Source organism: Streptomyces vastus (assembly GCF_039532825.1).
Classification (GTDB): domain Bacteria; phylum Actinomycetota; class Actinomycetes; order Streptomycetales; family Streptomycetaceae; genus Streptomyces; species Streptomyces vastus.
This window is the reverse complement of the sequence record NZ_BAAASJ010000041.1, coordinates 1-56,258: the sequence shown is the minus strand read 5'-3', so window position 1 is coordinate 56,258 and position 56,258 is coordinate 1. Positions and strand designations below refer to the sequence as shown.

The 56,258-nt window shown below is 68.4% G+C and carries 56 protein-coding genes, 1 rRNA gene and 2 pseudogenes (1 of these 59 running past the window's edge); 27 read left to right on the top strand and 32 right to left on the bottom strand.

Annotation, left to right across the window (positions count from 1 at the left end; genetic code table 11):
- Window positions 1–79, bottom strand: partial view of a hypothetical protein gene (locus ABD357_RS20685; protein ID WP_344391999.1) — the 5' portion only. 74 nt of this gene lie to the left of the window's left edge; 79 of the gene's 153 nt are visible here — the first part of the coding sequence; the start codon lies at window positions 77–79; its stop codon lies off the left edge, out of view.
- Between the two features lie 181 nt (window positions 80–260).
- Here ABD357_RS20685 and ABD357_RS20680 point away from each other — a divergent pair, with 181 nt between their 5' ends.
- Together ABD357_RS20680 and ABD357_RS20675 are read left to right on the top strand one after the other, a co-directional pair.
- Window positions 261–797 (top strand): helix-turn-helix domain-containing protein, encoded by a 537-nt coding sequence (locus ABD357_RS20680; protein WP_344391900.1) that lies wholly within the window; start codon window positions 261–263, stop codon window positions 795–797.
- Window positions 794–1,351 carry an ImmA/IrrE family metallo-endopeptidase gene (locus tag ABD357_RS20675; protein WP_344391899.1) on the top strand — a complete coding sequence of 186 codons (558 nt, stop codon included), beginning with the start codon at window positions 794–796 and terminating at the stop codon, window positions 1,349–1,351. The genes ABD357_RS20680 and ABD357_RS20675 overlap by 4 nt, the downstream gene beginning before the upstream one ends.
- 411 nt (window positions 1,352–1,762) lie before the next feature.
- Here the strand turns inward: ABD357_RS20675 and ABD357_RS20670 are convergent, their stop codons facing one another.
- The 3 genes from ABD357_RS20670 to ABD357_RS20660 form a co-directional block, all read right to left on the bottom strand.
- Entirely contained in the window at window positions 1,763–2,851 is a 1,089-nt protein-coding gene (locus ABD357_RS20670; protein ID WP_344391897.1) for an SAVED domain-containing protein, read from the bottom strand.
- A gap of 146 nt (window positions 2,852–2,997) precedes the next feature.
- On the bottom strand, window positions 2,998–3,936 hold the full coding sequence (locus ABD357_RS20665; RefSeq protein ID WP_344391896.1) for a hypothetical protein: 939 nt from the start codon (window positions 3,934–3,936) through the stop codon (window positions 2,998–3,000).
- Window positions 3,937–4,445: 509 nt separating this feature from the next.
- On the bottom strand, window positions 4,446–5,009 hold the full coding sequence (locus ABD357_RS20660) for a GNAT family N-acetyltransferase (protein WP_344391894.1): 564 nt from the start codon (window positions 5,007–5,009) through the stop codon (window positions 4,446–4,448).
- Between the two features lie 248 nt (window positions 5,010–5,257).
- Between ABD357_RS20660 and ABD357_RS44780 the strand changes: the two genes are divergently transcribed.
- On the top strand, window positions 5,258–5,941 hold the full coding sequence (locus tag ABD357_RS44780) for a zinc finger domain-containing protein (protein WP_425584944.1): 684 nt from the start codon (window positions 5,258–5,260) through the stop codon (window positions 5,939–5,941).
- 324 nt (window positions 5,942–6,265) lie between these two features.
- Here the strand turns inward: ABD357_RS44780 and ABD357_RS20655 are convergent, their stop codons facing one another.
- Entirely contained in the window at window positions 6,266–6,670 is a 405-nt protein-coding gene (locus ABD357_RS20655) for a MerR family transcriptional regulator (protein WP_344391892.1), read from the bottom strand.
- Window positions 6,671–7,101: 431 nt separating this feature from the next.
- Between ABD357_RS20655 and ABD357_RS20650 the strand changes: the two genes are divergently transcribed.
- The 7 genes and pseudogenes from ABD357_RS20650 (at window position 7,102) to ABD357_RS20620 (ending at window position 12,555) form a co-directional block, all read left to right on the top strand.
- The gene (locus tag ABD357_RS20650) at window positions 7,102–8,610 is read left to right on the top strand and encodes a SulP family inorganic anion transporter (protein WP_344391890.1); all 1,509 of its coding nucleotides are present in this window, start codon (window positions 7,102–7,104) and stop codon (window positions 8,608–8,610) included.
- Window positions 8,611–8,966: 356 nt separating this feature from the next.
- A pseudogene (locus ABD357_RS20645) lies at window positions 8,967–9,164 on the top strand (hypothetical protein); the annotation flags it as partial.
- Window positions 9,165–9,240: 76 nt separating this feature from the next.
- A complete protein-coding gene (locus ABD357_RS20640; protein WP_344391998.1) occupies window positions 9,241–9,417 on the top strand; it encodes a Scr1 family TA system antitoxin-like transcriptional regulator in 177 nt (58 codons plus the stop codon).
- Window positions 9,418–9,427: 10 nt separating this feature from the next.
- Window positions 9,428–9,613: a DUF397 domain-containing protein gene (locus ABD357_RS20635; RefSeq protein ID WP_344391888.1), complete on the top strand. Its 186-nt coding sequence runs from the start codon at window positions 9,428–9,430 to the stop codon at window positions 9,611–9,613.
- Window positions 9,610–9,894 (top strand): hypothetical protein, encoded by a 285-nt coding sequence (locus ABD357_RS20630; RefSeq protein WP_344391887.1) that lies wholly within the window; start codon window positions 9,610–9,612, stop codon window positions 9,892–9,894. Before ABD357_RS20635 ends, ABD357_RS20630 begins: the two co-directional genes overlap by 4 nt.
- Entirely contained in the window at window positions 9,894–10,805 is a 912-nt protein-coding gene (locus ABD357_RS20625; protein ID WP_344391886.1) for a hypothetical protein, read from the top strand. The genes ABD357_RS20630 and ABD357_RS20625 overlap by 1 nt, the downstream gene beginning before the upstream one ends.
- A 1,237-nt stretch (window positions 10,806–12,042) precedes the next feature.
- A complete protein-coding gene (locus ABD357_RS20620; RefSeq protein WP_344391885.1) occupies window positions 12,043–12,555 on the top strand; it encodes a hypothetical protein in 513 nt (170 codons plus the stop codon).
- Between the two features lie 33 nt (window positions 12,556–12,588).
- On the opposite strand, the gene ABD357_RS20615 is transcribed toward ABD357_RS20620, so the two are convergent.
- From ABD357_RS20615 to ABD357_RS20605, 3 genes are all read right to left on the bottom strand, one after another.
- The gene (locus tag ABD357_RS20615) at window positions 12,589–13,785 is read right to left on the bottom strand and encodes a MalY/PatB family protein (protein ID WP_344391884.1); all 1,197 of its coding nucleotides are present in this window, start codon (window positions 13,783–13,785) and stop codon (window positions 12,589–12,591) included.
- Between the two features lie 126 nt (window positions 13,786–13,911).
- Complete coding sequence (locus ABD357_RS20610) at window positions 13,912–15,336, bottom strand: sensor histidine kinase (protein WP_344391883.1); 1,425 nt, start codon at window positions 15,334–15,336, stop codon at window positions 13,912–13,914.
- Window positions 15,337–16,044 carry a response regulator transcription factor gene (locus ABD357_RS20605; protein ID WP_344391881.1) on the bottom strand — a complete coding sequence of 236 codons (708 nt, stop codon included), beginning with the start codon at window positions 16,042–16,044 and terminating at the stop codon, window positions 15,337–15,339.
- A gap of 191 nt (window positions 16,045–16,235) precedes the next feature.
- Here ABD357_RS20605 and ABD357_RS20600 point away from each other — a divergent pair, with 191 nt between their 5' ends.
- Complete coding sequence (locus ABD357_RS20600) at window positions 16,236–17,474, top strand: glycosyltransferase family 4 protein (RefSeq protein ID WP_344391880.1); 1,239 nt, start codon at window positions 16,236–16,238, stop codon at window positions 17,472–17,474.
- 14 nt (window positions 17,475–17,488) lie between these two features.
- Here the strand turns inward: ABD357_RS20600 and ABD357_RS20595 are convergent, their stop codons facing one another.
- Entirely contained in the window at window positions 17,489–18,106 is a 618-nt protein-coding gene (locus ABD357_RS20595) for a TIGR03086 family metal-binding protein (RefSeq protein WP_344391879.1), read from the bottom strand.
- A gap of 64 nt (window positions 18,107–18,170) precedes the next feature.
- Here ABD357_RS20595 and ABD357_RS20590 point away from each other — a divergent pair, with 64 nt between their 5' ends.
- Window positions 18,171–19,034 carry a DUF6597 domain-containing transcriptional factor gene (locus ABD357_RS20590; protein ID WP_344391878.1) on the top strand — a complete coding sequence of 288 codons (864 nt, stop codon included), beginning with the start codon at window positions 18,171–18,173 and terminating at the stop codon, window positions 19,032–19,034.
- Window positions 19,035–19,058: 24 nt separating this feature from the next.
- On the opposite strand, the gene ABD357_RS20585 is transcribed toward ABD357_RS20590, so the two are convergent.
- Window positions 19,059–19,979, bottom strand: coding sequence for an NADP-dependent oxidoreductase (locus ABD357_RS20585; RefSeq protein WP_344391877.1), 921 nt, complete (start codon window positions 19,977–19,979; stop codon window positions 19,059–19,061).
- A 137-nt stretch (window positions 19,980–20,116) separates the two neighbouring features.
- Here ABD357_RS20585 and ABD357_RS20580 point away from each other — a divergent pair, with 137 nt between their 5' ends.
- Entirely contained in the window at window positions 20,117–20,536 is a 420-nt protein-coding gene (locus ABD357_RS20580) for a winged helix-turn-helix transcriptional regulator (protein ID WP_344391875.1), read from the top strand.
- Here ABD357_RS20580 and ABD357_RS20575 read toward each other — a convergent pair.
- Window positions 20,533–21,111, bottom strand: coding sequence for a MarR family winged helix-turn-helix transcriptional regulator (locus ABD357_RS20575; protein WP_344391995.1), 579 nt, complete (start codon window positions 21,109–21,111; stop codon window positions 20,533–20,535). The two genes, ABD357_RS20580 and ABD357_RS20575, sit on opposite strands and share 4 nt — an antisense overlap.
- A 121-nt stretch (window positions 21,112–21,232) precedes the next feature.
- Between ABD357_RS20575 and ABD357_RS20570 the strand changes: the two genes are divergently transcribed.
- Window positions 21,233–21,565: a YnfA family protein gene (locus tag ABD357_RS20570; protein WP_344391874.1), complete on the top strand. Its 333-nt coding sequence runs from the start codon at window positions 21,233–21,235 to the stop codon at window positions 21,563–21,565.
- Between the two features lie 52 nt (window positions 21,566–21,617).
- Here the strand turns inward: ABD357_RS20570 and ABD357_RS20565 are convergent, their stop codons facing one another.
- A complete protein-coding gene (locus tag ABD357_RS20565; RefSeq protein WP_344391873.1) occupies window positions 21,618–22,058 on the bottom strand; it encodes an ester cyclase in 441 nt (146 codons plus the stop codon).
- 84 nt (window positions 22,059–22,142) lie between these two features.
- On the opposite strand from ABD357_RS20565, the pseudogene ABD357_RS44775 reads away from it, so the two are divergent.
- The 4 genes and pseudogenes from ABD357_RS44775 to ABD357_RS20550 form a co-directional block, all read left to right on the top strand.
- Window positions 22,143–22,223: pseudogene (locus ABD357_RS44775) on the top strand (YnfA family protein); the annotation flags it as partial.
- A gap of 266 nt (window positions 22,224–22,489) precedes the next feature.
- The gene (locus ABD357_RS20560; RefSeq protein WP_344391872.1) at window positions 22,490–22,651 is read left to right on the top strand and encodes a hypothetical protein; all 162 of its coding nucleotides are present in this window, start codon (window positions 22,490–22,492) and stop codon (window positions 22,649–22,651) included.
- 144 nt (window positions 22,652–22,795) lie between these two features.
- Window positions 22,796–23,566 carry an SDR family NAD(P)-dependent oxidoreductase gene (locus ABD357_RS20555; RefSeq protein ID WP_344391871.1) on the top strand — a complete coding sequence of 257 codons (771 nt, stop codon included), beginning with the start codon at window positions 22,796–22,798 and terminating at the stop codon, window positions 23,564–23,566.
- The gene (locus ABD357_RS20550; protein ID WP_344391869.1) at window positions 23,566–23,721 is read left to right on the top strand and encodes a hypothetical protein; all 156 of its coding nucleotides are present in this window, start codon (window positions 23,566–23,568) and stop codon (window positions 23,719–23,721) included. The genes ABD357_RS20555 and ABD357_RS20550 overlap by 1 nt, the downstream gene beginning before the upstream one ends.
- A gap of 42 nt (window positions 23,722–23,763) precedes the next feature.
- Here the strand turns inward: ABD357_RS20550 and ABD357_RS20545 are convergent, their stop codons facing one another.
- A complete protein-coding gene (locus ABD357_RS20545) occupies window positions 23,764–24,621 on the bottom strand; it encodes a polysaccharide deacetylase family protein (protein WP_344391867.1) in 858 nt (285 codons plus the stop codon).
- 134 nt (window positions 24,622–24,755) lie between these two features.
- Window positions 24,756–25,949, bottom strand: coding sequence for an RtcB family protein (locus ABD357_RS20540; protein ID WP_344391866.1), 1,194 nt, complete (start codon window positions 25,947–25,949; stop codon window positions 24,756–24,758).
- A gap of 170 nt (window positions 25,950–26,119) precedes the next feature.
- Here ABD357_RS20540 and ABD357_RS20535 point away from each other — a divergent pair, with 170 nt between their 5' ends.
- The 3 genes from ABD357_RS20535 (at window position 26,120) to ABD357_RS20525 (ending at window position 29,574) form a co-directional block, all read left to right on the top strand.
- Window positions 26,120–27,004 (top strand): DUF3558 domain-containing protein, encoded by an 885-nt coding sequence (locus ABD357_RS20535; protein ID WP_344391865.1) that lies wholly within the window; start codon window positions 26,120–26,122, stop codon window positions 27,002–27,004.
- A 118-nt stretch (window positions 27,005–27,122) separates the two neighbouring features.
- Window positions 27,123–27,986 carry a DUF3558 domain-containing protein gene (locus ABD357_RS20530; protein WP_344391863.1) on the top strand — a complete coding sequence of 288 codons (864 nt, stop codon included), beginning with the start codon at window positions 27,123–27,125 and terminating at the stop codon, window positions 27,984–27,986.
- Window positions 27,987–28,221: 235 nt separating this feature from the next.
- Window positions 28,222–29,574 (top strand): DUF2637 domain-containing protein, encoded by a 1,353-nt coding sequence (locus ABD357_RS20525; RefSeq protein ID WP_344391861.1) that lies wholly within the window; start codon window positions 28,222–28,224, stop codon window positions 29,572–29,574.
- A gap of 97 nt (window positions 29,575–29,671) precedes the next feature.
- Here ABD357_RS20525 and lysS read toward each other — a convergent pair whose 3' ends face one another.
- On the bottom strand, window positions 29,672–31,417 hold the full coding sequence (lysS, locus tag ABD357_RS20520; protein ID WP_344391860.1) for a lysine--tRNA ligase: 1,746 nt from the start codon (window positions 31,415–31,417) through the stop codon (window positions 29,672–29,674).
- Between the two features lie 205 nt (window positions 31,418–31,622).
- Here lysS and argS point away from each other — a divergent pair, with 205 nt between their 5' ends.
- The gene (gene argS / locus ABD357_RS20515; RefSeq protein WP_344391859.1) at window positions 31,623–33,389 is read left to right on the top strand and encodes an arginine--tRNA ligase; all 1,767 of its coding nucleotides are present in this window, start codon (window positions 31,623–31,625) and stop codon (window positions 33,387–33,389) included.
- Window positions 33,390–33,779: 390 nt separating this feature from the next.
- Complete coding sequence (locus ABD357_RS20510; protein WP_344391858.1) at window positions 33,780–34,706, top strand: aminoglycoside phosphotransferase family protein; 927 nt, start codon at window positions 33,780–33,782, stop codon at window positions 34,704–34,706.
- A gap of 10 nt (window positions 34,707–34,716) precedes the next feature.
- On the opposite strand, the gene ABD357_RS20505 is transcribed toward ABD357_RS20510, so the two are convergent.
- The 3 genes from ABD357_RS20505 to hemB all read right to left on the bottom strand — a co-directional run bounded on the left by ABD357_RS20505 (window position 34,717) and on the right by hemB (window position 37,256).
- Window positions 34,717–35,619, bottom strand: coding sequence for an SAM-dependent methyltransferase (locus tag ABD357_RS20505; RefSeq protein ID WP_344391857.1), 903 nt, complete (start codon window positions 35,617–35,619; stop codon window positions 34,717–34,719).
- A 233-nt stretch (window positions 35,620–35,852) separates the two neighbouring features.
- Window positions 35,853–36,053, bottom strand: a complete 201-nt coding sequence (locus tag ABD357_RS20500) for a hypothetical protein (protein WP_344391855.1) — start codon at window positions 36,051–36,053, stop codon at window positions 35,853–35,855.
- 210 nt (window positions 36,054–36,263) lie between these two features.
- Window positions 36,264–37,256, bottom strand: coding sequence for a porphobilinogen synthase (hemB, locus tag ABD357_RS20495; RefSeq protein ID WP_344391854.1), 993 nt, complete (start codon window positions 37,254–37,256; stop codon window positions 36,264–36,266).
- A 123-nt stretch (window positions 37,257–37,379) separates the two neighbouring features.
- Between hemB and ABD357_RS20490 the strand changes: the two genes are divergently transcribed.
- Window positions 37,380–38,825: an FAD-binding oxidoreductase gene (locus ABD357_RS20490; protein WP_344391852.1), complete on the top strand. Its 1,446-nt coding sequence runs from the start codon at window positions 37,380–37,382 to the stop codon at window positions 38,823–38,825.
- 223 nt (window positions 38,826–39,048) lie between these two features.
- Here ABD357_RS20490 and ABD357_RS20485 read toward each other — a convergent pair whose 3' ends face one another.
- The 5 genes from ABD357_RS20485 to ABD357_RS20465 all read right to left on the bottom strand — a co-directional run bounded on the left by ABD357_RS20485 (window position 39,049) and on the right by ABD357_RS20465 (window position 44,931).
- Window positions 39,049–40,731 carry a bifunctional uroporphyrinogen-III C-methyltransferase/uroporphyrinogen-III synthase gene (locus tag ABD357_RS20485; protein ID WP_344391851.1) on the bottom strand — a complete coding sequence of 561 codons (1,683 nt, stop codon included), beginning with the start codon at window positions 40,729–40,731 and terminating at the stop codon, window positions 39,049–39,051.
- Window positions 40,728–41,756: a hydroxymethylbilane synthase gene (gene hemC, locus ABD357_RS20480; RefSeq protein WP_344391850.1), complete on the bottom strand. Its 1,029-nt coding sequence runs from the start codon at window positions 41,754–41,756 to the stop codon at window positions 40,728–40,730. Before hemC ends, ABD357_RS20485 begins: the two co-directional genes overlap by 4 nt.
- On the bottom strand, window positions 41,753–43,468 hold the full coding sequence (locus ABD357_RS20475) for a glutamyl-tRNA reductase (protein ID WP_344391849.1): 1,716 nt from the start codon (window positions 43,466–43,468) through the stop codon (window positions 41,753–41,755). The genes hemC and ABD357_RS20475 overlap by 4 nt, the downstream gene beginning before the upstream one ends.
- Window positions 43,465–44,226, bottom strand: a complete 762-nt coding sequence (locus tag ABD357_RS20470) for a redox-sensing transcriptional repressor Rex (protein ID WP_344391848.1) — start codon at window positions 44,224–44,226, stop codon at window positions 43,465–43,467. The genes ABD357_RS20475 and ABD357_RS20470 overlap by 4 nt, the downstream gene beginning before the upstream one ends.
- 405 nt (window positions 44,227–44,631) lie before the next feature.
- Window positions 44,632–44,931 carry a glutaredoxin family protein gene (locus ABD357_RS20465; protein WP_344391847.1) on the bottom strand — a complete coding sequence of 100 codons (300 nt, stop codon included), beginning with the start codon at window positions 44,929–44,931 and terminating at the stop codon, window positions 44,632–44,634.
- A 174-nt stretch (window positions 44,932–45,105) separates the two neighbouring features.
- Here ABD357_RS20465 and ABD357_RS20460 point away from each other — a divergent pair, with 174 nt between their 5' ends.
- The 3 genes from ABD357_RS20460 (at window position 45,106) to ABD357_RS20450 (ending at window position 48,746) form a co-directional block, all read left to right on the top strand.
- Window positions 45,106–46,050, top strand: coding sequence for an HAD family hydrolase (locus ABD357_RS20460; protein ID WP_344391846.1), 945 nt, complete (start codon window positions 45,106–45,108; stop codon window positions 46,048–46,050).
- Between the two features lie 346 nt (window positions 46,051–46,396).
- A complete protein-coding gene (locus ABD357_RS20455; RefSeq protein ID WP_344391845.1) occupies window positions 46,397–47,227 on the top strand; it encodes an ECF subfamily RNA polymerase sigma factor, BldN family in 831 nt (276 codons plus the stop codon).
- Between the two features lie 265 nt (window positions 47,228–47,492).
- A complete protein-coding gene (locus tag ABD357_RS20450; RefSeq protein ID WP_344391844.1) occupies window positions 47,493–48,746 on the top strand; it encodes a DUF5667 domain-containing protein in 1,254 nt (417 codons plus the stop codon).
- 226 nt (window positions 48,747–48,972) lie between these two features.
- On the opposite strand, the gene ABD357_RS20445 is transcribed toward ABD357_RS20450, so the two are convergent.
- The 9 genes from ABD357_RS20445 to rrf form a co-directional block, all read right to left on the bottom strand.
- A complete protein-coding gene (locus ABD357_RS20445) occupies window positions 48,973–50,037 on the bottom strand; it encodes a lysophospholipid acyltransferase family protein (RefSeq protein ID WP_344391843.1) in 1,065 nt (354 codons plus the stop codon).
- A 14-nt stretch (window positions 50,038–50,051) separates the two neighbouring features.
- Window positions 50,052–51,113, bottom strand: coding sequence for an NAD-dependent epimerase/dehydratase family protein (locus ABD357_RS20440; RefSeq protein WP_344391842.1), 1,062 nt, complete (start codon window positions 51,111–51,113; stop codon window positions 50,052–50,054).
- A 314-nt stretch (window positions 51,114–51,427) separates the two neighbouring features.
- Window positions 51,428–51,526, bottom strand: a complete 99-nt coding sequence (locus tag ABD357_RS20435; RefSeq protein WP_003948845.1) for a 30S ribosomal protein bS22 — start codon at window positions 51,524–51,526, stop codon at window positions 51,428–51,430.
- A 195-nt stretch (window positions 51,527–51,721) separates the two neighbouring features.
- Window positions 51,722–51,931 (bottom strand): helix-turn-helix domain-containing protein, encoded by a 210-nt coding sequence (locus tag ABD357_RS20430; RefSeq protein ID WP_093781815.1) that lies wholly within the window; start codon window positions 51,929–51,931, stop codon window positions 51,722–51,724.
- A gap of 129 nt (window positions 51,932–52,060) precedes the next feature.
- Window positions 52,061–52,876, bottom strand: coding sequence for a phosphatase (locus tag ABD357_RS20425; protein ID WP_344391994.1), 816 nt, complete (start codon window positions 52,874–52,876; stop codon window positions 52,061–52,063).
- Between the two features lie 109 nt (window positions 52,877–52,985).
- On the bottom strand, window positions 52,986–54,158 hold the full coding sequence (locus ABD357_RS20420; protein WP_344391841.1) for an acetoin utilization protein AcuC: 1,173 nt from the start codon (window positions 54,156–54,158) through the stop codon (window positions 52,986–52,988).
- Window positions 54,109–55,332 carry an MFS transporter gene (locus ABD357_RS20415; protein ID WP_344391840.1) on the bottom strand — a complete coding sequence of 408 codons (1,224 nt, stop codon included), beginning with the start codon at window positions 55,330–55,332 and terminating at the stop codon, window positions 54,109–54,111. Before ABD357_RS20415 ends, ABD357_RS20420 begins: the two co-directional genes overlap by 50 nt.
- A gap of 102 nt (window positions 55,333–55,434) precedes the next feature.
- Complete coding sequence (locus tag ABD357_RS20410) at window positions 55,435–56,079, bottom strand: HAD family hydrolase (protein WP_344391838.1); 645 nt, start codon at window positions 56,077–56,079, stop codon at window positions 55,435–55,437.
- Window positions 56,080–56,167: 88 nt separating this feature from the next.
- Window positions 56,168–56,258: ribosomal RNA gene (gene rrf / locus ABD357_RS20405) — 5S ribosomal RNA — on the bottom strand; the annotation flags it as partial.

Below are 56,258 nucleotides of genomic sequence, written 5' to 3'. Positions count from 1 at the left end.
TCCTCCGCCGGACACGAACGATGTGCTGATGCGTGGTGCCGCCTGGAGAAAGCCGGACCGCCGTGATCTGGATCGCCATGATGCGCGCTCCTTCCTGACGCTGCGTTGGGACCGTCCCTGCAGGTGATGCCGGATGTAGGTCCGCGGGCACGGCAAACGACACCCCGCTTGTTGCAGCAGAGAGTCACTGGAACAAGGTTGAGCGCGAGAGGTTGTTGCAGTCAAGTGGCACTGGCGTTCGAGAGATATGCTCGGCTGGTATGAGGCAGGACGAGGGCCAGGAAGAGCTCCCGATCGACGAGGAGCCGGGCACGCCGACAGAGGTCGAGCGACTCGACATCAACGAACTCGGCCGCCTGCTGCGAGAACGCCGAGGCAGCTTGTCGCTTCGGCAGGCCGCTGAAAAGGCCGGCGTCAGCTTCAGCACGCTCTCTCGCGTCGAAGCTGGCGCACAGCCTGACCTCGCATCGTTCACCGCCCTGTGTGCATGGCTCAGGCTGCCGCCGAGCCGCTTCTTCACCCCCGTCGCGGCCCGCGAGGTCTCTCCCCTTGACCAGGCCATCACCCACCTGCGCGCCGACCCACGACTGTCCGACGAGGCTGCCGAAAGAATCAGCGCCGTCCTACGGGACCTCTACGCCGCCCTGGCAAAAGACAGCGGGCCGACAAAGCCTGCTGTGGCATGCCACCTGCGCGCGTCGCCCTTCCTGCGCCCCGGCGTTCCGGCAAGGCTCGCCTCACTGCTGAGCGACATGAACGACGAACTGCACCGCCTAGTGGAAGCCGGTGAGCTGTGACCCTGCCCCGCGGCTTCAAGGCCAACGCCGAGCGCCAAGCCCTCCACCTGCGCAGTCAGCTCGGCATCCCGCAGTACGGACGGCTTGACGTGTACGTACTCGCCAAGCACCTCGGAGTGAAGATTGTCAGCGCCGACCGCCTCGTTGAGCGTCAGCGCCTCGAGGAACTCGAGCGTATGCAAGCCTTCGCCTTCTCGGCCGCGACTTTCAACGTCAGCGGAGCGTCCTACATCGTCACCAACCCCCTGCGCGCCAAAGGCAGGGAAGCAAGCGACATCGCCCACGAGCTCTCTCACCTGATCCTTGAACATGACCTGGCCGAGGTGCACGAGATCAACGGCATCCCCTTCCGGACCTGCCGCCCGGAGGAAGAGGAACAGGCAACGGCTCTCGGCGCCACCCTCATGCTGCCACGGCCTCTTCTCCTCAACGCCGTACGGCAAGGTCACAGGCCAGAGGAAATCGCCGAAGCCTACGGCGTCACTGAAGAAATGGCGCGGTTCCGCGTCAACACCACAGGCGTAACCAAGCAAGTCCGCCGACGCACCGCCTGACCTCCGGCGAACGAGAACTACCTGACTCAGGTGCCCAATTCATCCGCACGGATCGGCCAGCGCCTCGTATCAGCCGAGGACGTGTGCTGCCTGGCCTTCGCGGACGCCAAGACTTTGTGCGAGTTCCTCGTCGACCTGCTGCGTTAGCCTCGCGCTTTCGCGAGGGCGATTTCCCAAGATTTGACCCAATAAGATAGGAGTGCCTCTAAACTGGACGATGCGAATTGTGTAGGTCTTGTTCGTCGCCAGGAAAGCTGCACTCCTCACAACGCCGCGAGGAACCGCATCAAAATCGCCACGCATTCGAACGGAACGCCACACTGCGACCTGAGACAGAATGCCATCCTGCACTGGCAGGCGAAAGCAGAAATATGGAGAGAACTGTCATGCCGCTAATCCAGACGAGTGAGTTTACCGGATTTCTAGAGCCCGCCGATAGGAACCGTAGTCTACTCGGTCGTACGTGACGATCGAGGGCTGAATGACCGGATCGCGAACTCGCCCCAATGCGATAGCTGCAGAAATCGGTAAGGCACCAAAGAGATGAAGGCGAACTATATTCTTGTGGCGCTTCTCAAGCTCGCCAAAAAACTTACGGAACGTTACTCGAAGATTTTCGAGTGTAGCCCTAGAGTCAATGATCCCCCCGGCAGGAGTTCGATCGATGGGTTGGATGCGGAATACCGGGTAGCGTTTCAGAGACTCAGGGATCTCGTTTTCATGGACTGTACCGGAAATACTTGCCAGTAGAACGGCTTCAGCACCGGCAGCAGCCTCCGGCATATCGACGGTGAAGTCCACCGGAGATTCCGCGTTGGGCCAGACCCACGAGTCGGTAGTTTGATGACGCTGATAGAAATCGACACCATACCCGTCCCCCAGTTTTCGACCCAAGTAGACAAGGAGCGGAAGCCGGGCGAACGCAAAGACACTGACGTGGTCTACGTGGCCTTTCTTTAGCCCATCATTAAGAGCATTATCGACGACTTGATCGATCATAGATTTGGCGGCTCTGTAGTACTCGACAGTCGGCGCCGACTGTCCGCCGAACTCGTCGTCAACAGTGGAGGATTCACCCGGTAGCTGCCTGAGGTCGATTTCAATCCCGTAGCGATCATAGGATAGCTTGAAGTACGGGAAGCGGTCGCCAGAGGCAAGGACGGCTTCGACTGCGGTTCTCTGTGCAAGTTCCAAGGGGCGCCCGCGGAGTTGTCCAATCATGCGCAGAACTACCGTTCGCCGATCACCCCCAAGACCCGTGACGTGCTTGATCCGCTCCTCGTGATTGCGCTTAGCTTCGCGGAGCTTTTGCACGGTGAACATGTCCAAAGTCGCCGGATCGTCAATCTCGGCGTGGCACTCGCCGCACGCGAGAACGATATTGTCGGCCAGATCTCGTTTTGACGTTGGATAGTTAATCAATCCGCGTGGAGAGGCCGCAGACTGCTGCTGTCCCACAATATGCGCCAATTCACCAAGTGACACCGCTTCGCAGGTCAAATTTCCATCGAGTAGATCTCTATTACAAATCGCGCATCGACCACCAGATCGAACCCATACACGTCTTTTCTCGATCTCCTTCAGGTTTGGGCGTGTTCCAACCTTGCGCTGTCGAGATGTCGGCTTCGAATTCAACGTCCAGACCTTTATTTACAATCCGGGAAAATGTGCAGTGTCGGAAATAGCTGATGAAGTGACGTACGAGTTTCGAGCAGGCTTCCAGATGCGGCATTTTCAATGACCCTATCGAAGGTGTCGCACGCGTTAGTCAAGTGCGCAAGGACCTTGCTTCGTCGCATCTCCAACCCGATAGGTGCCCCAATACCGGCAGGATCCGGAGTGAGACCCGAACTCAGAGCTTCATTCGCGTAGTGGAAAAAGGTGCACAGCCCCTCGGTTAGCGTCGTAGGGCGCGTTATGCACGACAGCGCCAATGCCTTGATATTCCAAGATGACAGCGGTTGGCCAGTCTCGCGATTCCATTGTTTCGCGATCCGCACTACGGCATTAAACGACAGGTCGGTTGACGAATTCGCAAGACGTATCATTTCGCTATGCTTGATAGGGTCTGACCTGTCCCACCCTTGACGTTGGAGGTTAGGAATTAGGACCCCTCGCCCTTCTTGATAGTCAAGGGCCACGATCACATCTGCCGTGAAGTCGCGATAGGGCTTCCTTGCATCATCTCCGAACTGAACTACAACTGCCCTCTTTTGTCCAGCGAACTCGGCTGATATTCCGGGATACCGCTTGCGCGCTAGGGTTTCGATGACTTCGCATGCGCATTTCATGATTGCCTCTGGACTACGCCATCGTTCACGAGCAGCCCAAGGCTCACCAAGAACAACACCCAGGTCTACGTCATTTAGCGGGCTTAAGGCGTCACCGTGCGCAATACTGCCATTGATATAAACCTCTTGGCTAAAACCTTCAGTCAGCGCCGAGCTGAGCACGTTCAGACGCTTTTTAGCCTCGGCGTACTCACTGTTGGTAATTGCTATCCGGCGATCGATCGCAAGCAGCAGAGGCTCCAGTTGTCGCTCGGCCGCGCCGGGCTGAAACCTAGTACTGCGACCATGAAGCACTTGAACCTCCTCCCGCGCCAATCTCCAATATTGAACCTCAGGTTACCCGAATATGCGAGGCCATCGATACATGCGCAAATAGAGACCAGCGGTTGCGCCCAAAGAAGTGGTGTACGGGTTCGACCTGGTCCGGGGGTTTGTCTCGGCGCCGAGTGAGGCCCGCATAGACGAACGGCCACAGGCTGATCTTCGAGATGTCGCAGCTCGCAGGAGATCAGCACGACGACCGCACCAAACACTGTGACCCTGCACGCCCTCGCGGAAGGCAACCTCGATGTGGCGTCCCGATCTGCTGTGTGCGATGGTCAAGACGTTCGCCGACCCGCTCATGTCCGCGACACCGACCTCCTCTGCGGCGCGCCGTCTCGGCGCCGAGCCTCTGGCCAGTCTCGTGCCAAGGTCACACCCAGGGCAGCCCTCGCTAGAACCAGCGCAGTCGCAGAAGGTTTTCTCTTCGAAGCTCGGTTGATCACCGGTGCTTTCCCAGATCAGGAAGCGGTACGGCAGCGCTACGCAGTCGTCGGACGTTTGTAAAAGACGCCGGTGACTGCAGGAACGCCCAGCCGCCCGAGGGGTGCCAAGTGCACGCCGGGTGTCAATGACTTCCATGCCACGCGCAACGTGGGTTCTTCTGCCAGGGCGATTGGGTCGCCAAGGAAGTCAACGACCACACCCGCTCCACGTGCTCCGACGCTCCAGCCCCAATGTGTATAGACCGGCACGAGGTCCCGTCGGTCAGCCGCCATCTTTCCCAGTACCAACCGGTGCCCGCTGTCACGCAGGCCGTTCAGCAAGGCATCGTGCAACCTGGCCCCAAGCCCCTGACGCCGATGTTCTACGTGCACCGTGAGGAAGTCGACGAGTCCGATCCTGTGTTGAACCTCCTCCTCGGAGATCGGCATGCCGGCCAGTCCAAGTGCGATGCCCGCACCACATGCCGCGCCAACGACCTCCCCATCTTCTTCCGCCGCCAGGCCGATTCCGTAACGGTTGGCTGGCGACGGCGCCTCCAAGTAGAGATCGAGGTGTCGAAGGTCGCGCACCTCAACGGTCCCGACCAACAGATCACGCACCGCCGACAGATCTGCCGGAGAGAGAGGACGAAGGGTTGCAGAGGACGTCGATCTGACCGGTCGGCGCCGCACTTCAGCGCGACGGCGCGATGCTCTTCCCATTCGCCTGATCATGGCACGTCGCGAACGACGCTGCCCGATGCTCACCAAATTCACCTGCACGGGCGACGGGTGATCGCCACCCACCAGCAGACCCTTAGTATCCAGTTGATTCCGGTGAGCGAGAATTACGTTGAGGTGGATCACCGATGCCAATCACGGTGGCAGCGACGATTGAGGACGACGGCCAGATCACTTTCACGGCGACGCCGCAAGCCTGGCGCGCGATCGCTAGCGGCAACGCATCACACTTCATCCGAGTACTCCTCGCCGATGTGGGCGAGGACAGGGCTGAGCCGTGGATGTGCGGTGTCAAGGGAGCCACCACGCATCGGGCATGTCGGGTCGACACTCGGCATGAACCTTGCCCACACCATGGCGAGGGCTCTGCCGACAACCGATGCGCCGCCCCCACCCGTAAGAACGCTCCCTGCCGGTGGAACCTCAAGGTTCATGGTCCCTGCGCCAGCCACCCCGAGACATATTCGATTTATGCGAGCAAGGTCCGAGCTGCGAAGGCGGCAAAGGAGGTCGAAGAAGGCCGCCGCGAGAACGAACGACGTCGGCTTGCCGAGGAAGCCGCACAACGTGCCTGGCAAGACGGCCTGCTGATGCCCTGCACGTATTGCATGGCAGACCCCGGAGAGCCCTGTCAGCGGCCTGACGGCACCGACTCGGAGCGGTTGCACAGCCTCCGCCAGAAGCTGGCCGGACACACCAAGACCGCCAAAGCCGCGACAGCACCGTGCCCGCGGTGCACAGTCGAACCCGGCCACCTGTGCCTGACATCGTCAGGAGCCGTCTCCCCTGACGCGCATGCCCACCGACTGTGACCCCGAAATGCTGCCCACCCAGTCTCAGCAACGCCCGTGATCAATACACCTCGGCGCCCGGGAGGGCACATCCAGGGCACATGAGCCTGGGAAACGGCGTCGACCAGTGAGAACTACCGAGAGCCGTTTCCGCAGGTCAACGCACATCCCACCGAGAAACCCCAGGTCAGGTCCTCACCGCTTCCAATCGCTGCACGAGTGGCAGGACTTCAGCCATCGGTTGCATGAGGCGGGGCATCAGCCGTACTGCCTTGTGTGGCCCTGAGTTGGGGTTTCTTGCGGATCGGGCGGGGTTTTCGGGTCCCGCCTTCTTCATGTACGGGGTCAGAAGGCCGGAGTCCGCGCAAGGCGCGCGGACAGTGTGGCTGCGAACTCCTCCGCCCGGGCCAGCTGGGTGCGTAGGTCCTCGACCCGCTGTTGTGCGGCCTGTTCGAAGCTGCGGATTCGCTCCAGCAGTTCCGTACGTTCCTCGGGTGGCAGTTCCTCGCCGGAGTCCAGGCGGTCCGTGGCGTCGAGGAGGGCGCGCATTTCGTCGAGGGTGAAGCCGAGTGGCTTCATGCGGCGGATGACCATCAGGCGGGCTACGTCGGACTCGGTGTAGAGGCGGAAGCCGCCCTGTGAGCGGGCGGAGGGGATGACGAGGCCGGTGTCCTCGTAGTGCCGGATGGTGCGCAGCGACAGTTCGGTCCGTGCGGCGACCTCGCCGATCTGCATGTGCTCGCTGCTCACGCCGCGCGCCCTTCTCGTCATTCGCTGCTGCCGCGGGGGCCCGCGCCAATCTCTACTCTAACGTTAGGGTAGAGTTGCCCGGGTGTTGGGTCGGCCGTCTGCCGTGTCCGTTCCCATCGTGCGGGATGTCGTCCCGTGACCGCAGCCGCGTCGGGGCCGACGAAGCCCCCGGCGAAGAGCGATGTCCGTCGTTCGCAGTTCGCAGTTCGCAGGAGAGAGCGTGCGCATGTCCGTGATGCCCGGCGTCGCCGCTGCTTGCCCGCCATGACCCTTCGCCCCCGAGCAGCGTCCGCAACGTCCGACTCCCTCGTGGAGCGCTTCGCTGCCGCCCACTGACTTCGCCTCGCGGAGCGCAGTCCCCCACCCTCCGCACCTCCTTGCGCGCACGCTGTGATGCCGGGCGCGCCCGAGCACGACAGGTTCCCCTCGTCTTGTCTTCCTCCGCACTGCCCCCGGCCACCTGGATGCGTGGCCCTCGACGTCCGTCCTGGCTGTCCGACCCGAAGGTCTGGCGTACCGAGGTGCTGGCCGGTCTTGTGGTCGCCCTGGCGCTGATCCCGGAGGCGATCTCTTTCTCGATCATCGCCGGGGTCGATCCGGCAGTCGGGCTGTTCGCCTCGTTCACGATGGCCGTGACCATCGCGATCGTCGGCGGGCGCCCCGCCATGATCTCCGCCGCCACCGGGGCCGTCGCCCTGGTCATCGCCCCGCTCAACCGCGAGCACGGCTTCGGCTACCTCGTCGCCGCCGTGATCCTCGCCGGCGTCTTCCAGATCGTCCTCGGCGCGCTCGGGGTGGCGAAGCTGATGCGGTTCGTGCCGCGCAGCGTGATGGTCGGCTTCGTCAACTCCCTCGCCATCCTCATCTTCATGGCGCAGGTGCCGGAGATGACGGACGTGCCGTGGCCGGTCTATCCGCTGATCGCCGCCGGTCTGGCGCTGATGGTGTTCTTCCCGAAGGTCACCACGGTGATCCCGGCTCCGCTGGTGTCCATCGCCATCCTCACCGTCATCACGCTCGCGGCCGGCATCGCGGTACCGACCGTCGGCGACAAGGGCGACCTGCCCTCCTCCCTCCCCGTGCCCGGCCTGCCGGACGTGCCGTTCACCCTCGACACGCTCACCACCATCGCCCCGTACGCACTCGCCATGGCCCTGGTCGGCCTGATGGAGTCGCTGATGACGGCCAAGCTGGTCGACGACATCACCGACACCCACTCCTCCAAGACCCGCGAGTCCCTCGGACAGGGCGTCGCCAACATCGTCACCGGTTTCTTCGGCGGCATGGGCGGCTGCGCGATGATCGGCCAGACGATGATCAACGTACGGGTCTCCGGCGCCCGGACCCGCCTGTCCACCTTCCTCGCCGGGGCCTTCCTGATGGTGCTGTGCATCGTCTTCGGGCCGGTCGTCTCCGACATCCCCATGGCCGCGCTGGTCGCCGTCATGGTCATGGTGTCGGCGGCCACCTTCGACTGGCACTCCATCGCCCCGAAGACGCTCAAGCGGATGCCGGCCGGCGAGATCACCGTCATGGCGATCACCGTCGCGTGCGTGGTCGTCACCCACAACCTCGCCATCGGCGTCGTCGTCGGCTCGATCACCGCAATGGTCATCTTCGCCAAGCGTGTCGCCCACCTCGCCGAGGTCACCGCCGTCACCGACCCCGACAACAGCACGGTGGTCTACCGGGTGACCGGCGAGCTGTTCTTCGCCTCCTCCAACGACCTCGTCGGCCAGTTCGACTACGCCACCGACCCCGACAGGGTCGTCATCGACCTGTCCGCCGCCCACATCTGGGACGCCTCGTCGGTCGCCGCCCTGGACGCCATCGAGACCAAGTACGCCCAGCGCGGCAAGACCGTCGAGATCATCGGCCTGAACGAGCCCAGCGCCCGGATCCACGGCACGCTCAGCGGGGAGCTCGCCGGCAGCAACTGACCGGCGTGCGCGCAACACGGAAGCGGCCCAGGTTCCTCATCGGACCGCGCGAGGCGGAACCGGCCACTTGGCCAGGTCCGCGACGAACTCGCTGTACGAACGGTTCGATCCTGTGGGCTCGTTGATCAGTCCGTGGGCCAGAGCCTTGGAGGCGATCTCCGGCCCATCAGTCTCGCGGTAGCGCGGGCACTGGAGCTCGGTTGCGAGGTCTTCCTTGGGTGTCTGGCGTCGGCCTGTGTCTTTGCCCCGCCACGAGGCGGGGATCTTCCAGGGCGGCCTGTGCAGAGGAAACGCATCGGGAAACAGCAAGAGCCACGCTTCGGACTCGGCAGCGGCGAGAGCGTACACGGACGAACATGCACCGGATGCTTTGGCCAGTGCCACGGAGACGGTTCGACGAGCACTGTCGTAGGCCGGACCAGGGCAGGCATCCATGTCTTCGTGGACAGCGATGCCCACGAATTCCGCCTCCTTCAACTTGGCTTTGCATGCGCGTTGGTGGCTCCAAGACGGCCCGCGCGCAGTTGGAGCGCATCCTGCAAGAGTCCGAGCGGAAGTGGGTCACGATCAGAGTCATCCCGTTCACGGCTGACGACTTTGCGGGGATGGGACTGTCGTTGTTCTACGTCGGTGGCCAAGGTGCCCCAGCTCGACACCGTGCAGGAAGATACTGGTCATGGGAGCCTTTTCATTTACGCAAACGCCAAACTGCACCGCTACAGAGGCCGCTTGGACCGCATCAGCAGCATCGCCCTCGACCCAGCACCCTCGCTGGACCTCATCCGCTGCATCGCCAAGGAACTCTGAAAGGCAGCCCGTGCCCCCGAACCTTCAGTGGCAGAAGTCGTCGTTCTCCGCAGGGGACGCCGACAACGAATGCCTGGAAATAGCCGCCTCCCCCGCCACCCTCCACCTCCGAGAAAGCGACTACCCCACCACCATCCTCACCCCGCCCCGCGCCGCTCTCCAGGCGCTCTTCGCCGAGGTGAAGGGGAAACGGTGACCAGCCGGTTGTTGATGCCGTGGCGGGGTGCCGAGGTTCGGCCGGGACCGGCGGCGGGCGGGGGCGGTTCGACGCGGGCCACCGCCATGCTGGACTGGGAGCAGCCCCTCGTGGCGGCTCTCGTGGAGCGCGTACGGCGCGAGGTGGGGCCGCGGGCCGCGGCTCGTGCGGTGCTGCAGGTGGCGCACGGAATCATCGCGCGTGAGGTGCAGCCGGTGTACTCCGTGGAGGACCGGCATCAGCTCTGCTCGGGCAGGGACACGGCGAAACCGGGCCCCTGATGCCGTTGCTGCGGCGGGCCGGGCACTGGCCGCTGGCGCTCGTGATGCTGTCGGGGATCCTGCGCAGCCTCGTCAGCCGCCACTCGATGACCACAGCCGACGCGGTGACCGCCCTGGTCGGTGAACTGGACGGGCACGGCATCGCGACGCTCGACGAACTCTCCGACGCGGATGTGGTGCGCGGCATCTCCCGCACGTTGGAGCTGAGCCTCACCGACCTCGGGGCTGCCGGCAGGGACCGACTCGTCTCGCTGGCCGCGTTTCCCGAGGGGGAGGTCGTACCGTACTGGCTCCTTGAGCGTCTCTGGGGCCTGAGCGGGGTACGAGTCCGCACCGAGAGCGACCGGTTCTCCGACCGCTCGCTCGTATCGCCTCAACTCGCCTCCGGGCTCCGCCTGCACGACGTCACGCGTGAAGCGCTGCGGCACATGGAGCCGGAGGAGATGACTGCGGTCAGCGCCAGGGTCCTGGACCGGATGCGCCCCGCGGGGGGATGGCATTGTCTGGAGGAAGGAGAGCACTCGTTCGTCGCCGGCCTCGCCTTCCATCTGCGGCAGGCCGGACGAGTGGAGGAACTCGGCGCGCTCCTGCGGGACATGCGTTTTCTCGCCGTACGCCTCACGGAGTTCGGACCGCCGTCCCTGGAGGCCGACTTGGAGCTGTACGCCGCGGCCGAGCCCGGCGACGGCTATGCGCGGGCCCTGCTGGAGTTGGTCAGACGCGAGGGCCATCTGTTCGCAGGGGGCGGCGAACGCGTGCCGGATGTCGTGCTGACTCTGGAAAGTCGGTTGGCCGGGCGGGCGACGCTGCTGGAGGAGATCCGCAATGTCGAGGAGGCTCGACCGGCGCGGGGGCTGTGCCCCTGCACCCGATGCCTGATCACGACCATGACTCGCTGCTGCGGTCGGTGACCGTCCACGGCCGCGGCGGTTGCCACGCCATCGACTGGCACCCAGGCGGGCATCTGGTGGCCACGGTGGGATACCGGCCACAACTCCAGATCGTGGACACGGGCAGCTGGGAGCAGGTACGTACCGTCGAGTTGGACGGTGCGGTCGTCGAGCGGGTCCGCTGGAGTCCGGACGGAACGCGGCTGGCAGTTGTCATCAGTGACCCTGTCCGTTTCCCTCCCCCACCCGCGGCGACGGCGTCCGGAGGGGAGGATTGCTCGCCTCGCGTATACGGCCTGGCTGTCTACGACCCGCTGACGGGGACGGAGATCGACGCGACGGCAGTGACCGGCAGGAGCCGCTACTCAGGGGCCCCGGGCTTCTGCTGGGCACCCGACTCCGACTGCCTGGCTGTGATCACGGACGGAAGGGTGAGCCTCTGGAGACCGGGCTCGGGTGCTGCGCCCACACTCCTCCCGATGGCAGAGGACGAGGAGTTCCGCAGCTGCGACGCCCTCGACTGGCATCCCGAGCACGGTCTTCTCGCGCACACCGCCGGAACCGGATCCCGTCTCACCGGTGACGGAGAAGGGATGCTGCTGCGCTGGGCCGATCCTCTCGGCGCGGGGCTTCCCGAGGTCTGGCGCCATCCCGCGCTCTGGGGAAGCGGACACGGTGTGGCGTGGCGGCCTGGTGGGAGAACCGCCGCGCTGCACGTGCCCGGTGCGGCTGTCGTGGTGGATCCACTGGCGCGGGAGGTCCTGTGGCAGGAGGACCACGTCAGCGTCCACTGGTCCCCGGACGGCGGTCGTCTGGCGGTGCGTCATGCCCTGCGGGACCCGGAGGGGGTGCTCAATCTCTTGCGGATGCCTGCCGATGCCGAACTCTCACAAGGAGTCCTTCCGGAACCGGCGCCGGAGATCACGCTCGGAGTGGATCACAGCGTCAGTGATTCCCTGGCATGGCGCCCGGACGGTTCCGCCATCGCCACCACCAGCGACAAACGCAGTCTCAAACTGTGGCGACCCGACGCTTCGAGCGGCACCGTGGCCAACCGGTGGGCGGAAGGGCTCTCTCATGTCACGTGGAGCACCGACGGCCGCACACTGGCCGTGCGCACCACGGTAACTGGTTCTCGCTTGACCCTCGGAGGAGTCTGGGACCGTGCGCCGCTCATCCCTTCAGCGAGCGAGATCCCTCGGAGCGGCATCGGTGGCCCGAGGAGGTGGGCGCCCTCAGGGAATGGGAGTCGCCGGGCTTGTTCAGGCTGCTGGTGGAGTTCGCGCCCGATGAGCGGACCTACGCCGTGGGACGCTGGTTCGAGCCGCTGCGGGTGGTTGCCCCGGACTCCGGCCATACGACCGAGCTGAGGACGCCCGAGGAACTACGGCGGTGTTCCAGCGCGTGCTTCACGCCCGGCGGCGACAGAGTGGTCGCCGCCGGCCACAGCAACGACTGGAAACGTACAGCCCTCACGGCCTGGTCGCTGACCGGGGCGGCGCTGGAGCTCCCCACCGCGCAATGGGTGACGGACCGCGACGCGCCCCCGGGCATCGCCCACATCTGGCGGATCACCGCCGACGACACCCACGCCGCGCTGGTGGCCAATCCCGGCCTTGTCGGGCTCTTCGCGCTCTCCGACATGCGCCCCATCTGCTGGATCAGAACCAACGGCGCGGTGACAGACGCAGCGTTCGACTCCTCCGGCCGGCTGCTCGCCGTGGCCGGGGACGCGGGACTGTACCTCTTCACCGTGCACGAACCCGGATGAGCGACGGCCGGAAGGCGGTGCCCCCGCCATCCGTCACACCGCCACCGTCACGGCCTCCGCCATCCGTCGCACCGCCTCAGTGATCAGTTCCGGAGACGTCGCCAGGTTCAGGCGTACGTGTCCTGCGCCGCCGGTGCCGAAGGGGATGCCGGAGTTCAGGGCGACTCGGCCGCGTTCCAGGAAGGCGGAGGCCGGGTCGTCGCCGAGGGGCAGGGCTCGGCAGTCGAGCCAGGCGAGGTAGGTGGACTCGGAGGGCTCGTAGCGCACGGAAGGGAGATGTTCGGCCAGAAGGGCGGACAGGAGCCGGCGGTTTTCGTCGAGGCCCCGCAGCAGTGCGTCCAGCCAGGGGCCCGCGTCCCGGAGGGCTGCCGTGTGGGCCAGGATGCCCACGTGGCTGGGACCGTGGCTCACCTCCTCGGGGAGCTCGGCCAACTCCCTTGCCGCGTCGGGGCCCGCGATGGCCAGGGCCGCCTTCAGGCCCGCCAGGTTCCAGGCCTTGGAGGCGGACATCAGGGAGAAGGCGTTCTCGCCGCCGGGGACCGTCAGATATGGGATGAAGCGGGCGCCCGGGGAGACGAGGGGGGCGTGGATCTCGTCGGCCACCACGCGTATGCCGTACGTGTGGGAGAGCCTTGCCACGGTGGTCAGTTCGGCGGTGGTGTGGAGCGTGCCGGTGGGATTGTGCGGGTTGCAGAGCAGGTACGCGGCTCGGCGGCGCCCGCCCTCGGTGACCCGGTCGAACGCAGATTCCAGCTCCGCGAAGTCCAGGCGGCCGTCCTCGCCCAGCGGGGCCTCGACGACGGTGCGGTCCATGTTCCGTACGAACAGGTAAAAGGGCGGGTAGACAGGGCAGTTGACGACCACGGGGTCGCCGGGACCCGTCACCAGTTTCAGCATCTCGACGATGCCCAGCATCACATCCGGCACGATCGCCGTGCGCTCCACGGCGAAGTCGTCCCAGCCCCACCGCTTCCCGGCGAACTCCGCCAGCGCCTCGGCGTACGCCGTCCCGGCCGGGTAGCCCGTGTCGCCGAGCGCGATCGCGTCCGTGACGGCCCGCGCGACCGGTTCCGCAAGCGGGACGTCCATCTCGGCCACCCACAGGGGTAGTACGTCCTCCGGGTAGGTGCGCCATTTCATGCTTGTACGGCTGCGGAGTGCGTCGAGCGAGAGTTGACCAAGAGGGTTGGGGTGGGCGTGAGCGGCGTCAGGGGTGGCTTCAGGCAGCATGCGGAAGATTCTTCCCCTCCGGGGCGACTACTAGCTCGGCGGGTACCTGCGGAATGGCGACTGCGGGTCTTCTGCAGCTTGTCTCGCCCAAGCGGCGGAGCCGCACATTGACACAGCCCCGCGCCCCTACAGGGCGCCCACCGTGAAGCCGATCACCGAGCCGCCCCCCTCCCGCCGCCGGGCGAACGGCTCACCCCCGTGCGACGTCGCCACCTCCCGCACGATCGACAGGCCGAGCCCCGAGCCAGGCAGGCTTCGCGCGTCCGGCGCCCGGTAGAAGCGGTCGAAGACGCGCTCGAGGTCCTCCTCCGCGATGCCGGGACCCCGGTCCAGGACCTCGATACGGACCAAGCCGCCACCGTCGTCGCCCATCACCGCGATCTCGATCGGGGCCGTCCCTCCCCGGTCGAACTTCGCCGCGTTCTCCACCAGGTTGGACAGTGCGCGTTGCAGCGCCGCCGGGCGGCCGTTCACCGTCGTCTCGCCGGCGGCCCGTACGACGGTCTCGCGCCCTGTCCTCCGGCGGGCCGCCACCGCCACGTCCTCCGCGATGTCGGCCACGGCGACCCGCTGGGGCGGCCCGGTGGCGGACTGGCCCGCCGCCAGATCGACCAACTCGTTTACCAGGTCGGTCAGTTCGCGGGACTCATGGGTCAGGTCCGCCACCAGTTCCTCTTGGGCCGCGGGCGGGAGTTCGTTGATGCGGCGGAGCATCGAGATGTTGGTGCGGAGGGACGTCAGCGGCGTGCGGAGTTCGTGGCCCGCGTCCTGGACGAGGCGGCGTTGGTCTTCCTCGGACTGGGCGAGGCGGCCGAGCATGCGGTCGAAGGAGCGGCCCAGGCGGGCCACCTCGTCGCGGCCGGTGACCGGAACCTGGGTGGCGAGTTGGCCCGTGCGGGCCACGTCCTCGGCGGCGCCCGCGAGCCGGACCAGGCGGGAGGTGATCCGGCGGGCCAGCCACCAGCCGAAGAGGCCCGCGGCGACCACGACCGCGGCCACCAACAGCACGGTCCGCTGCTGGAGTTCGCGCAGCAGGTCCTCCGTGCCGGAGAACTCCTGCGCGACCTGCACCGCACCCCGGCCCCCGCCGAGCGCGACAGTCGCGATCCGGTACACCTCGCCGCCGACCTCGACGTCGCGGTGTTCCGCCAGCCGGCCGGCGGTCGATGCCGACGCGGCCCGCCGGTCGTCTGCGTCGGCCGGCAGCGGAGCGCTGCCGGCGTCCACGACGGTGCCGTCGGGGACGAGGACCTGAACGACCGTGCCGCTAGGCCGGATCAGGTTCTCGCGCGGGCCGCCGTCCGTCGTGTCGGATGCGGCGAAGTCCTCGGGCGTCAGGGCGTCTTGGCGTACCTGGGCGCGCAGGTCACGCACCACGTCCTCGAACACGGTCTGCTGGTCCACCCGGACGAGACGGGCGGCAGCGTCGTACGAGAGAAATCCCACGAGTACGGTCACGACCGCGGCGACGAGCGCGAACGAGACCGCGAACCTGGCCCGCAACGAGGACAGCCCCCGCGGCCTCGCGAACCGCCGCGCCGCGGAAGGCACTCAGTCCTCCCTCAGTACGTACCCCACGCCCCGCACCGTGTGGATCAGGGCGGGCGCGCCCGGCTCGTCGAGCTTGCGCCGCAGGTAACCGACGTACACCGCGAGGTTCTTGGAGCCGGGACCGAAGTCGTAGCCCCAGATGCGGTCGTAGATCGTGGAGTGGTCGAGGACGATTCCCGCGTTGCGGGCGAGGAGTTCCAGGAGGTCGAACTCCGTACGGGTGAGCTCGATCTCACGCTCCCCGCGCCAGACGCGCCGGGCCGGCGCGTCGATGCGCAGCCCTGCCACGGCAAGTTGGGCGCCGGGCATGGGCTGTTGTTCCTCGGGTACGCCGACGGGAAGGTCCGTGCGTCGCAGCAGTGCCCGGAGTCTGGCGAACACCTCGTCGACGTCGAAGGGTTTGACGACGTAGTCGTCGGCTCCGGCGTCCAGGCCGGCGATGCGGTCGGCGGTCTCCACGCGCGCGGTGAGCATCAGGATCGGCGTACGGTCGCCCTCGGCACGCAGGACGCGACAGACTTGGAGGCCGTCGATGCCCGGCATCATCACGTCGAGCACGAGTACGTCCGGCGGCCTGCGATGGGCCTGCGCGAGTGCCTCCACGCCATCGGCGACGGCCGTCACCTCGTACCCTTCAAGGGTCAGGGCGCGTTCCAGGGCGTGGCGGATGGCGCGGTCGTCCTCGGCGAGCAGCACGGTGTGGGGCACGCGACCAGTCTGCCAAGGCCTGGGATACGTAGTACCTGATGAGCAGGGGTACGCCGGGTCTCTTACCCGGTTCTCACCCCGCTGGGACCGGTGGCTTACCTCGCCCGGCCACTGTCTCCCGTGGACCAAGGGCGGTGAGCCGCGACGGGGAAGGCACGCACCTTATGAAGCGTAGGAAGGCCGCGAAACGCATGAGGATCGTGTTCTTGCTGCACAACGCTTACGCCATCGGGGGCACCGTCCGCACCACACTCAACCTCGCTTCGACGCTCGCCGACCGGCACAAGGTCACGATCGTGTCGATGTCACGCCACCGGGACGTGCCGCGTTTCGACGTCGACCCCCGCATCACGCTCGTACCGCTCGTGGACACCCGGGAGGGCAGCGCGGACCTCGCGGACCCCCTGCACGCGGAGCCGGCGACCGACTTCCCTTCCTCCGACAAGCGGTACAAGAAGTACAACCGCCTGACGGACCTTCGCGTACGCGACTATCTGGCGAACAGCGACGCGGACGTCGTCATCGGCACCCGCCCCGGAGTCAACGTCTACGTCTCCCGCTTCGCCCCTCCCCGCGCCCTGCGCATCGGCCAGGAACACCTGAGTCACGATGCGCACAGCAAGCGGCTGCGGGCCGTACTGGCCGAGGAATACGGCCGGTTGGACGCTGTCGTGACGACGACGAAGGCGGACGCGAAGGTGTACCGGAAGAGGATGCCACTGCCGGGCGTACGGGTCACGTCCGTGCCGAACATCGTGCCGGCGCCGAAGGGCGTGGCCCCCTCCACCGGGGACGCGAAGGTGATCGCGGCGGCGGGCCGGCTCGTGCCCGGCAAGCGGTTCGACCTGCTGATCGAGGCGTTCTCGGCGGTCGCCGCGAAGGAGCCGGAGTGGCGGCTGCGGATCTATGGCGGCGGGGCCCAGAAGGAAAAGCTCCAGTCGCTGATCGACGGCCTCGGCCTGACCGGCCGCGCCCAGCTCATGGGCCCGCGCACCCCCATCGAGGCGGAGTTCGCCCAGTCCTCGCTCGTGGTCAGCGCCTCGGACGCTGAGTCGTTCGGGATGACGCTCGTCGAGGCGATGCGCTGCGGCGTGCCCGTCATCAGCACGGACTGCCCCCTCGGCCCCGCCGAGATCATCACCCAGGGCGTCAACGGCCGCCTCGTCCCCGTGGGCGACGCCCGCGCCCTGTCGGAGGCGATGCTCGACCTGATCGCGGACGAGTCCGCCCGACGGGAGATGGGACGGGCGGCGCTGGAGAGCGCGCATCGATACGACGCCGAGCCGATCGTGGCGCGCTATGAGGGGCTGTTCAGGGAACTGAGGGCTGTGCGGCGCAGGGCGCGGATCGAGGAGTGGAAGCGGAGGGTGCGGCGGGTGCTTCTTCCCCAAGCTCACCCCGTCGCGAAGCCGGAGGACTCCGCCCCCTGAACCCGGCTGAGGGCTCAAGCAGCCGGCCGGCTCCAGTGTGGATCACGTCCCGTCTCCCCGAGCAAGCGGTCGAGCGGTGACGCGGAGTCCGGTACCCGTACCGGAGTCGCGAACATCCCCATCGCGCGGGCGGTTGGTGCCATCTCCCCAACCGTTGCGGTGACTTGGTCCAGTACTGGGTCTGCGGCGTCGTTCAGCCGGTACTCCTGGTCCGTGGCGCGGGCCAGGTCCCAGGCGTGGACGGTGAGGTCGAGCAGGGCCAGCGAGCCGACGATCCGGGCGGGCATGTTCATGGCGCCGGTCGTGCCCTCCTCGGCGCCCGGTGCGGACCAGGCTGCCGCGAGGCGGTGCGCCTCGGTTGCGAAGCGGTCCCTCCAGGCGGGATCCGCGGCGATGTAGTCAGGGGTCGCGGTGAAGTCCGAGTCCTTCTTGACGGCCAGGTTCTGGAATTGCACGGCCACGTGGAGAAGGTGGTTGACCAGGGACTTCACGTCGTAGTCGGCGCATGGCGTGGGGTCGGCCAGCCGTTCGTCGGGCAGTGCCCGGATCACCGGCACGGCCCGTTCGGCCGCCGTCGCCAGCAGATCTCCGAGGGCGTACGTCCGCGGGTTCACAGCCTGGTTCGTGTCCATGCGACGACCGTACGAACGTCCCGCAGCCTCCTCTTGAAGAAACGCGACGGCATACGATCCGGACATGGCCGTACCCCGCCCCGACAACCGCGGGACCCGCCACGTCGGGGGCATCCGCGACACCCGGGGCATCGTCGACCCCTCCGGGCTCCTGACCCGCGTACGGTTCCGTCGTCACGAGCCCGCCGAGCCGCTGCGGCGCCACGTCGAGACGTACTGGTTCATCGACTGGGACCTGCCCGAGCCGTACGTCTCCCAGGTCGTCCCGCACCCGTCCGTCAACGTCTCCTTCCAGTGGGACGGGGACGAGAACGAGGGTGCCCCGCCCTACGGCGAGGTGCACGGTGTCGCGCTCGGGCTGTTCACCAGGAAGCTGGCGGGGCGGGGGCGGGTGTGCGGGGCGAAGTTCTGGCCCGGTGGCTTCCGGCCGTTCGTACCGGACGTGCCCGTGTCGCGGTGGACGGGCCGCGTACTGCCCGTCCAGGACGTGTTCGTGCAGGCCGGACGCGACACCGCCCGCCAGGTCGTGAGCCCCGCCGACGACGCCGCCCGGATCGCCGCGCTCGACGCCTTCCTGATCTCCCTCGCCCCGGCCCCCGACCCGCAGGCCGACCTCGCCATCGACCTCGTCACCCGCATCCGCGCGAACCGCACTGTACGCCGCGTCGACGACTTCGCCCGCGCGGAGGGCATGTCCGTACGGGCGCTGCAACGCCTCTTCGCGGCATATGTCGGCGTCAGCCCGAAGTGGATCATCCTCCGCTACCGGTTCCATGAGGCCCTGGAACTGGCCGGCACCCGGTCGGACATCGACTGGGCCGCCCTCGCCGCCGACCTCGGCTATGCCGACCAGGCCCACCTCGTACGCGACTTCACGGCGACGGTGGGTGTGCCCCCGGCGGCGTACGCGCAGGCGCACAGACCTTAAGGCGGCGTAAGGGGGACAGGGGGCTTAAGGAACGAGCACGATACGTCCCCGCAGGCCGCCCTCCGCCAGCCGGGCGTGCGCCTTGACCACGTCACCCAAGGCGTACGTCTCGGCCACCCGCGCCGTCAGCACCCCCTCGTCCAGGAGCGCCACCAGCTCCGCGAGGCGCGCCCCGTCGGGGGTCACCGACACCGCGCCGGTCCGCACACCGCGTACGGGGGCGGGGGCGGCCTGCGGAATGACACCGACGTACGCGCCGCCGTCGCGCACCCACTCCAGTGCGGCCTCGCCGAGGATCGCGGCGTCGAGCACCGCGTCCACGCTGCCCGCCTCGACGCCGCCCGACGACGCGAAGTGGGCCGCCCCCAGGGAACGTACGAGCTCCTCGTCGCTCTCGCGGGCCAGGGCGGTCACGGAGATACCGCGGTGGGCGGCGAGCTGGACGGCGTAACCGCCGACGGCGCCCGCCGCGCCCGTCACCAGGAGTTCCTGGCCCTTCTGGATGTCCAGTTGATCCAGGGCCTGTGCGGCGGTGAGGGCGTTCAGCGGGAGCGTGGCGGCGTGCACCGCGTCGACCTTGGTGGGCGCCTTTGCCACCGCGTCGGCGTCCACGATCACGTAGTCGGCGTGCGTACCGAGGGACGCGCCCATGGCGAACAGGAGCGCGATCACCTCGTCGCCGACGCTCCAGCCCGTCGCCGCCCCGTCCGCTGCGTCCGTCCCGACCGCGTCGATCGTCCCGGCCACGTCCCAGCCCAGACCGAGCCGCCGGCCCTCGCCGCCGAAGGCGCCCGCGCGCACCTCCGCGTCGACGGGGTTGAGCGCGGCGGCCGCGACCTTGATCCGCACCTGCCTTGCGGCCGGCTTCGGCAGGTCCATGTCGATGATCTCCACGGCTTCCGGACCGCCGAAGGCCGTAACCACTGCTGCACGTGCTGCACGCATGTGAACTCTCCCCATTTACAGGTGATTTGGTCGGTTATCCATCCCGTTGCCACAACCCTAGGAAGAGCTACTATCCTTTCGTAAGTAGGCACCTGGAAGTGCGTACGTCACCCAGAGGTATCCGGAGGCGACGAGCCATGGCCACCAAGACGGCAGCCCAGCGGCGTGAGCAGGCACGGATCGAGTACGACGCCTTCCTCCGGTCCTGCCCGACCAACCAACTCCTCGCCCGCCTCAGCGACAAGTGGGTCAGCCTCGTCGTCGCCGCGCTCGCCTCCGGGCCCATGCGTTACAGCGACCTCGGCCGCAGGATCGGGGGGGTCAGCCCCAAGATGCTGACGCAGACGCTGCGCGCACTGGAACGGGACGGGATCGTGGCGCGGACCGTCACGCCGTCCGTGCCGGTGCGCGTCGACTACGAACTCACTCCGCTCGGCATGAACCTCTGCAGCCTCCTCGTGGCGGTGAAGGACTGGGCGGAGCTGCACATCGAGGAGGTCATCGAGGCACGGGAGCGGTACGACGCGGAGGCTTCCCAGGCCGAGGCCCAGGCCTAGGTTTCAGCTTCGGCTTCGGCTTCGGCTTCGGCTTCGGCTTCGGCTTCGGCTTCGGCTTCGGCTTCGGCTTCGGCTTCGAGGGAGTCGGGCGCACCGCTCCGCAACCTGGCGGTCTGTGTCGCCGTGAACTCCGCCGTCCGTCTCATGTGACCGATGAGCAGGGCGAGTTCGTCGTCCCCGAGTTCCTCGAAGAGGCCGTACCAGTCGCCGCTCAGCCGCCGCCACGTCCGGCCGAACTCCTCGGCCTTCTCGGGCACGGTCGCCACGAGTACGCGTCGTCGGTCGCCGGCATCCCGCTGCCGTACGACGTACCCGGCCCGCTCCAGCCGGTCCACGAGCCGCGTCGCCGATCCGGTCGTCAGCCCCGTCAGCTCGGCGACGCGTCCGGTCGTGACCGGCCCCCTCTCCAGGCTGAGCAGGTTGAGGCACTGGAGGTCCGTGGGGTGCAGGTTCAGCTGGTCGGCGACGGCCTGGTTGAGGAGGGCGTACAGGGCCATGCAGCGGCGCGACTCGGTGGCCAGCTCGGAGAGCAGACCGCTGCGCCGCGCACCGGTGGTGGTGCCGGAGCTGGACATGAACATGGACCTGGGCAGGGTCATACGGGCATGTATCCCACCCGGCACCCCCGCCAAGCCCCGCGAACAGGTGACGGAACCGGCCCGTCGGCATACGCCCCGCCCGTGCGAAGCTGCACCCATGCTCGTCGCCCGCTCCGCCGCCCTGTTCGCCCTCGCCGCGTTCTTCGAGATCGGCGGCGCATGGCTGGTCTGGCAGGGCGTACGAGAGGACCGCGGCCGGCTGTGGATCGGCGCCGGGGTCATGGCCCTCGGCGCGTACGGCTTCGTCGCCACCCTCCAGCCCGATGCGAACTTCGGCCGCATTCTCGCCGCGTACGGCGGAGTCTTCGTCGCAGGGTCGCTCGCCTGGGGCATGGTCGCGGACGGCTTCCGGCCCGACCGCTGGGACGTGACGGGCGCGCTGATCTGCCTCGCGGGCATGGCGGTGATCATGTACGCGCCGCGAGGCTGACCCACTGAAGCAACAAGGACCTCAGGCCGGCAGGTCCTCAGTCAGCAGGTCCTCAGGCCGGCAGGTCTTCCGGCAGCAGCCCCAGCTGTCCGAGGAAGTCCAGCTGGTCGAAGTAGAGCCGGTAGTCGGCGATCCGGCCGTCCTCGTCGATGGTGGCGAGGTCGACCCCGCGGATCCTGATCTCCTTCTGGGTCGCGGGCAGCGACTCCCCGGAGGGCAGGTGGATCGGCCCGGTGTTCCTGCCGCTGAAGAAGCCCTCGTCGATGGCGGTGTTGCCGATCTCGTACGAGTGCACCGACTCGAACGCACCCTCCGGGATTGCGTCCGTCATCTGCCGCCAGTACTCGACGATGTTGTCCCGCCCGTGGATCTCTCCGCCGTCGGGCGTCAGGGCGACCGCGTCCGCCGCGAACAGTTCGTTGAGGGCCTTGACGTCCGGGGGCGCGGTGACCGCCTCGGTGAGCCGGTCCATGACCTCACGTGCCTGTCCCATCGATCCACCTCCTGCACAGGGGATCACCCACCTCGATTTTCCCACCGTCCCCGGACCTGTGCATCAGGTCACCGGCCGGCCGTACGCCCCGATCACTGGGACGCGATCGGCGCCCTGGTCTGCCCGGCCGGGATGGCCGTGATCATGTACGCGCCACCGGAGAGGCAGCCGAGCTCGAAGAGGGCCAAGCTGAAGGGACGAGCTCCTGAAGGAAGGGCGAGGAACCATGACGGCGACGACACAGAACAAGACGCCCGTCGCGTTCGAAGGCGGCGGCACGGAACTGCGCATGCAGGAGATCGGCGGTGACATGTCCGTCGCGTTCGTGCGTTTTCCGCAGGGCCCGGACATGGCACCGGTCCTCAAGGGGCAACCGGACGAACCTGTGCCAATGCCCCCACTGGGGATATCTGCTCAAGGGCCGGCTGAAGATGCGTACGAAATCCGGGGACGAGATCTACGAAGCCGGACAGGCCTTCTACTGGGCCCCAGGGCACGCTCCTGAAGCCCTCGAGGACTGCGAGTACATCGACTTCTCGCCGACGAAGGAGTTCAACGAGGTCATCGACCACGTGAAGGCACAGATGGGATGACGGGGCGGGGCGGCTCCGGGGCGCGTTGGCTGTTGCGGGGGCATTCGACGTCCGCACCCGCCACCGGCCTATCCTGGCGGGGATTCGAACGCCGGCTCGCGCGAGCGAGCGCGAACCCCTACGCCCCCGCCCGAGGAGCAGCCCATGACCGCCCCCGCCGCCAAGTCCCGTATCGCTGTCGTCACCGGCGCGAGCAGCGGCATCGGGGCCGCGACGGCGCGGCAGCTGGCGGCGGCCGGCTACCGGGTGGTCCTCACGGCCCGCCGCAAGGACCGTATCGAGGCGCTGGCGGAGGAGCTCGAGGCGGCGGGCCACCAGGCGACGGCGTACGCGCTCGACGTCACCGACCGCGCGGCGGTCGACGAGTTCGCCACCGCCTTCAAGACCATCGGCGTGCTGGTCAACAACGCGGGCGGTGCGCTCGGCGCCGACCCGGTCGCGACAGGCGACCCGGCGGACTGGCGCCAGATGTACGAGACGAACGTCCTCGGCACGCTCAACGTCACCCAGGCCCTGCTCCCCGCCCTGACCGCGAGCGGCGACGGCACGGTGGTCGTCGTCTCCTCCACCGCGGGCCACGGCACGTACGAGGGCGGCGCCGGTTACGTCGCCGCCAAGCACGGCGCCCACGTACTCGCCGAGACGCTCCGCCTGGAGATCGTCGGCACCCCGGTGCGCGTCATCGAGATCGCCCCCGGCATGGTCAGGACGGACGAGTTCGCCCTCACCCGCTTCGGCGGCGACGAGGAGAAGGCGGCGAGCGTCTACGCGGGCGTGGCCGAGCCCCTGACCGCCGACGACGTGGCCGACACGATCACCTGGGCGGTCACCCGCCCCTCCCACGTCAACATCGACCTCATGGTCATCCGCCCCCGGGCCCAGGCCTCCAACACGAAGGTCCACAGGGAGCTGTGATGCCGGACACCGAACCCGCCCGGGAACAGGAGCAACGCCGCCTGGCCCAGGAGAAGAAGAACGAACGCTACGTCTGGTGGTACCTGGCGTACTTCCTCTTCGGCATCCACATCGTGGCGTTCGTCATGATCTACGCGGTCATGCACGCGAAGTGACCACCGGCCGCCCGCTTCAAGCCAGGGGACTCTCCCGCACACTCACCGGCTCCCTGACCACCACACCTGGACACCTCGATAGTCGATCACGAAGATCCCCTCCTCCCGCAGGAGTTCACGGGCTTCGGCCGACATCAGAAACTCATGGTCGGTCTGCCGCACCCGCCATCCCCCGGGCTCCACCACCCGCGACTCCTCATCGGCCAACCCGGGATGCACCGCCCACTCACTGAGCCCAACCGGCAACTCCCGCAGCAGCTGGGCATACCTAGCCCTCTTGCCATCGAGCCCCAGCGAGAAGCTGTCGAGGAATTCGTTGTCGGTGACCGGCAGCCCGCGCACCTTCTGCCGCCCGGCCTCACCCCAGACCCGTACGGCCAGCCCGTACTCGCCGGCCAAGGCCAAGGTCAACTCAAAGATGTCGTCACGCCCGCCATCGGCCAGGCAATGCCAATCGAGGTGAGTGGGCGCCAACCCGGCCCCCTCCACGGCGTCGACCTGCGCCCGGAACTCGACCTCGACATCCTCGATCCGAGCCCGCCCGAGCAATTCATCGCATCTGTCAGGCGAGAACAACTCCCCGGCCTCACCAAGCAGCGACCCCACCCGCTCCTTCGAGGCAATCGGTCCCCACGCCCCCTCCCGCTCCGCCTCACACACCAACGTGAGATGAATCCCGAACGGAATCCCCGGCCGCTCCCGCAACAACCGCATCGCCTCTCCGGCCCCGGGACACGGCACCATCAGGCTGCACGAACTCGCGATCCCACCTTCGATCGCCTCAACGACGGCGGCGTTGACCCCGCGACGCATCCCGAAGTCATCGCAGTTGACGATGAGGACTCGGGCGTCGGCGGGAAAGCCCAACAACTCACTGGACAGCACGACGGGTCCAGTCACCTCCGCAGTGTGAACTCCACGAACGAAAAGACGCTCGCGATTTACGCGGCCACTGCCGCATGCTGGTACGGAAAGACCAGTGAGGCACTGAACGGTGGGGCTCGGGCTGAAACAGCCCGAGCCCCACCCACAGTTCAGCCCTTCACGCAGACAACCTGCTTCAGCTTCGCCACGACCTCCACGAGATCGCGCTGCTGGTCGATGACCTGCTCGATCGGCTTGTACGCGCCCGGAATCTCGTCCACGACGCCCGAGTCCTTGCGGCACTCCACGCCCCGCGTCTGCTCCTCCAGGTCCTTGGTCGAGAAGCGCCGCTTCGCCGCGTTGCGGCTCATGCGCCTACCGGCGCCGTGCGAGGCCGAGTTGAAGGACTTCTCGTTGCCGAGGCCCTTCACGATGTACGAGCCGGTACCCATCGAGCCGGGGATGATGCCGTACTCGCCGGCCCTGGCGCTGATCGCCCCCTTGCGAGTGACGAGCAGGTCCATGCCCTCGTAACGCTCGCGGCTCACGTAGTTGTGATGGCAGCTCACCTCGGGTTCGAAGGTGACCCGGGCCTTCTTGAACTCCCTGCGAATCACATCCTTGAAGAGAGCCATCATGATCGACCGGTTGTACTTCGCGTACTCCTGCGCCCAGTAGAGATCGTTCTGGTACGCCGCCATCTGCGGGGTGTCCGCGACGAAGACCGCCAGATCCCGGTCGACCAAACCCTGGTTGTGCGGAAGCTTCTGGGCAATGCCGATGTGATGCTCAGCAAGCTCCTTGCCGATGTTCCTGGACCCGGAGTGGAGCATGAGCCAGACCGAACCTGTTTCACTTATGCAAACTTCTGCAAAGTGATTCCCCGATCCGAGCGTTCCCATCTGCTTTGTGGCACGTTCCTGGCGGAATTTGACCGCTTCGGCGACCCCGTCGAACCGCCCCCAGAAGTCATCCCACCCAGCAGTAGCGAGCCCATGCAGCCGCCCCGGGCCCACCGGATCGTCATGCATCCCCCGCCCCACCGGAATAGCCTGCTCAACCTTCGACCGCAGCCGCGACAGATCCCCCGGCAGGTCATTCGCCGTCAGCGACGTCTTCACCGCCGACATCCCGCACCCGATGTCCACACCGACGGCAGCCGGGCAGACAGCCCCCCGCATCGCGATGACCGACCCAACCGTCGCGCCCTTCCCGTAGTGCACGTCCGGCATCACAGCCAGCCCCTTGATCCACGGCAGCGTGGCGACGTTCTGGAGCTGCTGGAGGGCTCCGGCCTCGACCGAGGCCGGGTCCGTCCACATGCGGATCGGGACCTTCGCTCCCGGCACCTCTACATACGACATAACATCCTCAATCCCCCGTAAGCCAAACAAAGTTCGGGCATCGCAAATACCGGTGCCAAGGTCTACGAAAGGGAAGGCGAACCGGCGTTCACGGCCGTGCGTGCGATAGACATTGTGGTCATCGGCCGCCTTCGGGCGGCAAGCGAATAAGCAGAGCGAGAGGAGCCCCCGTGCAGCGGAAGGCGTACGTATTCGGCGTCGCCGCGCTCCTCGCGGCGACGGCGACGCTGGCCGGCTGCACCGGTTCGGACGGCGGTGACGAGCCGACGGACTCGAAGCAGGGCGGCTCGGGTACGACGGCTGCAACGGCGAAGCCCGGCCGGTACCGCACGCTCCCTGAGCCGTGCGGTGCCGTCGAGCGGGACACGCTCGACGCTCTGCTGCCGGGGCTCAAGCAGGTCACGGACGGGGAGCAGCGGGAGAAGGCGTATGCGGGGGCGCCGACGCTGACGTACGACACGGACCGGAAGGTCGGCTGCCGTTGGAAGGCGGAGTCGACGAGTGCGACGGATCACCTGTGGGTGGACTTCGAGCGTGTGGTCTCGTACGAGAACGCCGTGAGCGACGACAGCCGCGCCTCGCTGCTCTACGCGGCGAGGGAGGAGGCGGCGAATCTGCCCGTACCGGCCCCTTCCGAGAGTGCCACCCCGAGTCCGACCGCGACCCCGACCACGGACGAGTCCGGCGCATCGGACGAAACAACAGACGAAGCAACAGACGAAGCGACGGGCGGCGCAGCCGAGGGCGACGACGGCTCTCCCACCCCCACCGACGATCCGAGCGCCACGTCGGACGGCACCCCTTCCCCCAGCGTCACCCCCGCCTCCCTCCAGCCCCGCACACTCGACGATCTCGGCGACGAGGCCTTCCTGGACGATGCGCTGAGCGCCTCGCGGCAGCGCACGGTGACTGTGGTGTTCCGCACGTCCAATGTGCTCGTGACGATCCGGTACGACGAGCAGCCGACGAGTACGACGGACGTCCCGAGCAGCGAGGACATGCAGGACAGAGTGCGGGAACTGGCCGATCAGCTCGACGGCACGTTGAACGAGTAGCGGTCGCCGGAGGGCCGTGAGGCTGGGCGGAATGGAAGTCACATCCGTCCCGTACGGCGTACCGTGGCCCCTCGGACCCGACCGCACGCACACAAAACGCGTCTTGAGTGAAGGAACCATGCACCGACCCGCACAGCGACTCCCCCGCATCCTCATCAGCGCAGCCGTTGTTCCGGTGATGCTCGTCGCCGCAGGCTGCTCCTCGGACTCCGGCTCCGGCTCCGATTCCGGTGCCGCCGCGAAGAAGGACTCCGACGCGAAGGCGTCCGCGTCCGCCACGAAGGCGGCGGTGGTGAAGGAGGCCGCGTACGCGAAGCTGCCGGAGCCGTGCAAGGTGTTCTCGTCGAAGACTCTGGGCGAGCTGGTGCCGAAGGCCTCCAAGTCGGGCAAGGAGGGCAGGTCGGACGACACGGCGACGCGCGGCAGCTGCTCCTGGGACAGCCTGGAGGACAAGGGCGTGAAGGGCTCCCAGTTCCGCTGGCTGAGCGTGTCCCTGTTGCGCTTCGAGTCGGACCAGACCCGGGGTACGGGCGAGAAGCTGGCGTCGGCGTACTACGCCGACCAGGTCCAGGACGCGCGCGCGGAGACCGGCGCGACGAACGCCAAGTCCGAGCCGGTGACCGGTACGGGCAACGAGGCGACGTCGGTGAGTTACGACCTGAAGAAGAAGGAAGGCACCTTCAAGCAGCAGGTGGTCGTGGCCCGGGCCGAGAACATCGTCTTGTCGGTGGACTACAACGGCGCGGGCCTCGCGGGTGACAAGGCCCCGAGCGCGGAGGACCTGTCGAAGGCGGCGCTGAAGGCGGCGAAGGAGGCCGTGGAGGCGGTGGTGACCGCCAATCAGGCGGGCGGATCCGGATCGGGCTCCGGTTCCGGCGGGAGCGCGAGCCCGAGCCCGAGCCCGAGCAAGGGCGCCGGCGAGAGCCCGGCCAAGGACACCGAGCCCTCCGCCTCCGCCAGCAAGTCCCCGGCGAAGAACTGACGAGGAACTGAAACCGAAGGGCTGCGGAAGGACCGGCGCGCCCGGCCCCGCGTGGGCCGACCCCAACTCCTGGCCTGTCTCAGCTTTTTGACGGAGCCCGGCTCGCACGGGGCCGGGCTCCCGCCGTATACCGAAGCCGTACCGAAGCGGTGGTGGCACCCTTTCGGACACCCGCGAGCCGCACACATGTGCCACCCTGTTCCGCGCAACACGTCGCAAAGGGAGGGGAGTACGGGTGGCCGCGCCAATGGAACTCACCAGGACGCACCGGATCCTCATCGGGGTCGTCGTCTTCGGGGCGGTCGTCATCGCCGGTATCGGCTTCGCCGGTTCGTACGCGGCGGTGCGGGAACTCGCGGTCGAGAAGGGCTTCGGGAACTTCAGTTACGTCTTCCCGATCGGCATCGACGCGGGCATCTGCGTCCTGCTGGCCCTGGACCTCCTGCTGACCTGGATCCGCATCCCGTTTCCGCTGCTGCGTCAGACGGCGTGGCTGCTGACGGCGGCGACGATCGCGTTCAACGGCGCCGCCGCCTGGCCGGACCCGCTGGGCGTCGGTATGCACGGCGTCATCCCGATCCTGTTCGTGGTCTCCGTGGAGGCGGCCCGGCATGCGATCGGCCGGATCGCGGACATCACGGCCGACAAGCACATGGAGGGCGTACGCCTCACCCGCTGGCTGCTCTCCCCCATCCCGACCTTCCTCCTGTGGCGCCGTATGAAGCTGTGGGAGCTGCGTTCGTACGACGCGGTGATCAAGCTGGAGCAGGAGCGTCTGGTCTACCGGGCCCGCCTGCGCTCCCGTTACGGCCGCGCCTGGCGTCGTAAGGCTCCGGTGGAGTCCCTGATGCCGCTGCGCCTGGCGCGCTATGGCGTGCCGCTCGCCGAGACCGCACCTTCGGGCCTCGCGGCGGCGGGCATCGAGCCGGTACTGCTGCCTCCGGCTCCGCGGCAGCCGGAACGGGAGCTGGAGTCTTCGCAGCGGCCCGGGACGCCCGGGCCGCCTGCCAGGGAGGAACGCGCCCCCGAGTACGACTCCGTTCCGGAGCAACAGGTCCAGGAACAGGCGCAGGCCCAGCAACCCGAGTCCAGCCCCTGGTTCGCACCCCCGCACCAGGAGGTCGTCTACGAGGGCGGCTACGACCCGTCGTACGAGCCCGTGGAGCAGTATGACGGCCAGCAGTACGACCAGCAGTGGTACGAGGAACAGCGCCAGGCCCAGGACCAAGCCCAGGCCCATGAGTACGAGCCCGGCCCCGAGGACACGGGCAGCTGGCGCATCCCGACGGGCCCGGGCGGTCGCACCCGCCAGCTGGGCGAGGGCGGTGGGACGCCGGAACCGGCGGCGGCACCGCCGCGCCAACTCCCCATCCCCGCCCAGCGGGAGGAGCATGCGGAGCCGTCCGAGGAGGGCTATTACCAGGTGTTCCGCCAGTCGATCAACGGCAGCTTCCCCACTCCGCGTGAGTTCGGCGACAACATCGCGGCCCAGTACGGCGAGAAGCTCACCGACAGCGAACTGAAGCGCCTTTCGGACCGCTTCCAGAACCGCTTCAACACGGAACTGGAGGAGGACCACATCGCGTAACCGCCGTCGTGCGTACGTGGCTGGGGGCGCCCGACCTTGCCGATATGCGGCTACCGCCGCGTGGCTCCGGGCGCCCCCAGCCCCGTATCACCAACTCCTACGCGCCGAGCAGCTTCCGTACGCGGTCGGCACCCACCGCGAGCAGCAGCGTGGGCAGCCGGGGCCCGGTGTCGCGGCCGACGAGGAGGTGGTACAGCAGCGCGAAGAACGAACGCTGGGCGGACTTGATCTCCGGCGGCAGTTCCTTGGGCGTGGCATCGGGGGCGAATCCGGCCTGGACCTTGGGCACGCCGTACACGAGGTGCGTCAGCCCGTCGAGGGACCAGTTCGAGTCGAGCCCCTCCATCAGCAGCCGGAGCGATTCGCGGGCCTGGTCGTCGAGGGACTTCAGCAGTTCGACGTCCGGCTCGTGACGGACGACGGTCCGCTGCTCGGCCGGTACCTGGGTGTTGATCCACGCCTCGGCCTTGTCGTACCGCGGCCGTACTTCGTCGAGCGAGGCGAGCGGGTTGGTGGGGTCGAGGTCGCTGAGGATGCGCAGGGCCTGGTCCTCGTGGCCTGCGGTGATGTCGGCGACGGAGGCGAGCGTGCGGTACGGCATGGGCCGCGGGGTCCTGGGCAGTTCGCCCGCGGAGGTCCGTACGGCGCGGGAGTGGGCGGCGATGTCGGCGGGCAGGGCGGAGCCGTCGGCGACCTTGGCGTTCAGCTTGTCCCACTCGTCGTAGAGCCGCTGGATCTCCTGGTCGAAGGCGATCTTGAAGGACTGGTTGGGGCGGCGGCGGGCGTACAGCCAGCGCAGGAGCTGGGGCTCCATGATCTTCAGGGCGTCGCCGGGTGTGGGCACGCCGCCGCGGGAGGACGACATCTTCGCCATGCCGCTGATCCCCACGAAGGCGTACATGGGGCCGATCGGCTGCTTGCCGCCGAAGATACTGCCGACGATCTGTCCGCCGACCTGGAAGCTGGAGCCGGGGGACGAGTGATCGACGCCGGAGGGCTCGAAGACAACGCCCTCGTACGCCCAGCGCATCGGCCAGTCGACCTTCCACACCAGCTTGCCGCGGTTGAACTCGCTCAGCCGGACGGTCTCCGAGTAGCCGCACTCGGTGCAGGTGTACGTCAGCTCGGTGGTGTCGTCGTCGTACGCCGTGACCGTGGTGAGGTCCTTGTTGCAGCCGCCGCAGTAGGGCTTGTACGGGAAGTACCCGGCGGACCCGGTCCCGTCGTCCTCGGCAGCGGCCCCCGACCCCTCGGCGGCCTCAAGCTCGGCTGCGTCGACGGGCTTCTGTTGCTGCTGCTTCTTGGGCGGGGCCTTCTTCGTCCGGTACTGGTCGAGGATCGCGTCGATGTCCGCCCGGTGTCGCATGGCGTGCAGGATCTGTTCGCGGTAGACGCCGCTCGTGTACTGCTCGGTCTGGCTGATCCCGTCGAACTCGACGCCCAGCTCGGCCAGGGCCTCGGTCATGGCGGACTTGAAGTGCTCGGCCCAGTTGGGGTGGGGGGAGCCCTTGGGTGCGGGCACGGAGGTGAGCGGGCGGCCGATGTGCTCGGCCCACGACTCATCGATCCCGGCCACCCCGTTCGGCACCTTGCGGTACCGGTCGTAGTCGTCCCAGGAGATCAGGTGCCGGACTTCGTGCCCGCGCCGACGGATCTCGTCGGCGACGAGGTGCGGCGTCATGACTTCCCGCAGATTCCCCAGGTGGATGGGCCCGGAGGGGGAGAGGCCGGACGCGACGACTACGGGTTTGCCCGGGGCCCGACGCTCCGACTCCTCGATGACCTCATCCGCGTAACGGGAGACCCAGTCGGTGGTCTCGGTGCTCTGACCCACGATCGGCACGTCCTTCTTTCCTCAGGGGTTCGCCATCGCCCGGCGCGCTGTTTCCGCCCGGCTGACCACCCCATTCTCCCAGCTCCGCCACCATCCACGAAAACGCCTTTTCATCGCCCCCGCCGCCCCTACCCACGCACAGAAAAAACTGCTTTACCCCCCATGGGATACTGGCGACATCCACCGCACCCAAGACGAGAACGGCACCCACCCCATGGCCTCGGTCACGTCCCTCACCGCCCACGTCCACCAGCGCTTGGCGGACGCGCTCAGCGCCGCCCTCCCGGCGGCCGACGCCGACGTCGACCCCCTGCTGCGACGGAGCGACCGAGCCGACTTCCAGGCCAACGGGATTCTGGCGCTGGCGAAGAAGGCGAAGGCCAACCCGCGGGAGCTGGCGAGCGGCGTCGTGGAGCGGGTCGTGACCGGTGATGTGATCAAGGACATCGAGGTGTCGGGCCCGGGCTTCCTCAACATCACGATCACGGACAAGGCGATCGTGGAGAACCTCGCGCAGCGCGCGACGGACCCGGTGGCCCGCCTCGGCGTGCCGTTTGCCGAGAACCCCGGCACCACGGTCATCGACTACGCCCAGCCGAACGTGGCGAAGGAGATGCACGTTGGGCACCTCCGTTCCGCGGTCATCGGCGACTCGGTGGTCAAGATCCTGGAGTTCGTCGGCGAGACGGTGGTGCGCAGGCACCACATCGGCGACTGGGGCACCCAGTTCGGCATGCTCATCCAGTACCTGATCGAGCACCCGCACGAGCTCGATCACGAGGAGAGCGAGGTCTCCGGCGAGGAGGCCATGTCGAACCTGAACCGGCTCTACAAGGCGTCCCGCACGCTCTTCGACGCCGACGAGGCGTTCAAGACGCGGGCGCGCCGCAGGGTGGTCGACCTTCAGGCAGGCGATCCGGAGACTCTGGCGCTGTGGCAGAAGTTCGTGGACGAGTCGAAGATCTACTTCTTCTCGGTCTTCGACAAGCTGGACATGGAGATCCAGGACCCGGACATCGTCGGCGAGTCGGGTTACAACGACATGCTGGACGAGACCTGCCGCCTGCTGGAGGAGTCGGGCGTCGCGGTCCGCTCGGAGGGCGCGCTGTGCGTGTTCTTCGACGACATCAAGGGGCCGGACGGCAATCCGGTCCCGCTGATCGTGAAGAAGTCGGACGGCGGCTACGGCTATGCGGCGACCGACCTGTCCGCGATCAGGGACCGCGTCTTCAACCTGAAGGCGAACACCCTCCTGTACGTGGTGGACGCCCGCCAGTCCCTGCACTTCAGGATGGTCTTCGAGACGGCACGCAGGGCGGGCTGGCTGAACGGCGACACCAAGGCCGTACAGCTGGCGTTCGGCACGGTCCTCGGCAAGGACGGCAGGCCGTTCAAGACCCGTGAGGGCGAGACGGTCCGCCTCGTCGACCTCCTGGACGAGGCGATCGAGCGCGCCTCGGCCGTCGTACGGGAGAAGGCGCAGGACCTGTCCGAGCAGGAGATCGCCGAGCGCGGTGCGCAGGTCGGCATCGGCGCGGTGAAGTACGCGGACCTGTCGACGTCCGCGAGCCGCGACTACAAGTTCGACCTGGACCAGATGGTGTCGCTGAACGGCGACACGAGCGTGTACCTGCAGTACGCGTACGCGCGTATCCAGTCCATCCTGCGCAAGGCGGGCAGCACCGAACCGGCCGCCCACCCGGAACTCGAACTGGCCGACGCCGAGCGGGCCCTGGGCCTGCACATCGACCGGTTCGCGGAGACGCTCGCGGAGGCCGCCGCGGAGTACGCGCCGCACAAGCTGACGGCGTACCTGTACCAACTGGCGTCCCTGTACACGTCGTTCTACGACAAGTGCCCGGTCCTGAAGGCGGACACCCCGGCCCAGGTCGAGAACCGCCTGTTCCTGTGCGACATCACGGCCAAGACCCTCCACCAGGGCATGGCCCTGCTGGGCATCAGGACGCCCGAGCGCCTGTGATCGCTGCCTCGGCCTGAGGCAGCACCACCTGCCCGGTGACGAACTCGCTCCACAGACCGAGCCGCAGTTCGTCACCGGGCTTCGCTTCGTCTCGGCGAAGGCGAGGCTGACCGTTCGGTCGGCGGCGCGGCGCGTGGCGCGTGGACGCCCCAGGTCAGCTCGAAGCGGCGGACGCCGACGCGCTGTTCGGGCGCTCCGGACGTAGACCTCATCGCCCACGAGGTCGCGGGCAAGCCATGGCCAAAGGTTGAAGTGTCTGATCTTGTCCCGAAGTATGCGATGCTGCGGGGCGGCGCAGGTCCTCGAAGGCCGAGGGAGCTCCAACTCGGGGGAATTCAGAGCCCTGTTGATCGCTTTGGATCGCTAGCTGGGAGAGCAGGGAGAGCACCCATGCTGCCACTTGTGGAGACCGGCGAGGAACTGGACGAAGTCGTCCGGGACGAGGCGCTGTTGCGCCCCGCCGTCGCCGACCTGTGTGAACGACTCGGCCTGGCCGGGCAGCGGATCGTCCGCTTCGAGGAGGGTTCGCTGCCGGTGTACGCCATCGGCGAGGCGCACGTGGTCAAGCTGTTTCCGGCCTTCGAGCAGGCCGAGTGCGTACGCGAGGAGCGGGTGCTGAACTATCTGTACGGCAAACTCCCGCTGCCCACACCGCAGTTGCACTCGGCGGGCGCGTACAAGAACGGCTGGCACTACCTCCTGATGTCCCGGCTGCCCGGCGTGGACCTCGCTCAGGCGTGGACGCGGATCCCCTCCGCGGACCAGGACCGGATCATCACGGAGTCCGCCGAGACCCTGGCCGCGCTGCATGCCCTGAACCCGGCGCCGATCGCGGCCGCGGTGGGCCCGGGGGACTGGCGGGCGCTGATCGCCGCGCAGCGGGCGCAGGTGGTCGAGCAGCAGCGGGCCGTCGGTCTCGCGCCGTCGTGGCTCGAACAGATCCCCTGGTTCCTGGACTCGGTCCCGCTGCCGCCTCCGCCGCGACGCGTGCTGCTGCACACCGAGTTCATGCGCCAGCACCTGACGGTGGATCCCGAAGGCTGGCGCCTGACCGGCCTGTTCGACTTCGAACCCGCCATGATCGGCGACCCGGCGTACGACTTCGTCGGCGTGGGCCTGTTCGTGACATGCGGCGACCCACGCCTGCTCAAGCGGTTCTACGACGCGTACGGCCGCCCCCCGTTCGCCCCCCGCACCCTCATGGCGTACGCCCTCCTGCACATCTACAGCAATCTGCCCTGGTACCTCCGTGAGCTCCCCGCCCCGCCGAAGCCAACGCTGGACGCGCTGGCGGAGACGTGGTTCGGCACGGGGTGATGCCCCTGCCTCATGCCTTGCGGCCGGCTGCTCCGTAGACGTTGATGTCGGCGTCCGTGACGTCGTTGATGTCCAGGTAGGGCAGCTTGTCGATGTCGTCGAGGGTTTCCGAGTCAGTCGGTGCCGCGGCTTCGGGGACGGGCGCCGGGCTCGGGTGCCAGTGGTGGACGGGGACGACACCGGGCTCGTCGAGCTGGACGCCGGGCGTCTCGGTGAAGAAGCGCTCGACCTCCTCCTTGGTGCGGAGCACGAACGTGAACCCGCGCTCCGTGTACGTCCGCTGCACCGCGCGAATGCTCTCCGCGTTGAGGTCCTCGGTGATGTGGCTGAGCACGAGACGGCTCCCGGACGGCAGCGCGTCCATCAGCTCGCGTACGACCGGGTACGCCTCCTCGTCGTCGACGAAGTGCAGGATCGCCACCAGCGCGAGCGCGATCGGCTCGTCGAAGTCCAGGGTCTTCGCGGCCTGTTCGAGGATCTGCGCGGGGTACTTGAAGTCCGCGTCGATGTAGTCGGTCCTGCCCTCGGGTCCGCTGGTCAGCAGGGCGCGTGCGTGCGCGAGTACCACCGGGTCGTTGTCGACGTACACGATCCGTGACTCGGGGATGATCCGCTGGGCGATCTGGTGGACGTTCTCGGCGGTCGGCAGCCCCGTGCCGACGTCGAGGAACTGGCGGATCCCGTCCTCCTGGGCCAGCCGCGTCACGGCCCGCCGCATGAAGTCCCGGTTGTGCCGCACATCGAGATAACCGCGCGGGTTGGCCGCGAGCGCCGCTGCCGCCGCGGCGCGGTCGGTGGGGTAGTTGTCCTTGCCCCCGAGGAAGACGTCATAGACGCGTGCCGGGTGCGCCTTGGTGGTGTCGATCCTTTTCCTCAGCTCGGCGGGGTCCTGGCTGAGAGCATCACCGCTCATGGAGACCTTCCCTCTTCAGTTCATCAGACGTCAGCTCATCAAATCGGCAACAACCTAACTCCTGGGGCGACTTGATGGTGCCCGGCCGCTGCGCTGGGCTTGGGCGGGGGCACAGCGGGCCCGTACCCGAGCCGCGAAAACCGCGTAGGTCAGGGGATCCGGAACCCTGGACGGCCTTATGGCATACGCGAGCCGATGACCGCCGTACGAGGGTTGCGGCCCGGGTCACTCAGTCACACCGGCAAGTCGTATTCGATGCCTCGGCGGCGGACATGGCCGCGCCAGCCTGCCAGGACCGCCATCAGGGTCCACGTCGCCGTGCCGCCGATCAGGCCGTCCAGCCGTCCCGAGGCATCCACGTCTTCCGCTCCCTCCATCGGCACTTCGCCCTGCGGGTCACGCACGACGTCGATCCGGTCGCGCGACTCATCCATTCTCATCCGCGAGGCGACTCGGCGCACGCCTCCGCCAGCACGGCGCCCATCTCTGGCACGAGCCCCGCGACAGGATCGTGAGTGTTCGGGCACGGCGGGTGGCGCCCCGTCAGGGGCGCGGGGCTGTGACCATTGGCGGCTCCGCCGGGCGCGACCAGCCACAACGATCCCGCAGCTCCCAGACCGCACCCAGCGGGCCAGCGCGGAGCGCTAGCGCAACTTCTGCGCGACCTCCGTGGCCCAGTACGTCAGGATGTTCTGCGCCCCCGCCCGCTTGATCCCCGTAAGCGTCTCCAGGATCGCCCGATCCCGGTCAACCCACCCCTTCTCCGCCGCAGCCTCGACCATCGAGTACTCCCCGGAGATCTGGTACGCAGCCACCGGCACATCCACCGACTCCGCAACCCGCACCAGAATGTCCAGGTAAGGCCCCGCCGGCTTGACCATCACCATGTCGGCACCCTCCTCCAGGTCGAGAGCCAACTCCCGCATGGATTCCCGTACGTTGGCGGGATCCTGCTGGTACGTCTTCCGGTCACCCTTCAACGACGAGGCGACGGCCTCCCTGAACGGACCGTAAAAGGCGGACGAGTACTTGGCGGTGTACGCGAGGATCGCGACGTCTTCCCGCCCGATCTGGTCCAACGCGTCGCGGATGACGCCGATCTGACCGTCCATCATCCCGCTCGGCCCCACCACATGCGCACCCGCATCGGCCTGCACCTGGGCCATCTCCGCATACCGCTCAAGCGTGGCGTCGTTGTCGACGCGCCCCTGTGCATCGAGTACTCCGCAGTGCCCGTGATCGGTGGTCTCGTCGAGGCAGAGGTCGGACATGACGAGCAGTTCGTCGCCGACCTCGGCCCGTACGTCACGAAGGGCGACCTGCAGAATCCCGTCCGGGTCGGTCCCCGGCGTCCCGAGGGCGTCCTTCTTGGACTCCTCCGGCACACCGAACAGCATGATCCCGGAGACCCCGGCCTCCACCGCCTCCAGCGCCGCCTTCTTCAGGCTGTCCCGCGTGTGCTGCACGACCCCGGGCATCGCGGCGATCGGCACCGGCTCGGCGACGCCTTCGCGGATGAACGCGGGGAGGATGAAGTCGGCCGGGTGCAGCCGAGTTTCGGCGACCATGCGGCGCATGGCGGGAGTCGTACGCAGCCGCCGCGGCCGCGTACCGGGGAAGGATCCGTACTTCGTCATGCCCTCTACGCTACGCCCGCCCCAGGACCACCTTTGCCGACGCGGAGTCGGGGATCACCGGGCGCCTCCCGGCCCTCCGCGCCCACGATCCGGCCCCGCATGCGAGCCCCGAACCACAGGTCCATGCTGGTGAAAAGGGCCCCCTACGGCTGCCCGCGCTCCCCGGAGGACGCGATGACCACCGCCGACCACCGCCCCGACCTCTTCGCCCTCTCCGACATCCACGGCCCGGTACTACGGCCCGACGACCCCGGCTATGCCGACGAGGTCACCGGCTTCAACCTGGCCGCGCGGCACACGCCCGACCTGGTCGTGGGGGCGACCGGCGCCGACGACGTGGTGGCCGCGATGCGGTGGGCACACGCCACCGGCACCCCCGTCGCCGTCCAGGCCACCGGGCACGGCGCGAACTTCCCCATCGACAACGGCCTGTTGATCAACACCGCCCGCATGACCGACGTACGGATCGATCCCCGGGAACGCACCGCGACGATCGCCGCCGGCGCCAAGTGGCGGCACGTCCTGGAGGCGGGCTCGCCGCACGGCCTTGCCGGGCTCAGCGGCTCGTCCACGGACGGGGGCGCAGTCGGCTACACGCTGGGCGGCGGGCTGCCGGTGCTCGGCCGGGCCTACGGGTACGCCGCCGACTACGTACGCTCCTTCGAGGTCGTCACGGCCGACGGCACCCCGCGCGAGACCAACGCGGAGCACGAGCCCGACCTGTTCTGGGCCCTGCGCGGCGGCAAGGGCAACGTCGGCGTGGTGACCTCGATGGTCACGGAGCTACTGCCGCTGTCCCGCATCCTCGGCGGCGCGATCTACTGCCCCGGCGAGCACGCCGAACCACTGCTGCGCGCCTGGACCGACTGGACCCACACCGTCCCGAACGAGATGTGCTCGGCGTTCACACTGCTGCGCCTGCCGCCCCTGCCGGAGATCCCCGAGCCCCTGCGCGGCGGCTTCTGGGCCCGCGTCGCGATCGCCTGGACCGGCGACACGGCCGAGGGCGAGCGGCTGGTCGCCCCGATGCGCCAGGCCGCACCCGTGACGGTCGACACGGTGGCGGAGATGGACTACACGTCCATGGACGACATCTACGCGGACCCGCACGACCCGCTCCCCGCGCGGGAGTGCTGCACCCTGCTGCGCGACCTGACTCCCGAAGCGATCCGCACATACCTGGAGCACGCAGGGCCCGCGGCGCCCCCCGACTACCCGCTCCTGATCGTCGAACTCCGCCACATGGGCGGCAAGTTGGCCCGCCCCGCCGCCGTCGAGGACGCCATCTGCGCCCGCGACGCCGAGTACGTCCTGGCCTCGGTAGCCGTCGTACCCGACTCCCGCATCGCCACCGCGGCCGAAACGGCCACGTCCGCCCTGCACTCCGCGATGTCCCCGTACGGCACAGGTCTCACCATGGTCAACCTCCACGGCCGCCCCGGCGATACCCTGGACCGAGCCCGAGCCTGGACTCCCGAGGTCTACGACCACCTACGCCACACCAAGCAGACCTACGACCCCGCAAACCTCCTCCGCTTCGGGCACACGGTGCCTCCGGCGGCCTCCTAGGGGCGCTATCGCGCCCCTAGGAGGCCGCAGGCCTCTTTTAGAGGCGCGAGGCAGTATCGATTTGCGGCTCCGCCGCGCGGGCGCGCCCAGCCACGACGGGCCCGCAGCGTCAAACGCGCCCCAGCCCCATCAGGGGCGCAGGGCTGTGACATTTGCGGCTCCGCCGCGGGGCGCGACAAGCCACAACGAACCCGCAGCTTCGAACGCACCCCCCGCGGAGCGCCTACGTAGTCGTACGCCGCCGCCGCGACCCCGGCCTCCGCTCGCTGGGCCGCGTAACCGGCCCCCCGGCCTCCACCGCGGCAGCCCTCCGGCGCGAGCCGAAGTCGGCGAGCGCCTCCGCCAGCTTGTGAACGGACGGCTCCGGAGCCATCACATCGACCCGCAGCCCGTGCTCCTCAGCCGTCTTCGCCGTGGCCGGGCCGATACACGCGATCACCGTCACGTTGTGCGGCTTGCCCGCGATACCGACCAGGTTCCGGACCGTCGACGACGACGTGAACAGCACCGCGTCGAACCCGCCCCCCTTGATCGCCTCCCGCGTCTCGGCCGGCGGCGGCGACGCCCGCACCGTCCGGTACGCCGTGACGTCGTCGACCTCCCAGCCCAGCTCGATCAGCCCGGCCACCAGCGTCTCCGTGGCGATGTCCGCCCGCGGCAGGAACACCCGGTCGATCGGGTCGAAGACAGGGTCGTACGGAGGCCAGTCCTCAAGAAGCCCCGCGGCCGACTGCTCCCCGGAAGGCACCAGGTCCGGCTTCACACCGAAGGCGACCAGCGCCTTCGCCGTCTGGTCCCCCACGGCGGCGACCTTGATGCCCGCGAAGGCGCGCGCATCAAGCCCGTACTCCTCGAACTTCTCCCGAACGGCCTTGACCGCGTTCACCGAGGTGAAGGCGATCCACTCGTACCGCCCGGTCACGAGGCCCTTGACCGCCCGCTCCATCTGCTGAGGCGTCCGCGGCGGCTCGACGGCGATCGTCGGCACCTCGTGCGGCACAGCCCCGTAGGACCGCAACTGGTCGGAGAGCGACGCCGCCTGCTCCTTCGTACGCGGCACGAGGACCTTCCAGCCGAACAGCGGCTTGGACTCGAACCACGACAGCTGGTCACGCTGGGCAGCGGCGGAATGCTCACCGACCACGGCTATCACCGGCCGCCCGCCCTCGGGCGACGGCAGCACCTTCGCCTGCTTCAGCGTCTGCGCGATCGTGCCGAGCGTCGCGCACCAGGTCCGCTGCCGGGTGGTCGTACCGGCGATGGTGACGGTCAGCGGCGTATCGGGCTTGCGTCCGGCGGCCACGAGCTCGCTCGCGGCGGCGCCGACGGAGTCGAGAGTCGAGGAGACGACGACGGTGCCGTCGGACGCGCCGACCTCGGTCCACAGCCGCTCGGAGGCCGTGGCCGCGTCCACGAACCGCACGTCCGCGCCCTGTGCGTCGCGCAGCGGAACACCCGCGTACGCGGGCACTCCGACGGCCGCGGCGATACCGGGGACGACCTCGAAGGGCACGCCCGCGGCGGCGCAGGCCAGCATCTCCTCGACGGCGCACGTGTCGAGCCCGGGGTCACCGGTGACGGCACGTACCACCCGCCTGCCGCTGCGTGCGGCCTCCATGACAATATGGGCCGCGTCCCTCGACGCGGGGGCACCAGCGGTTGTTGACGCGCCGTCAACTACCGTCAGCTGAGGCGTGTCCGGGCCCGATTCCGTGTCCAGCACGGTCACGCCCTGTCTGGCGTGCGTACGGACGACGTCGAGCACTTCGGGCTCGGCGACCAGGACATCCGCGTTCGCCAGCGCCTGAACGGCGCGCAGTGTGAGCAGTCCCGGATCTCCGGGTCCGGCACCGAGGAAGGTGACGGAGCCGTGTTCCAGGCCGGCGGGAAGGGTGGTGGGGCTCAATGTGCTCGCTCCCCCATCAGACCGGCCGCGCCCTTGGCAAGCATCTCGGCGGCGAGTTCACGGCCGAGCGCCATTGCTTGGTCATGTGTCTCGGGCACGGGACCGGTGGTGGACATCTGCACCAGCGTCGAGCCGTCGGTCGTGCCGACGACGCCACGCAGGCGCATTTCCTTGACAATCTGCCCGTCGGCCTGGGAGTCCCCCCGCTCGAGCGGAGCCGAGAGTGGGGGAAGGTCGGCCAGCGCGCCCACAGGTGCGCTGCAGCCGGCCTCCAGGGAGGCGAGCAGGGACCGCTCGGCGGTCACGGCGGCCCGGGTGACCGGGTCGTCGAGTGCGGCGAGCGCCGCGACGAGAGCAGCGTCCTGGGCGGTGCGCCCCGCCCTGCATTCGATCGCGAGCGCCCCCTGGCCGGGGGCGGGCAAAACCATGTCGACCGAGAGGAACTCGGTCACTTCGTCGATCCGGCCGATCCGGCTGAGCCCGGCGGCGGCCAGTACGACAGCATCCAGTTCGCCGTCGCGCACGTACCCGATCCGGGTGTCGACGTTCCCCCGGATCGCGGCCGTCTCGATCGTCATCCCGTGGCAGCGCGCGTACGCGTTCAACTGGGCCATGCGCCGCGGCGAACCGGTGCCCACCCGGGCGCCGTCCGGCAGCTCAGCGAACCTCAGCCCGTCACGGGCGACCAGCACGTCCCGCGCGTCCTCACGCACCGGCACCGCGGCCAGTGCGAGGTCGTCGGGCTGCGCGGTCGGCAGGTCCTTGAGGGAGTGCACGGCGAAGTCGACCTCGCCGCGCAGCAGCGCCTCGCGCAGCGCGGTCACGAAGACACCCGTGCCGCCGATCTGCGCGAGATTCTCGCGCGAGATATCGCCGTACGTGGTGATCTCGACGAGCTCCACGGACCGCCCGGTCACCCGGCTCACGGCGTCAGCCACCTGCCCGGACTGGGCCATGGCGAGCTTGCTGCGCCGTGTCCCCAGCCTCAGGGGGCCGCTCTCCGGCCCCGTTCGCCGCTCAGTCATGCTCGCCCTCGGTTCTTGGCGTTCTCGGTGCTGATGTCATCGATGGCCCGCGAGACGGAGGCGACCGTCTCCGGGTCCAGGTCGAACAGGGTCCGCAGTGCGTCCGCGTACCCGGCGCCCCCGGGCTCGGCCGCGAGCTGCTTGACCCGCACGGTCGGCGCGTGCAGCAATTTGTCCACCACGCGCCGCACGGTCTGGGTGATCTCGCCCCGCTGCTTCTCGTCGAGCCCGGGCAGCCGCCCGTCGAGCCGCGCGATCTCGCTCGCGACGACATCGGCGGCCATGGTGCGCAGCGCGACGACGGTGGGTGTGATGTGCGCGGCCCGCTGGGCGGCCCCGAAGGCCGCGACCTCGTCGGACACGATCCGCCGCACCATGTCCACGTCCGCCGCCATCGGCACGTCCGCGGAGGCCTCGGCCAGCGACTCGATGTCCACCAGGCGCACGCCGAGCAGCCGGTGCACGGCAGCGTCGATGTCGCGCGGCATGGCGAGGTCGAGCAGCGAGAGCACGGGCGCCGGGCGCGGGGCCAGGGCGACGGGCTCGGGCTTACGACGCTCGGGCACCCGCCCGATGGCGGCCACGGTCGCGGCCAGCGCGGCGATGACCTCGGCGTCGGACTCGGGCGTACGAGCGTCGTGCGTACGGCGGCGCCGATCGACCGTCGCGTTGTCCACCCAGGCCGCGTGCTGCTCCAGGGCCGCCGCGTCCAGGCCCGCCACCGCGGCCTCCCCCATGACGGAGAAGCCGGTGGCGCCCTGCACGGCCGACACGTCCAGCGGGCAGCCGTCGTCGGTGCCGACGCTGGTGGGCGGCAGTTCCTCGCGTACGACACGGGGGGTGGCCGTGAGCTCCTCCGCGGGCGCACCCGTACGGCCCTCGACCGCCGCGGCGACCGCCTCGGCCGTCAGGACAAGACCCGTCGCACCCGTGCAGGACACCGCGACATCGGCACGTGTCAGCTCGGCCGGCACCGCTTCCATCGGTACCGCGCGGGCCGCCACGTCCGTATCGCCGCCCTCGGAAAGGATCTCGGCGAGACGCTCGGCGCGGTCCAGCGTGCGGTTGGCGATGACCACTTCGGCCACGCCGGCACGCGCGAGGGTCGCCGCGGCCAGCGACGACATGGAGCCCGCGCCGATCACGAGGGCCCGCTTGCCCTCGGCCCAGCCCCGGACGTCCGCCCCCGAGGTCAGCTGCTCCAGGCCGAACGTCACCAGGGACTGCCCCGCCCGGTCTATGCCGGTCTCGGAGTGGGCGCGCTTGCCGACCCTGAGCGCCTGCTGGAACAGGTCGTTCATCAGCCGCCCCGCCGTGTGCAGCTCCTGCGAGGTGGCGAGTGCGTCCTTGATCTGGCCGAGGATCTGGCCCTCGCCGATCACCATCGAGTCCAGACCACAGGCCACGGAGAACAGGTGGTGAACCGCCCGGTCCTCGTAGTGCACGTACAGATAGGGCGTGAGCTCCTCGAGCCCGACCCCGCTGTGCTGCGCGAGCAGCGTGGAAAGCTCGGCGACACCCGCGTGGAACTTGTCCACGTCGGCGTACAGCTCGATCCGGTTGCAGGTGGCGAGCACCGCGGCCTCGGTGGCCGGCTCGGCCGCGATGGTGTCCTGGAGGAGCTTGATCTGCGTGTCCGCGGACAGCGCGGCCCGCTCCAGCACGCTGACCGGAGCGCTGCGGTGACTCAGCCCGACGACGAGAAGGCTCATGCCGGCATCACGGCGGGGACATCCCCGTCCGGTCCTTTCCTTGTCTCCTTCGCCGCCGCGGCCTCGGCTTCGGCCTCGATCAGGGCCTCGGCCTCCTCGCCGGCCTTGCGCTGCTCGTGGAAAGCGAGGATCTGCAGCTCGATGGAGAGATCGACCTTGCGTACGTCGACGCCGTCCGGCACGGCGAGCACGGTCGGCGCGAAGTTCAGGATGGACGTCACGCCGGCTGCGACAAGCCGGTCGCAGACCTGCTGGGCGGCGCCGGCGGGGGTGGCGATCACACCGATCGACACACCGTTGTCCTTGATGATCTTCTCGAGGTCGTCGGTGTGCTGCACGGGGATTCCGGCGACGGGCTTCCCGGCCATCGCGGGATCGGCGTCGATGAGAGCGGCGACCCTGAAGCCACGCGAGGCGAACCCACCGTAGTTGGCCAGCGCCGCGCCGAGGTTACCGATACCGACGATCACGACCGGCCAGTCCTGGGTGAGGCCCAGCTCGCGGGAGATCTGGTAGACGAGGTACTCGACGTCGTAACCCACACCGCGCGTCCCGTACGACCCGAGGTATGAGAAGTCCTTGCGCAGCTTCGCGGAGTTGACCCCCGCGGCGGCCGCGAGCTCCTCGGAGGAGACCGTGGGTACCGAGCGCTCCGACAGTGCGGTCAGCGCACGGAGGTACAGCGGAAGCCTGGCGACGGTGGCCTCGGGAATCCCTCGGCTGCGGGTCGCCGGTCGGTGAGTTCGGCCAGTTGCCACGGTGCTCCTGCGGGTAGAGCGGGGCTGCAGGCGGTCACACGTCCGACCGCCCCGTCGACAGCAGGCTATGTCTTTGTGAATGCATGCACAAAGATGGTGTCCGATTTGCCCGCCCAACGTGACCGGGGTCACGCGACTTCGCCACATGCGTATGGAACCGGCGCAAAGGCACCTTCGTTCCCTGCTTGATGGGGGCAAAGCCGTACACACTCCTCTACGCTCCCCGCCCCCGAGGCCAAACCGCCCCCGATCCTAAGTGACTTTGCGAACCACTTGGAGTGCCCGGACGGGCCACGGTTCGGTTACGCACGCCTCCGCGGCCCCTTTGCGCACGCCACCGCGCCCTGGTTGCGCCCGCCACCGCGCCCTGGTTGCGCCCGCCAACATGCCCGGTTGCGCACACCGTCACTCCGCGAGGGCCCTCCGCAGCCGCTCCTCGTTCACCCGCCAGAACGTGTGCTGCGCACCGTCCACGAGCACCACCGGGATCTGCTCCCAGTACGCGCGATACAGCTCCTCGTCCCGCGTGATGTCCTTCTTCTCCCAGGGCACGCCGAGTTCCCCGCACACCTTCTCGACGACGGCCTCCGCGTCCTCGCACAGATGGCAGTCGGGCTTGCCGATCAGCGTGACCTGCCGCTCACGCGGCGCCTTCTTCTCCGTACGGCGGTCAGTACGCCGAAAGATGGGACTCATACGAGCCATTCTCGCCCTACAGCCACACCCCGTCGGGTACGGGTTTTTCCCGCATCCGGCGCCACCACCTGGGCACGACCGGTCAGATGTGGCCCGCAGCCGTAACGACACGGTCGCAGAGAGTTCACACCCTTCAAACCTCCCGACTCCGGAAGTAACGCACTGACTGGCTATGCTCACGCCATGGCCGCTCTCGGATGGCTCACTCCCCGTAGGCGCTCCGCCACGGCGCGGAGCGTGTTGGCAGGCGAGGCCTCGGCGGAGGCAGCGCGCAAGTCCTCCCAGGAACTGGAGGATCTCGCGCCCGAAACCACGCCCGAAACCGCCGTCGAGGAACCGGAGTTCCCGGTCCTCGGCGACGACAAGGCCGCCGCCTTCTTCGACCTCGACAACACCGTGATGCAGGGCGCCGCGCTGTTCCACTTCGGCCGCGGCCTGCACAAGCGGAAGTTCTTCGAGACCCGCGACCTCGCCCGGTTCGCCTGGCAGCAGGCCTGGTTCCGGCTGGCCGGCGTCGAGGACCCCGAGCACATGCAGGAGGCGCGCGACTCCGCGCTGTCCATCGTGAAGGGCCACCGCGTCTCCGAACTGATGTCGATCGGCGAGGAGATCTACGACGAGTACATGGCCGAGCGCATCTGGCCCGGCACCCGCGCCCTGGCCGAGGCCCACCTCGACGCGGGCCAGAAGGTGTGGCTCGTCACGGCCGCCCCGGTCGAGATCGCCACGGTGATCGCCCGCCGCCTCGGCCTGACCGGCGCCCTCGGCACGGTCGCCGAGTCGGTCGACGGCGTCTACACCGGCAAACTCGTCGGCGAACCCCTGCACGGCCCCGCGAAGGCCGAGGCAGTACGGGCCCTGGCGGCGGCGGAGGGCTTGGACCTGGGCCGCTGCGCCGCGTACAGCGACTCGCACAACGACATCCCGATGCTCTCGCTCGTCGGGCATCCGTACGCGATCAACCCCGACACCAAGCTCCGCAAGCACGCCCGCAACCTCGACTGGCGCCTGCGCGATTACCGCACGGGCCGCAAGGCGGCGAAGGTCGGCATCCCCGCGGCAGCCGGCGTCGGCGCGGTGGCGGGCGGCACGGCAGCCGCGATCGCCCTGCACCGCCGCCGCCGCTGACACCGGCCCCACCGTCCATGAATGCCCGCGTGTACGAACACGCGGGCAATTCTGCTGCCCTACCCGCACACCGCCCCCGCCAGTCCTGTTGGCGGCAGACGGCCACAACACGCCCCGGGCCCGGGCGAAATGTGAAGCGATTCGATCAACTACTGGTCACTGAGCGGCACTTGATCAGCCGTCGATGCGTAACAGAAGCGACGTATTCGATGATTTGAGCAACTGGGCGTAGCGCTGCCTGTACGAAGCGTTATTCTCCTCAGACGCATGACGGGCCTCACACGTCGCTACGACGAGTGAATGTTCCCGTACTGCACGTGATGGAAGCTCTGCCTCTGGGAGTCCCGTGTACCCACACGTCGGGGTTGACGCCTCGGGCCTGGCTACGCTCCGCGCGGCGGTCCTCGACCACCTGCGCGGTTTCGTCCCCACCGCGTACGCCGTCCCCGCCCTCGCTGTCTCCGCCGCGCCCGTCGGCCCGTGCTATGCACTGGCCGACGGCATCGAGCGGGGGCCGGCGCGAAGCGCCGTCGTTGAGGGGCGGGGGACGGGTGACGGGCGGGCCGCGGGCAGACGGGGTCGTACGAGTGCGTCGGCCACCACCGCCCGCCGCCCGGCCGCGGACAGCGACAGCGCCCGGATGCTGAACCTCGTGGAGCGCGCCCAGGACGGCGAGGCCGAGGCCTTCGGGCGCCTCTACGACCAGTACAGCGACACCGTGTACCGCTACATCTACTACCGAGTGGGGAGCAAGGCGACAGCGGAGGACCTCACGAGCGAGACCTTTCTGCGGGCCCTGCGCCGGATCGGCACCTTCACCTGGCAGGGCCGTGACTTCGGCGCCTGGCTGGTCACGATCGCCCGCAATCTTGTCGCCGACCACTTCAAGTCGAGCCGCTTCCGCCTGGAAGTGACCACCGGCGAGATGCTCGACGCCAACGAGGTCGCTCGCTCCCCCGAGGACTCCGTCCTGGAGTCCCTGTCGAATGCGGCACTCCTGGACGCCGTACGCCGCCTCAACCCACAGCAGCAGGAGTGCGTGACCCTGCGCTTCCTCCAGGGCCTCTCGGTCGCCGAGACCGCCCGCGTGATGGGCAAGAACGAGGGTGCGATCAAGACCCTCCAGTACCGGGCCGTGCGCACGCTGGCCCGACTCCTGCCCGAAGACGCCCGCTGAGAACCCGTATCGCCCCTCACCCACCCCGCACACCCCCTCACCCTCAGCGACAATCAACTCACCCTTAGTTGCCGCCTGTTGGCTCTGCGGTCCGATCATCCGTCGTCCGTAACCCAAGTGCTGAGCGGCTCGTTGTGCGGGATACAGGCTCCCTGTGGTCACCTCTGGCCGTCCCCGATCACCCGATCGTGTGGAACTGATCAGAGAGTGCAACCCTCAGGACCCCCTGGGGAGTCGACCGTCATGACGAGAGGAGGTGCCGCCAGTGATCGCGAACGTATCGGCACACCGGCGGGCGAACGCCTTCGCCCAGGCCCTGGAGGAGCAGTCCGACCGGGGCTCGGCGGCCGAGCAGTCCGAAGGCCCGGCGCCGGAACCCACGGACCAGCCCGGCCGGCCCGGTCAGTCCGAGCGGAGCCGGATGCTGTCCCTGGCGACCGGACTCGGCGAGCTGCCCAAGCCGGCGCTGGACCCCGAGGTCAAGGTCGTTCAGCGGGCCCAGCTGGTGGCCGCGATGGAGGCCATGCTGCAGGAGGGCACAGCCGCGGCGGGCGACGCGGTGGAACCTTCGGTGCCCGGGCAGAGGTCGCACCGAGGGCGGGGCGCTCATCGGGCGACCGGCCTGGGGAAGTTGCGACAGCGTTTCCCGAGGTCCCGGCTTTCCAAGGGGCTCGCCGCGGGCGGGCTCACCTTGGGTGTGGCGGCGGGAGCGTTCAGCGGCGTCGCCGCCGCCAGTTCCGACGCCCTGCCCGGTGACTCGCTCTACGGGCTCAAGCGCGGCATGGAGGACCTCAGGCGAGGCATGGCCGACGGCGACAGCGACCGCGGCCGGCTCTACCTCGACCAGGCCTCCACGCGGCTGAGCGAGGCGCGCCGGCTGATCGAGCGCGACCGCTCCGGGCCCCTCGACCACGAGTCCATGGGCGAGATCCGCCGCGCGCTGTCCGGCATGCGGCACGACGCGTCGGAAGGCCACCGGCTGCTGCACGAGGCGTACGAGCGCGACCCCGACTCCCTGGGCCCCATCCAGACGCTCTCGGCCTTCTCCCAGTCGCACCGCGACGCATGGAGTGCGCTGAGCGACCGGCTGCCCGCGCAGCTCGGCGATGTCAGCCGGCAGGTCAGCTCGGTCTTCGACGCCATAGACGAAGAGGTCGATCCGCTGCGCTCGCTGCTGCCGGAGCCCCCCTCGCGGGACGGCACAAGCCGCCGACCGGACTCCGGCCAGTCCTCCACCGGCTCCTCGGGCACGGACAGCCCGACCGCCCCCAGCGCCACCGGCGACTACCCCGACGGCAACCACTCCAGCAGCGGCAACCCCAAGCCGTCCACCTCCGGCACGCAGGACGAGGGCCTGCTCGGCGGCAACACGGGTGGCCTCCTGGAACCACCCAAGGACGACACCAGCACGACCCCGTCCAGCGAGCCCACCACCCCGACCGATCCCGACGTCACCGTCCCACCCCTGCTCCCGGGCCTCCTTCCGGAAGTGCGCGTCGAGGACGAGGACACGAACTAAGTTTCTGCTCCATACGTCGGTGGGGGCGCCCTCTTCGAAGAGGGCGCCCCCACCGACGTATGGAGCCTTCTTCGGCGACGCTCAGAAGAAGACCGACCTGCGCTGCACCAGCAACTTGGCCCCTCCTGTTTGCTGTCCTCGCACTGCTTCGCAGGTTTCGGACAGCTGCGCCGGGCTCCGCCCGGCGGCTCCGGACGACCGGAGTCCGGCCCGTCTGGGCCGCCCGTCAGAAGAAGACCGACCTGCGCTGCACCAGCAATTTGTACAACGTGTGCTGGATCTGCTCCCTGACCTGGTCCGTCAGGTTGAACATCAGCATCGGGTCCTCGGCCGCCTCCGGCGGATAACCATCCGTCGGGATCGGCTCCCCGAACTGAATCGTCCACTTCGTCGGAAGCGGCACCGCACCCAACGGGCCCAGCCACGGGAACGTCGGCGTGATCGGGAAGTACGGGAAACCCAGGAGCCGCGCCAGCGTCTTGGCGTTGCCGATCATCGGGTAGATCTCCTCCGCTCCGACGATCGAGCAGGGGATGATCGGCGTGCCCTGGCGCAGGGCCGTCGACACGAAGCCGCCGCGGCCGAAGCGCTGGAGTTTGTACCGGTCGCCGAACGGTTTGCCGATGCCCTTGAAGCCCTCCGGCATCACGCCGACCAGCTCGCCGCGCTGCAGCAGCCGTTCCGCGTCCTCCGCGCACGCGAGCGTGTGACCTGCCTTGCGGGCCAGCTCGTTGACCACCGGCAGCATGAACACCAGGTCCGCGGCCAGCAGGCGGAGATGGCGGCCGTCGGGGTGGTTGTCGTGCACCGCGACCTGCATCATCAGGCCGTCCAGCGGCAGCGTCCCGGAGTGGTTGGAGACGATCAGCGCCCCGCCCTCGGACGGGATGTTCTCGATGCCCTTCACCTCGACGCGGAAGTACTTCTCGTAGACCGGCCGCAGCATCGACATCAGGACCTGGTCGGTGAGCTCCTGGTCGTAACCGAAGTCGTCGACCTCGTAGTCGCCCGTCAGCCGCCGCCGCAGGAAGGCCAGACCACCCGCGATGCGCTGATCCCAGCCGCCGCCCTGCCGCTCCGGCGGGGACGTCGGTTCCTCAGGCGTATCCGGCACATCTGTCACAGGAACATCATCCTGCAGAATCGTTCGGCCAGGCAGGGGCTGGACCTCACGTACCCCCGCGGGCTCACCCTTGAGCCGGCTCCCCGCACCACGGCGCCGCGGCGGCCGGTGCGCGGCGCTCCCACGGGACCGGTCGTCGTCGAACGGAATGACCTTGGCGTCCGCCATCGTTGATGCGCTCCTCAGTTGGCGCTCTGCGTCGGGGGGTGGCCACCGCCCAGGAGGGACAGCCCGGCGATCCGGTCGACGGCCCCCGCAAGGGTCTCCGGCGGCAGGAGTCCGGGTCCGCGGCTGCGCGCGAAATCCGCGAAGGTCTCCGCAGTTGTGTACTTCGGCCGGAAGCCCAGCGTCTCGCGCATCTGGTTGGTCGCCACGACCCGGCCATGGGTGAGCAGCCGCAGCTGCTCGGGCGAGAAATCCGTCATACCCAGCGTACGCACTGCCGTGCCCACCCAGCTGACCGCGGGCAGCAGCAGCGGCACCGTGGGCCGGCCGAGCCTGCGCGCGCACTGCGAGAGCAGCAGGACCCCGTCGCCGGCGATGTTGAACGTCCCGCTGTTGAGCGTCCCGCGCTCCGGCTCGTGCGAGGCGATCCGCAGCACGTCGATCACATCGTCCTCGTGGACGAACTGCAGCCGCGGGTCGTAGCCGAACACGGTCGGCAGCACGGGCAGCGAGAAGTACGCGGCGAGCGGCGAATCCGCGCTCGGCCCGAGGATGTTCGCGAACCTCAGCACGCACACGGCCACATCGGGCCGACGCCGCGCGAAGCCGCGTACATACCCCTCGACCTCGACCGTGTCCTTCGCGAAGCCACCGCTGGGCAGCGACTTGGGTGACGTCGTCTCGGTGAACACGGCTGGATCGCGGGGCGCCGACCCGTACACGTTCGTACTGGACTTCACGACCAGCCGCTTGACCGACGGGGACTTCTGGCAGGCGCCGAGGAGCTGCATGGTGCCGATGACGTTGGTCTCCTTGACCGAGGTCCGGCTGCCGCTGCCCAGCGGAGTGCCCGTGACGTCCATGTGCACGACCGTGTCGACGGAGTACTCGGCGAGCAGGCGCGCGATCGTGGGCTGCCTTATGTCGGCCCGTACGAAATCGGCTCCGCCCAGGTGGTGTTCGGGCTGGACCGCGTCCACGGCGACCACCCGGTCCACCTCGGGGTCACGCTGGATCCGCCGTACGAAACGGCCCCCGAGCTGCCGGGCCGCTCCGGTCACGAGCACGACCTTCCCCAAGATCAGCGCCTTCCTTCCAGCCCTAGGTGGCTTCCTGCTCGTACTGTGCCGCGTTCCCCGTGGCCGCCCACGTTAGCGGGTCGATGTTGCGCTGCGGTGACCACTCGATGCACGAAGTCACGACGGACGCGGACGTACGACCGGACCAAGCCAACGTCGTACGACCAGACCGCGCCAGCCGGGTATGGCTGTGGCCCCCCACCGACGGGTGGGAGGCCACAGAGCGCCTGCTTGTAGCAGCGGCGCGCAACACCGTGGGCACGGTCGTGGGGGTGGATCCGCCGGGGCGGGTTCATGGCCCTACGACCTGCTGCCTACTTCTTGTTGCGACGCTGAACGCGCGTGCGCTTGAGCAGCTTGCGGTGCTTCTTCTTCGCCATCCGCTTACGCCGCTTCTTGATAACAGAGCCCACGACTACCCTCGCTCACTTCTCGGACAACCCCCGCAGCAGCGGGGACAATCACTCGGTGCGGGGCTGCATTGGGGCCCACACGACCTACGGGGGGCCAGCCTACCCCGACAGAGCTCCGAGCTTGTAATCGAGGTGATCCGGAGGGAAACCGGAGACGACCGCGAAGGCCGTCACCGGCATCCACCGGAGTCGCCGTCAGGCGGTTTCCACCCCCACGTAGGACTCGCGAAGGTACTCGTGAACCGCTTGCTCCGGGACTCGGAATGACCTCCCGACCCGGATCGCGGGCAGATGACCGCTGTGCACCAGCCGGTACACGGTCATCTTCGACACTCGCATCACCGAGGCGACTTCCGCCACGGTTAGGAACTGAACCTCGTTCAGAGGCCTCTCGCCAGCAGCCATGACACACCTGAACCTTCCGCACTCGACGGTCACCGGCTTCCCCTTCCGGTGACACTTCGTCGTTGCGTGCTCACTCCCCAATGTAGGGGCGGGTGATGCGAGTGGGGAAGAGGGGATGCCATCAGGCGCCTACTGTGACAGACACGCTCGATTGAGTACATAGCGAGTAAGCGGTCGGTAGTAAGCAGACCGCACAGCGTCATCAAGCGGAACGGCGACGGACACCCGCCCCTCCGCCTCCCCGACGAACAGCGCCGGATCGTCCGTATCCCCAAGCCCCATGGCCTCGAACCCCAGCTGACCTGCACCGCAAACCCAGCCATGGTCTCCGATCACCAGTTCCGGGAGAGGGCCGCCGGCCTCCGCAGCGGCGGCCAGCGCGAGTCGAACCGGGAGCGGGGAATGCGAGTGTGCGCCGGGCTCACAACCCGTGGCCCGGGCCCCTGGTTCGCGCACCAGCGCGACACCTTGTACGTAGTCAAGGTTGTGCGTGCGTAGACCGAACCGGGTCGTTATGTCGACACAGCTACCCTGCGCGGGGGTGAGCACGGCACATCCCGCCGCCGACAGGGCGTCCGCGAGAGCGGCGTAGAAACCGAGCAGTCGGTGCGGGTGGCCGGTACCCAGGAGCACCGGGGAACGGTTGCGGGCCGCCACCTGGAGCCGCTCCGCGAAGGCGTCAAGAGCAGCCAACGTCCGCTCAGGGTCGATCACATCGTGGCCCGATGTATGCCGTGGATCGGCTGATACTCCGCACTTGTCCGCCATCAAGGCGACCAAATCCGGTTGTTTCCATGTCCATTCAGGGTCAAGCCCGATCATCACGCGGGGATCGCGGGCCGCGAAGAGCCGATAACTCCGCAGGCTCTGCTCCCGCGAGGTCGCCACAGGCCCGGCCAACCGCGCGGCCAGCAGATGCGCACGCAACGCTCCAGCACTCAACACACAGCGATGCTGGCGCATGTGCCACTGGCGCACGCCCAGAACAGGGAAAAGCCCGCACGGTCGGAGTACAAGGCGGTACACGGCCGTCCGCACCGCTGGAAGCAGGCGGCTACGCCAGCAACCCCCGCAGCGGGAACACGGCCCGCCGAGCCGCGACGATCGCCTGGTCAAGCCGGTCGGCCGGATCGTACCCGTCCTCCCACGCCTTCCAGGCCACCGGCCACCGCCCGTCCGTCATCCGCGCCGGCGCCAACTGCCGCGTACGAGCGAAGACTTCCTGCCGCCATTCCTCAGGGATCCCCGCCTCCGGCGCGATCTCCCGCCCCGCGGCGATGGCGACGAGGTGCGTCCAGGACCGGGGCACCACGTCCACCACCGCGTACCCGCCGCCACCGAGAGCGATCCACCGGCCCTCGGCGTACTCATGCGCCAGCTCATGGCAGGCGACCTGCACCGCCCGCTGCGCATCCAGTGAGACGGCCAGATGAGCCAGCGGATCCTCGAAGTGCGTATCGGCCCCGTGCTGGGTCACCAGCACCTGAGGCCGGAAGTCCGCGATCAGCTCCGGCACCACGGAGTGGAAAGCCCGCAGCCACCCCGCGTCCCCGGTCCCGGCCGGCAACGCCACATTCACCGCGGAGCCCTCCGCGGAGTCCGCTCCCGTCTCCTCCGGCCAGCCGGTCTGCGGAAACAACGTCCGAGGGTGCTCGTGCAAGGAGATCGTGAGCACCCGCGGGTCCTCCCAGAACGCGGCCTGCACCCCGTCGCCGTGATGCACATCCACATCGATGTACGCGACCCGCTCCGCCCCCAGCTCCAACAACCGCGCGATCGCCAGCGACGCGTCGTTGTAGATGCAGAACCCCGAGGCCCCGCCGGGCATCGCATGATGCAGCCCGCCCGCGAAGTTCACCGCGTGCGAGACCTCCCCGCGCCACACGGCCTCGGCCGCGCCCACCGACTGCCCGGCGATCAGCGCGGAGACCTCGTGCATCCCGGCGAAGGTGGGATCGTCCATGGTCCCCAGCCCGTACGACATGTCCGCCGCCCGAGGATCCACGGAGGCGGCCTTGACGGCCTCGACGTAGTCCGCGCGATGCACGAGCCGCAACGTCGACTCCCCGGCCGCCTTCGCCGCGACCACGTCCATCTCACGATCGAGCCCGAAGGCATCGACCAGTCGACGGGTCAACGCCAGCCGGACCGGATCCATCGGGTGATCCGGACCGAAGTCATAGCCCGTTACTGCCTCGTCCCACATCAGCTGTGCGCGGCCGCTCATGCCCGTCACCGTATCGGTCCGGTTGAGGAGCGAACGAACGGGCGTACAGAAGTGTCACCAGCACCAACACCATCGGCACAAGCATCGCCCCCCGGTACGTCCACGCATCGCCCAGGGCCCCGACGAGGGGCGAACCGATCAAGAACCCCACATAGTTGAAGATATTCAGCCGCGCGATGGCAGCATCCGCCGCACCGGGAAACAACCGACCGGCGGCCGCGAAAGTCTGCGGTACGAGCACACACAACCCGAGCCCCAGCAACGTAAAGCCGAGCATCCCGACCCACGCCCCCGGCGCCACCGCCACCACCGCGAACCCCAGGGCCGCGATGATCGACCCCAGCCGTACGACCGCCACGGCTCCGAACCGCCGCACCCCGAAGTCCCCGATGGCCCGCCCGAGCAGCGTCGTGACCATGTAGACGTTGTACGGCACGGTCGCCAGCTGCTCCGAACTGCCCAACACGTCCTGCAGATACTTGGCACTCCAGTTGGAAACCGTCGAGTCCCCGATGTACGCGAAGGTCATCACCAGACACAGCGGCAACAGCAGCTTGAAGGCGACGGGTTGCCCGCCCGCGTCCTTCGGCTTCTCCTCGCTCTCCCCGCCGGGCCTGCCCCCGTCGACGTACCACCGGCTCCCCACCAACGCGGCGGGCAGCAGCACCACGACGACCGGCAGATACGACACGAACAGGTGCAGATCCCAGTGCGCCCCCACCCACGCGAGCGAGGCCCCCACGATCCCGCCCATGCTGTACACAGCGTGAAAGCCGAGCATGATGCTGCGCCCGTACGCGTGCTGAAGGCTGACCCCGAGCATGTTCATGGACGCGTCGAGCGCACCAACGGCCAGCCCGAACGCGGCCAGCGACAGCCCGATCTCCCACAGTCCGTCACCGGCTCCGACACCGAGCAGCGCGAGCAGCACGACGGGCTGCGACCAGCGCAGTACGTGGCTGGGCCTCAGCCGCTTGACCAGCAGCTCCGTGCAGACACTGCCGACACCGGCGAGGACCGGCACAGCGGCGAGAAAGGCGGGCAGCAGGGCGTCGGATATCCCGTACTGGTCCTGGATCGCGGGAATCCGCGTCACCAGCAGCGCAAAGGCCACGCCCTGAGCGAAGAAGCTGAACGCCAACGAGGCCCGGCCGCGCCGCAGCACATCTGTCATGGCCGATCAGCGTACGGGCGCTGCTTACTCGTGGGTAGATGTATTGGAAGATGAATCTTGTTCATCTTCCAGGGGCAGGAGGGGAGCTGCAGGAGACGAGTTTCAGGAGAGGAGCGCGGGCAGTTCCTGCATCTCGCCGAAGAGTCCGGTGGCTCCTGCGAGTCGCTCGGCGGGCGTCATCGCCGTGAACCCGTACACATCCATCCCCGCCGCGACGGCCGCCCGCACCCCTAGCGGACTGTCCTCGACGACAACACACCGCTCCGGCCGGACGCCCATCCGCTCGGCCGCGTGCAGAAACAGATCCGGCGCCGGCTTCCCCCGCCCCACATCCTGCGAACTGAAGATCCGTGCGTCCGCGAACCACTGCTCCAACCCGGTAGCCCGATGCCCCACCCGAATCCGCTCATGACTCCCGGAGGACGCCACGCAGTACGTGACCCCGTCCGCGGCCAGCTTCTCCAGCACCTCTACAGCCCCGGTCACGGGTCCCAACTCCCGCTCGAATGCGGCGAATACGCGCCCATGGAAGACGTCGTCGAAGTCCTCGGGCAACCGCTGACCGGTCCGTTCCAGCACAAGATCGCGTACGCGATGCATGGCGGCGCCCATGTAGTCGCGAAGTGAGTCCTCGTACGAGGTCGGGTGCCCGAGTTCGGTGAGATAGGCGGCGAGCAACTTGTTGGAAATCGGCTCGCTGTCCACGAGCACGCCGTCGTTGTCGAAGATGACGAGGTCATAGCGCATGGGTACGAGCCTAGACGGCTCGGAAAGGGTCATGAAATGCAGAAAACCCCCGAGCCGGTATCCCCGGCCGGGGGTTTTCTCAATTTTTGTTCGGCGGTGTCCTACTCTCCCACAGGGTCCCCCCTGCAGTACCATCGGCGCTGTAAGGCTTAGCTTCCGGGTTCGGAATGTAACCGGGC

Excerpts from the sequence above, each read along its gene's own strand:
- ABD357_RS20600 (WP_344391880.1), top strand. The coding sequence starts at position 16,236 with ATGAGGATCGTGTTCTTGCTGCACAACGCTTACGCCATCGGGGGCACC.
- ABD357_RS20460 (WP_344391846.1), top strand. The coding sequence starts at position 45,106 with ATGGCCGCTCTCGGATGGCTCACTCCCCGTAGGCGCTCCGCCACGGCG.
- ABD357_RS20595 (WP_344391879.1), bottom strand. The coding sequence starts at position 18,106 with ATGGACACGAACCAGGCTGTGAACCCGCGGACGTACGCCCTCGGAGAT.
- ABD357_RS20465 (WP_344391847.1), bottom strand. The coding sequence starts at position 44,931 with ATGGCTCGTATGAGTCCCATCTTTCGGCGTACTGACCGCCGTACGGAG.
- ABD357_RS20570 (WP_344391874.1), top strand. The coding sequence starts at position 21,233 with ATGCTCGTCGCCCGCTCCGCCGCCCTGTTCGCCCTCGCCGCGTTCTTC.
- ABD357_RS20500 (WP_344391855.1), bottom strand. The coding sequence starts at position 36,053 with ATGGATGAGTCGCGCGACCGGATCGACGTCGTGCGTGACCCGCAGGGC.
- ABD357_RS20430 (WP_093781815.1), bottom strand. The coding sequence starts at position 51,931 with ATGGCTGCTGGCGAGAGGCCTCTGAACGAGGTTCAGTTCCTAACCGTG.
- ABD357_RS20510 (WP_344391858.1), top strand. The coding sequence starts at position 33,780 with ATGCTGCCACTTGTGGAGACCGGCGAGGAACTGGACGAAGTCGTCCGG.
- ABD357_RS20625 (WP_344391886.1), top strand. The coding sequence starts at position 9,894 with ATGCCGTTGCTGCGGCGGGCCGGGCACTGGCCGCTGGCGCTCGTGATG.
- ABD357_RS20415 (WP_344391840.1), bottom strand. The coding sequence starts at position 55,332 with ATGACAGATGTGCTGCGGCGCGGCCGGGCCTCGTTGGCGTTCAGCTTC.
- ABD357_RS20420 (WP_344391841.1), bottom strand. The coding sequence starts at position 54,158 with ATGAGCGGCCGCGCACAGCTGATGTGGGACGAGGCAGTAACGGGCTAT.
- ABD357_RS20445 (WP_344391843.1), bottom strand. The coding sequence starts at position 50,037 with ATGGCGGACGCCAAGGTCATTCCGTTCGACGACGACCGGTCCCGTGGG.
- ABD357_RS20475 (WP_344391849.1), bottom strand. The coding sequence starts at position 43,468 with ATGAGCCTTCTCGTCGTCGGGCTGAGTCACCGCAGCGCTCCGGTCAGC.
- hemC (WP_344391850.1), bottom strand. The coding sequence starts at position 41,756 with ATGACTGAGCGGCGAACGGGGCCGGAGAGCGGCCCCCTGAGGCTGGGG.
- ABD357_RS20555 (WP_344391871.1), top strand. The coding sequence starts at position 22,796 with ATGACCGCCCCCGCCGCCAAGTCCCGTATCGCTGTCGTCACCGGCGCG.
- ABD357_RS20590 (WP_344391878.1), top strand. The coding sequence starts at position 18,171 with ATGGCCGTACCCCGCCCCGACAACCGCGGGACCCGCCACGTCGGGGGC.
- ABD357_RS20490 (WP_344391852.1), top strand. The coding sequence starts at position 37,380 with ATGCTGGTGAAAAGGGCCCCCTACGGCTGCCCGCGCTCCCCGGAGGAC.
- ABD357_RS20565 (WP_344391873.1), bottom strand. The coding sequence starts at position 22,058 with ATGGGACAGGCACGTGAGGTCATGGACCGGCTCACCGAGGCGGTCACC.
- ABD357_RS20550 (WP_344391869.1), top strand. The coding sequence starts at position 23,566 with ATGCCGGACACCGAACCCGCCCGGGAACAGGAGCAACGCCGCCTGGCC.
- ABD357_RS20560 (WP_344391872.1), top strand. The coding sequence starts at position 22,490 with ATGCGTACGAAATCCGGGGACGAGATCTACGAAGCCGGACAGGCCTTC.
- ABD357_RS20410 (WP_344391838.1), bottom strand. The coding sequence starts at position 56,079 with ATGCGCTATGACCTCGTCATCTTCGACAACGACGGCGTGCTCGTGGAC.
- ABD357_RS20575 (WP_344391995.1), bottom strand. The coding sequence starts at position 21,111 with ATGTCCAGCTCCGGCACCACCACCGGTGCGCGGCGCAGCGGTCTGCTC.
- ABD357_RS20615 (WP_344391884.1), bottom strand. The coding sequence starts at position 13,785 with ATGCTGCCTGAAGCCACCCCTGACGCCGCTCACGCCCACCCCAACCCT.
- ABD357_RS20580 (WP_344391875.1), top strand. The coding sequence starts at position 20,117 with ATGGCCACCAAGACGGCAGCCCAGCGGCGTGAGCAGGCACGGATCGAG.
- argS (WP_344391859.1), top strand. The coding sequence starts at position 31,623 with ATGGCCTCGGTCACGTCCCTCACCGCCCACGTCCACCAGCGCTTGGCG.
- hemB (WP_344391854.1), bottom strand. The coding sequence starts at position 37,256 with ATGACGAAGTACGGATCCTTCCCCGGTACGCGGCCGCGGCGGCTGCGT.
- ABD357_RS44780 (WP_425584944.1), top strand. The coding sequence starts at position 5,258 with ATGCCAATCACGGTGGCAGCGACGATTGAGGACGACGGCCAGATCACT.
- ABD357_RS20505 (WP_344391857.1), bottom strand. The coding sequence starts at position 35,619 with ATGAGCGGTGATGCTCTCAGCCAGGACCCCGCCGAGCTGAGGAAAAGG.
- ABD357_RS20585 (WP_344391877.1), bottom strand. The coding sequence starts at position 19,979 with ATGCGTGCAGCACGTGCAGCAGTGGTTACGGCCTTCGGCGGTCCGGAA.
- ABD357_RS20530 (WP_344391863.1), top strand. The coding sequence starts at position 27,123 with ATGCACCGACCCGCACAGCGACTCCCCCGCATCCTCATCAGCGCAGCC.
- ABD357_RS20680 (WP_344391900.1), top strand. The coding sequence starts at position 261 with ATGAGGCAGGACGAGGGCCAGGAAGAGCTCCCGATCGACGAGGAGCCG.
- ABD357_RS20540 (WP_344391866.1), bottom strand. The coding sequence starts at position 25,949 with ATGTCGTATGTAGAGGTGCCGGGAGCGAAGGTCCCGATCCGCATGTGG.